General features: G+C 54.5%; 55 protein-coding genes, 1 tRNA gene and 1 pseudogene (2 of these 57 only partly in view). 32 read left to right on the top strand and 25 right to left on the bottom strand.

Annotated features, from left to right (window positions below; translation table 11 throughout):
- From HVA01_RS06815 to HVA01_RS06735, 17 genes are all read left to right on the top strand, one after another.
- Positions 1–1,307 carry the 3' portion of a sensor domain-containing diguanylate cyclase gene (locus HVA01_RS06815; RefSeq protein ID WP_246129520.1) on the top strand. It extends 643 nt beyond the left edge of the window, so only the last 1,307 of its 1,950 coding nucleotides appear in the window; its start codon lies beyond the left edge, outside the window; its stop codon occupies positions 1,305–1,307.
- 159 nt (positions 1,308–1,466) lie between these two features.
- Positions 1,467–2,414 carry an AEC family transporter gene (locus tag HVA01_RS06810; RefSeq protein ID WP_146874207.1) on the top strand — a complete coding sequence of 316 codons (948 nt, stop codon included), beginning with the start codon at positions 1,467–1,469 and terminating at the stop codon, positions 2,412–2,414.
- 81 nt (positions 2,415–2,495) lie between these two features.
- Positions 2,496–2,572 (top strand) — tRNA-Arg (locus HVA01_RS06805).
- Between the two features lie 166 nt (positions 2,573–2,738).
- Positions 2,739–3,932 carry a tyrosine-type recombinase/integrase gene (locus HVA01_RS06800; protein ID WP_146874205.1) on the top strand — a complete coding sequence of 398 codons (1,194 nt, stop codon included), beginning with the start codon at positions 2,739–2,741 and terminating at the stop codon, positions 3,930–3,932.
- On the top strand, positions 3,933–4,727 hold the full coding sequence (locus tag HVA01_RS06795; protein ID WP_146874203.1) for an isochorismatase family protein: 795 nt from the start codon (positions 3,933–3,935) through the stop codon (positions 4,725–4,727).
- Between the two features lie 496 nt (positions 4,728–5,223).
- Positions 5,224–5,526 (top strand): helix-turn-helix transcriptional regulator, encoded by a 303-nt coding sequence (locus tag HVA01_RS06790; RefSeq protein ID WP_146874201.1) that lies wholly within the window; start codon positions 5,224–5,226, stop codon positions 5,524–5,526.
- The gene (locus HVA01_RS06785; protein WP_146874199.1) at positions 5,523–5,750 is read left to right on the top strand and encodes a hypothetical protein; all 228 of its coding nucleotides are present in this window, start codon (positions 5,523–5,525) and stop codon (positions 5,748–5,750) included. Before HVA01_RS06790 ends, HVA01_RS06785 begins: the two co-directional genes overlap by 4 nt.
- A 450-nt stretch (positions 5,751–6,200) precedes the next feature.
- Entirely contained in the window at positions 6,201–6,440 is a 240-nt protein-coding gene (locus HVA01_RS06780) for a hypothetical protein (protein WP_146874197.1), read from the top strand.
- Positions 6,433–6,750: a hypothetical protein gene (locus HVA01_RS06775; RefSeq protein ID WP_146874195.1), complete on the top strand. Its 318-nt coding sequence runs from the start codon at positions 6,433–6,435 to the stop codon at positions 6,748–6,750. Before HVA01_RS06780 ends, HVA01_RS06775 begins: the two co-directional genes overlap by 8 nt.
- Entirely contained in the window at positions 6,743–7,735 is a 993-nt protein-coding gene (locus tag HVA01_RS06770) for a toprim domain-containing protein (protein ID WP_146874193.1), read from the top strand. Before HVA01_RS06775 ends, HVA01_RS06770 begins: the two co-directional genes overlap by 8 nt.
- Positions 7,732–9,525, top strand: coding sequence for a DUF927 domain-containing protein (locus tag HVA01_RS06765; protein WP_146874191.1), 1,794 nt, complete (start codon positions 7,732–7,734; stop codon positions 9,523–9,525). The genes HVA01_RS06770 and HVA01_RS06765 overlap by 4 nt, the downstream gene beginning before the upstream one ends.
- A 435-nt stretch (positions 9,526–9,960) precedes the next feature.
- Positions 9,961–10,938, top strand: coding sequence for a hypothetical protein (locus tag HVA01_RS06760; protein ID WP_146874189.1), 978 nt, complete (start codon positions 9,961–9,963; stop codon positions 10,936–10,938).
- Between the two features lie 685 nt (positions 10,939–11,623).
- Positions 11,624–12,250: an AbiV family abortive infection protein gene (locus tag HVA01_RS06755; RefSeq protein ID WP_170243477.1), complete on the top strand. Its 627-nt coding sequence runs from the start codon at positions 11,624–11,626 to the stop codon at positions 12,248–12,250.
- Positions 12,251–12,378: 128 nt separating this feature from the next.
- The gene (locus HVA01_RS06750; RefSeq protein WP_146874185.1) at positions 12,379–15,030 is read left to right on the top strand and encodes a TrlF family AAA-like ATPase; all 2,652 of its coding nucleotides are present in this window, start codon (positions 12,379–12,381) and stop codon (positions 15,028–15,030) included.
- A gap of 121 nt (positions 15,031–15,151) precedes the next feature.
- Positions 15,152–16,501, top strand: coding sequence for an FRG domain-containing protein (locus tag HVA01_RS06745; RefSeq protein ID WP_146874182.1), 1,350 nt, complete (start codon positions 15,152–15,154; stop codon positions 16,499–16,501).
- 321 nt (positions 16,502–16,822) lie between these two features.
- On the top strand, positions 16,823–18,037 hold the full coding sequence (locus HVA01_RS06740) for an IS256 family transposase (protein WP_146874238.1): 1,215 nt from the start codon (positions 16,823–16,825) through the stop codon (positions 18,035–18,037).
- Positions 18,038–18,240: 203 nt separating this feature from the next.
- The gene (locus HVA01_RS06735) at positions 18,241–18,732 is read left to right on the top strand and encodes a CreA family protein (RefSeq protein WP_146874180.1); all 492 of its coding nucleotides are present in this window, start codon (positions 18,241–18,243) and stop codon (positions 18,730–18,732) included.
- A 15-nt stretch (positions 18,733–18,747) separates the two neighbouring features.
- On the opposite strand, the gene HVA01_RS06730 is transcribed toward HVA01_RS06735, so the two are convergent.
- The 8 genes from HVA01_RS06730 to HVA01_RS06695 all read right to left on the bottom strand — a co-directional run bounded on the left by HVA01_RS06730 (position 18,748) and on the right by HVA01_RS06695 (position 25,798).
- A complete protein-coding gene (locus HVA01_RS06730; RefSeq protein ID WP_146874178.1) occupies positions 18,748–19,326 on the bottom strand; it encodes a CAP domain-containing protein in 579 nt (192 codons plus the stop codon).
- A complete protein-coding gene (locus HVA01_RS06725; protein WP_146874176.1) occupies positions 19,307–19,795 on the bottom strand; it encodes a pyridoxamine 5'-phosphate oxidase family protein in 489 nt (162 codons plus the stop codon). Before HVA01_RS06725 ends, HVA01_RS06730 begins: the two co-directional genes overlap by 20 nt.
- A gap of 136 nt (positions 19,796–19,931) precedes the next feature.
- The gene (locus HVA01_RS06720) at positions 19,932–20,213 is read right to left on the bottom strand and encodes an amphi-Trp domain-containing protein (RefSeq protein ID WP_146874174.1); all 282 of its coding nucleotides are present in this window, start codon (positions 20,211–20,213) and stop codon (positions 19,932–19,934) included.
- Positions 20,214–21,545 (bottom strand): metallophosphoesterase, encoded by a 1,332-nt coding sequence (locus tag HVA01_RS06715; RefSeq protein WP_246129517.1) that lies wholly within the window; start codon positions 21,543–21,545, stop codon positions 20,214–20,216. It lies immediately after the preceding gene.
- A 27-nt stretch (positions 21,546–21,572) separates the two neighbouring features.
- Positions 21,573–22,262 carry a histidine phosphatase family protein gene (locus tag HVA01_RS06710; RefSeq protein ID WP_146874170.1) on the bottom strand — a complete coding sequence of 230 codons (690 nt, stop codon included), beginning with the start codon at positions 22,260–22,262 and terminating at the stop codon, positions 21,573–21,575.
- Complete coding sequence (locus HVA01_RS06705) at positions 22,262–23,386, bottom strand: HprK-related kinase B (RefSeq protein ID WP_146874168.1); 1,125 nt, start codon at positions 23,384–23,386, stop codon at positions 22,262–22,264. Before HVA01_RS06705 ends, HVA01_RS06710 begins: the two co-directional genes overlap by 1 nt.
- Positions 23,383–24,279, bottom strand: coding sequence for a GAK system ATP-grasp enzyme (locus HVA01_RS06700; protein ID WP_146874166.1), 897 nt, complete (start codon positions 24,277–24,279; stop codon positions 23,383–23,385). Before HVA01_RS06700 ends, HVA01_RS06705 begins: the two co-directional genes overlap by 4 nt.
- Complete coding sequence (locus tag HVA01_RS06695) at positions 24,272–25,798, bottom strand: aminoglycoside phosphotransferase family protein (protein ID WP_146874164.1); 1,527 nt, start codon at positions 25,796–25,798, stop codon at positions 24,272–24,274. The genes HVA01_RS06700 and HVA01_RS06695 overlap by 8 nt, the downstream gene beginning before the upstream one ends.
- A gap of 192 nt (positions 25,799–25,990) precedes the next feature.
- Here HVA01_RS06695 and HVA01_RS06690 point away from each other — a divergent pair, with 192 nt between their 5' ends.
- Positions 25,991–27,214, top strand: a complete 1,224-nt coding sequence (locus tag HVA01_RS06690) for a GAK system CofD-like protein (RefSeq protein WP_246129515.1) — start codon at positions 25,991–25,993, stop codon at positions 27,212–27,214.
- 19 nt (positions 27,215–27,233) lie between these two features.
- On the opposite strand, the gene HVA01_RS06685 is transcribed toward HVA01_RS06690, so the two are convergent.
- The 9 genes and pseudogenes from HVA01_RS06685 to HVA01_RS06640 form a co-directional block, all read right to left on the bottom strand.
- Positions 27,234–28,430: a lipocalin-like domain-containing protein gene (locus tag HVA01_RS06685; protein WP_146874162.1), complete on the bottom strand. Its 1,197-nt coding sequence runs from the start codon at positions 28,428–28,430 to the stop codon at positions 27,234–27,236.
- Positions 28,427–30,928 (bottom strand): ABC transporter permease, encoded by a 2,502-nt coding sequence (locus HVA01_RS06680; RefSeq protein WP_146874160.1) that lies wholly within the window; start codon positions 30,926–30,928, stop codon positions 28,427–28,429. Before HVA01_RS06680 ends, HVA01_RS06685 begins: the two co-directional genes overlap by 4 nt.
- Positions 30,925–31,590, bottom strand: coding sequence for an ABC transporter ATP-binding protein (locus tag HVA01_RS06675; RefSeq protein WP_146874158.1), 666 nt, complete (start codon positions 31,588–31,590; stop codon positions 30,925–30,927). Before HVA01_RS06675 ends, HVA01_RS06680 begins: the two co-directional genes overlap by 4 nt.
- An 18-nt stretch (positions 31,591–31,608) precedes the next feature.
- On the bottom strand, positions 31,609–33,168 hold the full coding sequence (locus HVA01_RS06670; RefSeq protein ID WP_146874156.1) for a sensor domain-containing diguanylate cyclase: 1,560 nt from the start codon (positions 33,166–33,168) through the stop codon (positions 31,609–31,611).
- A 626-nt stretch (positions 33,169–33,794) separates the two neighbouring features.
- Positions 33,795–33,896: pseudogene (locus tag HVA01_RS06660) on the bottom strand (2-deoxy-D-gluconate 3-dehydrogenase); the annotation flags it as partial.
- Between the two features lie 50 nt (positions 33,897–33,946).
- Positions 33,947–34,642 carry an HAD family hydrolase gene (locus HVA01_RS06655; protein ID WP_246129513.1) on the bottom strand — a complete coding sequence of 232 codons (696 nt, stop codon included), beginning with the start codon at positions 34,640–34,642 and terminating at the stop codon, positions 33,947–33,949.
- The gene (locus HVA01_RS06650; protein ID WP_146874154.1) at positions 34,639–35,613 is read right to left on the bottom strand and encodes a 2-hydroxyacid dehydrogenase; all 975 of its coding nucleotides are present in this window, start codon (positions 35,611–35,613) and stop codon (positions 34,639–34,641) included. The genes HVA01_RS06655 and HVA01_RS06650 overlap by 4 nt, the downstream gene beginning before the upstream one ends.
- 49 nt (positions 35,614–35,662) lie before the next feature.
- On the bottom strand, positions 35,663–36,643 hold the full coding sequence (locus HVA01_RS06645; RefSeq protein ID WP_146874152.1) for a sugar kinase: 981 nt from the start codon (positions 36,641–36,643) through the stop codon (positions 35,663–35,665).
- 63 nt (positions 36,644–36,706) lie between these two features.
- Positions 36,707–36,847 carry a hypothetical protein gene (locus HVA01_RS06640; protein ID WP_443093366.1) on the bottom strand — a complete coding sequence of 47 codons (141 nt, stop codon included), beginning with the start codon at positions 36,845–36,847 and terminating at the stop codon, positions 36,707–36,709.
- Between the two features lie 122 nt (positions 36,848–36,969).
- Between HVA01_RS06640 and HVA01_RS17840 the strand changes: the two genes are divergently transcribed.
- From HVA01_RS17840 to HVA01_RS06625, 3 genes are all read left to right on the top strand, one after another.
- On the top strand, positions 36,970–37,173 hold the full coding sequence (locus tag HVA01_RS17840) for a transposase (protein ID WP_146874232.1): 204 nt from the start codon (positions 36,970–36,972) through the stop codon (positions 37,171–37,173).
- Between the two features lie 97 nt (positions 37,174–37,270).
- Complete coding sequence (locus HVA01_RS06630) at positions 37,271–38,110, top strand: methyltransferase domain-containing protein (RefSeq protein WP_146874150.1); 840 nt, start codon at positions 37,271–37,273, stop codon at positions 38,108–38,110.
- Positions 38,107–39,138, top strand: a complete 1,032-nt coding sequence (locus HVA01_RS06625) for a methyltransferase (protein ID WP_146874148.1) — start codon at positions 38,107–38,109, stop codon at positions 39,136–39,138. The genes HVA01_RS06630 and HVA01_RS06625 overlap by 4 nt, the downstream gene beginning before the upstream one ends.
- Positions 39,139–39,160: 22 nt before the next feature.
- Here the strand turns inward: HVA01_RS06625 and HVA01_RS06620 are convergent, their stop codons facing one another.
- Positions 39,161–39,328: an FCD domain-containing protein gene (locus tag HVA01_RS06620; RefSeq protein WP_246129509.1), complete on the bottom strand. Its 168-nt coding sequence runs from the start codon at positions 39,326–39,328 to the stop codon at positions 39,161–39,163.
- A gap of 186 nt (positions 39,329–39,514) precedes the next feature.
- Positions 39,515–40,045, bottom strand: a complete 531-nt coding sequence (gene greB / locus HVA01_RS06615) for a transcription elongation factor GreB (RefSeq protein ID WP_146874146.1) — start codon at positions 40,043–40,045, stop codon at positions 39,515–39,517.
- A 171-nt stretch (positions 40,046–40,216) separates the two neighbouring features.
- Here greB and HVA01_RS06610 point away from each other — a divergent pair, with 171 nt between their 5' ends.
- From HVA01_RS06610 to cysN, 6 genes are all read left to right on the top strand, one after another.
- Complete coding sequence (locus tag HVA01_RS06610; RefSeq protein WP_146874144.1) at positions 40,217–40,876, top strand: TRAP transporter TatT component family protein; 660 nt, start codon at positions 40,217–40,219, stop codon at positions 40,874–40,876.
- A gap of 72 nt (positions 40,877–40,948) precedes the next feature.
- Entirely contained in the window at positions 40,949–41,653 is a 705-nt protein-coding gene (locus HVA01_RS06605) for an NUDIX domain-containing protein (protein WP_146874142.1), read from the top strand.
- Positions 41,654–41,655: 2 nt separating this feature from the next.
- Positions 41,656–42,102, top strand: a complete 447-nt coding sequence (locus tag HVA01_RS06600; RefSeq protein ID WP_146874140.1) for a DUF1249 domain-containing protein — start codon at positions 41,656–41,658, stop codon at positions 42,100–42,102.
- The gene (locus HVA01_RS06595) at positions 42,102–42,848 is read left to right on the top strand and encodes a phosphodiesterase (RefSeq protein ID WP_146874138.1); all 747 of its coding nucleotides are present in this window, start codon (positions 42,102–42,104) and stop codon (positions 42,846–42,848) included. Before HVA01_RS06600 ends, HVA01_RS06595 begins: the two co-directional genes overlap by 1 nt.
- Positions 42,849–43,026: 178 nt before the next feature.
- Positions 43,027–43,986, top strand: coding sequence for a sulfate adenylyltransferase subunit CysD (cysD, locus tag HVA01_RS06590; RefSeq protein WP_146874228.1), 960 nt, complete (start codon positions 43,027–43,029; stop codon positions 43,984–43,986).
- A 1-nt stretch (position 43,987) separates the two neighbouring features.
- The gene (gene cysN, locus HVA01_RS06585) at positions 43,988–45,430 is read left to right on the top strand and encodes a sulfate adenylyltransferase subunit CysN (protein WP_146874136.1); all 1,443 of its coding nucleotides are present in this window, start codon (positions 43,988–43,990) and stop codon (positions 45,428–45,430) included.
- Between the two features lie 106 nt (positions 45,431–45,536).
- Here the strand turns inward: cysN and HVA01_RS06580 are convergent, their stop codons facing one another.
- The 3 genes from HVA01_RS06580 to HVA01_RS06570 are packed head-to-tail and all read right to left on the bottom strand — an operon-like array spanning position 45,537 to position 47,829.
- The gene (locus HVA01_RS06580) at positions 45,537–46,349 is read right to left on the bottom strand and encodes an ABC transporter substrate-binding protein (protein ID WP_146874134.1); all 813 of its coding nucleotides are present in this window, start codon (positions 46,347–46,349) and stop codon (positions 45,537–45,539) included.
- A gap of 47 nt (positions 46,350–46,396) precedes the next feature.
- Positions 46,397–47,128: an ATP-binding cassette domain-containing protein gene (locus tag HVA01_RS06575; RefSeq protein ID WP_146874132.1), complete on the bottom strand. Its 732-nt coding sequence runs from the start codon at positions 47,126–47,128 to the stop codon at positions 46,397–46,399.
- Entirely contained in the window at positions 47,125–47,829 is a 705-nt protein-coding gene (locus HVA01_RS06570) for an ABC transporter permease (protein ID WP_146874130.1), read from the bottom strand. The genes HVA01_RS06575 and HVA01_RS06570 overlap by 4 nt, the downstream gene beginning before the upstream one ends.
- Positions 47,830–48,052: 223 nt before the next feature.
- Between HVA01_RS06570 and HVA01_RS06565 the strand changes: the two genes are divergently transcribed.
- The 3 genes from HVA01_RS06565 to HVA01_RS06555 all read left to right on the top strand — a co-directional run bounded on the left by HVA01_RS06565 (position 48,053) and on the right by HVA01_RS06555 (position 50,475).
- Positions 48,053–48,616: a type 1 glutamine amidotransferase domain-containing protein gene (locus HVA01_RS06565; RefSeq protein WP_146874128.1), complete on the top strand. Its 564-nt coding sequence runs from the start codon at positions 48,053–48,055 to the stop codon at positions 48,614–48,616.
- Complete coding sequence (locus tag HVA01_RS06560; RefSeq protein ID WP_146874126.1) at positions 48,616–49,734, top strand: App1 family protein phosphatidate phosphatase; 1,119 nt, start codon at positions 48,616–48,618, stop codon at positions 49,732–49,734. Before HVA01_RS06565 ends, HVA01_RS06560 begins: the two co-directional genes overlap by 1 nt.
- 66 nt (positions 49,735–49,800) lie before the next feature.
- Positions 49,801–50,475, top strand: a complete 675-nt coding sequence (locus tag HVA01_RS06555; protein ID WP_146874124.1) for a zinc metallopeptidase — start codon at positions 49,801–49,803, stop codon at positions 50,473–50,475.
- 19 nt (positions 50,476–50,494) lie between these two features.
- On the opposite strand, the gene cmoB is transcribed toward HVA01_RS06555, so the two are convergent.
- Genes cmoB through cmoA form a run of 3 tightly spaced genes read right to left on the bottom strand, consistent with a single transcriptional unit; the run spans position 50,495 to position 53,674 of the window.
- Entirely contained in the window at positions 50,495–51,481 is a 987-nt protein-coding gene (gene cmoB / locus HVA01_RS06550; protein ID WP_146874123.1) for a tRNA 5-methoxyuridine(34)/uridine 5-oxyacetic acid(34) synthase CmoB, read from the bottom strand.
- Positions 51,482–51,506: 25 nt separating this feature from the next.
- On the bottom strand, positions 51,507–52,937 hold the full coding sequence (locus tag HVA01_RS06545; RefSeq protein WP_146874121.1) for a phospholipase D-like domain-containing protein: 1,431 nt from the start codon (positions 52,935–52,937) through the stop codon (positions 51,507–51,509).
- Positions 52,934–53,674: a carboxy-S-adenosyl-L-methionine synthase CmoA gene (gene cmoA, locus HVA01_RS06540; RefSeq protein ID WP_146874119.1), complete on the bottom strand. Its 741-nt coding sequence runs from the start codon at positions 53,672–53,674 to the stop codon at positions 52,934–52,936. The genes HVA01_RS06545 and cmoA overlap by 4 nt, the downstream gene beginning before the upstream one ends.
- Positions 53,675–53,795: 121 nt before the next feature.
- Here cmoA and pgi point away from each other — a divergent pair, with 121 nt between their 5' ends.
- Complete coding sequence (gene pgi, locus HVA01_RS06535) at positions 53,796–55,478, top strand: glucose-6-phosphate isomerase (protein WP_146874117.1); 1,683 nt, start codon at positions 53,796–53,798, stop codon at positions 55,476–55,478.
- A gap of 160 nt (positions 55,479–55,638) precedes the next feature.
- On the top strand, positions 55,639–56,772 hold the 5' portion of the coding sequence (parE, locus tag HVA01_RS06530) for a DNA topoisomerase IV subunit B (protein ID WP_146874115.1). The gene runs 762 nt beyond the window's last position; the window shows 1,134 of its 1,896 coding nt (coding positions 1–1,134); it begins with the start codon at positions 55,639–55,641; its stop codon lies beyond the right edge, outside the window.

Genomic DNA, 56,772 nt, shown 5'->3' with positions numbered 1-56,772 from the left:
ACTTGGCGCTTTATGGCTGGCAAGGGGATGGTGTTAGCGAGATTTTAACCGGCGAGCAAGCGCTGCAATCCTATGCGCAAATTTGGCCGGCGGACTGGGTCATCGGTCTCTTCTTGCCGGTTGAACAAGCACAGCTTCCGCTAGCGGGCTTTATTCAACAGCTATGGTGGCTATGGGTATCGCTGGCGCTGCTGATAATGCCGTTGCTCTGGTGGATGTTGGGTCGCGTGCTTTCACCCCTTCGGCATTTAGAAAAGCAAATTGGTGAAGTGGGGCTGGGGTACCGCGAAAACGTCAGCCTGGCGACCAATATGCAAGAGCTACAGCAGGTGGCGTCCACCTTTAACCGGGTGGAAGAAGAGCGACAGCAATTGCTCGGCAACCTGCAAGAGCGCGAGGCCTTTTTAGACTCGGTACTTAGTGCGGCGCCCCAAGGGATGTTCGTCGTGGATGTTAACGGCGATATCACTTACATGAATCCAGCCCTGTTGGACATGTTGGGAATTACCGCTGAGGTGCCGATGGAGGAGTGGATCAGGCAGATCTACGTTGACGATCGCGATGGAACGAGAGATATGTGGCAGCATAGCTTGCGCACCGGCAGTGATTTCGTGCGTCAGTTCCGTTTCGTGCGCAGCGATAACGAGCTGCTGTGGTTGGACGTTCATGCCCGCGTGGTCACGCTTTCGCAAGATGGGCATACGTTAGGTTTGGTCGGTGTTGTGAAAGATATCACCGAGCGCCGACAGCAGGAGGCGCTACAGCGCTGGGAAGCCGAGCACGATCCATTGACGGGTCTGTTAAATCGGCGTGGTTTTGAGCGCCGTTTGGAAGAAGCCTTCGCTGATTTTCAAAAAACCAGTACCCCTTCTGCGCTTTTGCTGTTCGATTTGGACCACTTTAAGCCCATTAATGATGAAGGCGGCCACGCGCTAGGCGATGAAATGCTGCGGCGCATTGCCCAGATCGTCGCATGGGAAGTTCGCCGTAGCGACCATGTGGCCCGGCAAGGCGGCGACGAGTTTGGCGTGCTGCTGCCAAGTTGTACCTTACCTCAGGCGAAGAAAATTGCGGAGTCTTTGCGCCAGTCGGTGGGTGAAATTGCGGTGACCCATGAAGGCAAGGAGTATGCGGTCACGCTGAGTATCGGGGTGACCACGTTTAGTGAGCACGATCACTCTATTGTCGATGTGATCGGGCGCGCCGATGCAGGCAGTTACGAAGCCAAAGATAAAGGCCGAAATGGCGTCGTGGTGAACATGCCGCTTGAGCCTGATCAGGCGGCGCTCTTCGACCTGCCTCATTAAACTCAACCAGCTCTTTATACGGCGCTGCGCGCCTAAGTGCTTAATGAAAAACCAGTACGGCTAAGCAGTTGGCTGAGCTGATCGACAAATCTCGCTGAGCAGTAGAATATAAGCAAGTGCTACACTTGTGTTAAAACCCAGGCTGACCGAGATTTTACTGTGAACCTACTTGAGCTGTTTGCCCGTACGCTGGATGTCACGCTGCCTGTTTTTGCGATGGTGTTTCTAGGCTTGGGTCTTAAGCGGTTGCGCTGGATCGATAGTGCGTTTGTGACGACCGCCTCGGCGCTCGTGTTTAAAGCCACGCTCCCCACACTGATTTTTCTCAGCTTAATAAAAGCCGATTTGAGCGTAGCATTGGATGTCCCGCTCATGGTGTTTTTTGCCGCCGCGACGCTGGGGCAGTTTCTGCTAAGCTGGGCGTGGGCGCACTATCGAGTAGCGCATGATGACCGAGGCATTTACGTACAAGGGGCGTTTCGCGGCAATTGCGGGATAGTCGGGCTGGCGTTAGCGGCGGGGATGTACGGTAACTATGGCCTTTCGGCGGGCAGCCTGCTGTTGGGCGTCGTCATCGTGGTGTATAACGCGCTTTCGGTGGTCATACTGGCGTTCTACCAGCCTGGGCAGGCAACAGATTGGCGCAGCCTATTAAAACACGTTGCCAAGAACCCGCTGATTTTGTCCGTGTTCGCCGCGCTGCCGTTTACGGCGCTGTCGATCCCACTGCCCCGTTGGTTGATTACCTCGGGGGACTACTTTGCTTCCCTAACGCTACCGCTGGCGCTGATTTGTATCGGCGCGACGCTTTCCGTGTCAAGCATGCGCGGCAGTAGCCAAGTGGCGCTAGGCGCCAGTTTGATGAAGATGGTAGTGTTACCGGTGCTTTCCACTCTGGCGGCGTGGATGATGGGCTTTTCAGGTGAACAGTTGGGCTTGTTGTTCCTGTTCTTCGCCAGCCCCACCGCGGCCGCGAGCTTTGTGATGGTCAAAGCGATAGGCGGCAATGTGGCGCTAGCCGCCAATATCATCGCCATCACCACGCTGATGGCGAGCATTACCGTTACGCTGGGCGTTTTTACGCTGCGTTTACTCGGCTGGATATAGCCACCAGGTTGAAGAGCGCAACCCAGTTGGCCCTGCTTAAGCGGACGCGTTATACTACGCACCCGCTCTAAGATCGCGTTAGTCCCTGTAGCTCAGTAGGATAGAGCAGCCGCCTCCTAAGCGGCAGGTCGCAGGTTCGAATCCTGCCAGGGACGCCAACGGGCTATCTTGAGAAGTCCTGACAAGGCCAAAATCGAAGTCTAACACTCTGAAAGACTTTAATTTTTTGCCCCTCACAGTTCCTCAGTATTCCTTCCAAAGCCAGCCGCAAAGTGGTATACAGTGGGGTATAGACCCCTATTCGAGGATTCTCGGTATACCCTCATGGCGCTAACTACCCGTCAGATAAACGCAACTAAGCCAGGCACGAAAATTGTTACCCTCTCCGATGGCTTGGGATTAGAACTTAGGATCACAACCAACGGCAGCCGTGGATGGCGTTTGCGCTACACCCGCCCCAACGGCAAGCGCAACATGATCAGCCTGGGCAAATACCCCGAAGTGACCCTTGCAGAGGCACGAGAGAAGCGAACCGACTTAAGACGGTTGATTGCTAAGGGTATTGATCCTGTCGAGCACAAACAGAACGAAAAGCGCGCTCTAAAGTACGCGTCAGAGAACACTTTCAAAGTGCTGGCGATGGAGTGGCATGCCGCCATGGTGCCGCGCTGGAAAGAAGGCTCTAAACGTGTCAACGACAGCAGACGTGTGCTTGAAATGTACGTGTTTCCGAAGGTTGGAGACCGCGCTATTGAGAGCATTTTACCGCTGGAGTGGTTGGAGATCCTGCGCACGCTAGAGGATGCAGGCAAATTCGAGCAGAGACGCCGCCTGCACGCCTTTTGTCGTGACATCTACCGCTTTGCCATCATTACGGGTAGAGCCAGCTACAACCCCCTTACTGACCTTCAAACGGCGCTCAAGCCCTACAAGCGGGGTAGCTTCCACCATCTCCCGCAAAGTGAGCTACCGCAGCTTGTGCGCGATATTGAGGCGTACGATAAAAGCCCCATGGTGCGCATTGGCCTAAAGCTACTGCTACTGACAGCCGTTCGCCCTGGTGAGCTGCGCAAGGCAGAGTGGGTTGAGTTCGACTTAGATGCAGCCGTTTGGAAGATCCCCGCCGAGCGAATGAAAATGGGCAGGGCGCACCAAGTGCCCCTGCCTGCCCAGGCGGTGGACGAGCTGCGTTACCTTCACAAACTAACAGCCCCCTTCAAATTGCTATTTCCTGGCCGTAATGACCCACGAAAACCAATCTCCGATGCCGCTTTTGGCATGGCTCTAAAGCGTATGGGTTATGAGGGCAGGCACGTTCCCCACGGCACCCGCCATGTGGTGGCCACCGGCTTAAAAGAGCTTGGCTACCCCAGAGAATGGATAGAACTTCAGCTTTCACACAAATTGCCAGGGATCGAAGGCGTTTACACACATGCTGAACACATGGCCCCGGATCAGCGGCCCGCCATGATGCAGTTTTGGGCGAACTACCTAGATAACATTAGCGCCGAGGTTTAAATGCGACTCAAGTTACCTGTCGAATGCCCCTATTGCACATCGGAATCCCGTATCAGATCTAGTCGAAAAATGACTGAGGGTTTTTATGTCACCTATCGGGAATGTAAAAACGCAAAGTGCGGCGCTAAGTTCAAAATGAACGAGACCGTGGAAAGCACCACAATAGATGATGTGGTGGAGAAATTCGGTTTAACGCGATTGAGCCCTTATGCATGTGCGCTAGTGATCCTGGAGCAGCAGCAGGCGGATAAGTACTACCCGTATCATAGAAAGCGCAATAACAATGATGCCGAACAAAACATGGCTCAACTGCTTAACGCGTGGCGAGAGCACGCGCTGCCCATTCTACATGTGCGCCACATCTCTACTGATCCAGAATCACCATACTCTCCCGGCCATCCTGGTGTGCTTTTTAAGCCTGGCTTTGAACCTCTTACTAACGAGCAGATTTTCGATAAAAGCATCCCGAATGCGTTTTTACGCTCCAGTATCGAGGATTGGCTGTTAAAAAGATCCATTCACCAACTCGTGGTAGTGGGATCGACCAGTGAGGGAGCGGTAGAGGCTTCAGTAAGAAGCGCTTCCAATCTAGGTTTTAAAGTCTGGGTACCTGATGATGCGTGCTATACCTTCGAAAAAAACGGTTATCACTTTGAGATGATTAGCCCTGAATGGGTTCATGTGCATGCGATGACGAACCTCCATCAAGGTGAATCTACAGTCGTGGATACCAAGCTGGTTCTTCATGCGCTCGAGCAGGCCACTGCTACCAAGAGCGGGGTAGTAAAAGGTTAGCGTCGCCATTGAGATAGGTCAGCCGCTGGTGTCTACGTGTTGTAAGAACGTCAGTTTTTACAACAGATTAATCAGTGGTGATCTATCGCTTAAGTGACTGAATTTATAGGCATTAAAAAAATACCCCTCCTTTCTAGCGCAATGTGCTGCGGATTCAACAGATCATGCAGCACATTTCTTTTGTATATATATACAGTATTACAACAGCCGTTTCTGGCCGTCTCGCCTAATCCTCGTCAAGCTGGTGGTGTCTTGAGCGCAACGCTTGCTACGTCACCCATTAGCTTGAGGAAGTTACCACATGACACACCACACAAAGACCTTTCGACTCGCAGGATTACCTCTTTCGGTTGCTCTTGATCCTTATGCATCTGATATGCCGTTGTGCCGGGATCTTGGCACAACGCCTACCAGTGGTGTGCCTTACTGATAATCGTCAAGCTTCATAGGGCCATTAAGGCACTTGGCCGGAAAGAGACCGCGAGGACATAAACCCATGACCGACACCACACACCAACCCAACTTCAAGACCGTGAACCAGATCCCGCTAGGCAATCGCCTGTTGCGCCGTAAAGACGTGGAGCAGAAAACCGGAAAGAGCCGTTCGGCCATTTATGAAGGTATTCGCCAGGGCACGTTTCCGGCCCCGGTGCCTATCGGTGGCAAAAGCGTTGCTTGGCTGGAAGAGGAGGTGGATAGCTGGATTGCCCACTGCCTGGAAGCGCGCAAACGTCAACGCCTGGAAAACTGCCCCACACCGCTACGCATGACCACTCAACCGCAGGAGCAACGCGCATGAACCAGTTTGAAGTCACGATCAACGGCACCACGCTAAAGCTGACCGCTGAGGACTTGGCGGCCATGTCTACCGCCATGATTGACGCAATGCGTACCCCCAGCGAGAAAACCTTTCGTAGGGGCTCCACAGGAAACATATTCGCCAAGTTGGTGAACAACCAGAGTGGCAGTGCCCAACGTTTCAGCAAGCAATCCTCTACGGGCATCGTCGAAACCGACTGCTAACCCCCTAAACCCTTTCCGCAAGCAGTAACGCTGCTGGGCAAACGCCCAGCGGGTAGGGGGAAGCTTTGTCCAAAAAACGCAAAAAGGCTCCAAAGCTGGGGGGCGATGGAGCCGAAGCAAAGCAAAAGAAAGGTGCCCATGAAGTCTATCAAAGTAAGTGAAATTTGCTGCCTCGAAAGCTTGCGGGGAACGCTAGGGAATGTTTATCATGGTAGCGCTGTAGCAAAATCTACAGCCGGGCGTAGGAACCCGATTTCACAAAGGCGCTACAGCGCCCCTACCATTGCAGGCGCTTTTTTCATGCCTGTAGTGCGTCGTTATGGCGGCTGTGCGTGGGCAGACTTCGGTCTGGCCGGTTTCCTTTGTGACCGGTTTCCTACCCCGCGTACGGTCGCCACCCAATCCCGTAGGAAGGATCGTGGTGACTCCAAACACAAAGGAGTCTTACCCATGGCCAATCACAGCCAAGGTGCGTACACGCACACCCAAATTTCCCCCTCGCAAGTTTCTACCGCGCTTATCGGTGCAAAACTGATTGCTTACCGTGTGAACCGTAAGCCTGAACAGCTTCACCAGTTGTTAGGCATGGCTCGCATGGCCTGCGCACTTAACGCCCTTTCTTACCAAGAACACGACCAACTCCTCATCGAGCTAGAGCGCCTATGCGTCGAGGAGGTGGGTAATGCTTAACTCACACATTCCCCCACGCCTTGAAGATGCTGTTTGCCTGACAGAAGCCGAGTGCATCCTGATCGACCCACGCGCCGATGGCGACACGCTGTTTGAACAAGCAGAGATGCGCCTGGAAGCAGTCAGCAATTTGATGCTGTCGCTTTGCCAGCTAGATACGCCAGGAGCCAGCGCTGATGCACGTGATTTAGCCAATGTGGCTATCGCATCGCGTATTTTACTGGCTGATGCGTCTGACCTTTTCCTAGTGGCGCGCAAAACCGTCAACCGCCAAAAAGCGCCTGCCAAGTGGGGGGCGCGTCATGGCTAAAACGACTATCCAAAAGATTCAGCAGGTCGCGGTGGTGGCACTGAACAGTGCTGAAATCCTGCTGGTTGAGTGGCTGCCCGATGGGCAGCGCCAGGGGAGCGAGTGGGTAGCCCGTAACACGGCACGCGCCGATGCCTGCCCAGGCTCGTTTGGCGTGTCGCTTGTCTCTGGCAAGTGGAACGACTTTGCTGACCATGACGCCCATGGCGGGGATCTTGTCTCCCTGCTGAGCTACCTGCGTAGCTGTCGACAAATTGACGCCGCTAGGCTGATCGATGAGCAGCTTGGGCTGGGTATTTTTCAACGTGCAGGCGCGTCTAACGTGCCGCTACCCAAGCCCTATGATGTGCCCACCAAAACCCAGCTTCGCCAGCAGGCAGACGCCGAGCGCTTAGCTTTGCAGGAGCGCGCCGCCCTGGCGGCAAAACGGCTTTGGCACGCGGCAGGCCCTGCTAACCCTGCGCACCCTTACTTGGTGGAAAAGGGGATCGAGCCTTACCACCTTCGCCAATCCGCGCAAGGTCAACTCCTAGTACCGCTGTACGCGGATGGGAAGCTGGTCAATGTGCAGTGCATCGACCAGCAAGGCCACAAGCGGTTTTTGAAAGGTGGCCGTGTACGGGGCGCTTATGCGCCCCTTGGCAGGGTGCAGGCAGGCCACCAGCTTTTTATTTGTGAGGGCTGGGCCACTGGCGCAACCCTTCACGCCCACACCCGCGAGCCGGTGGCGTGTGCCATGAACGCGGGTAACCTAGCCGCCGTGGCCGAAACCCTACGTGAACGATACGACGGCCTGGATTTAGTGATCGCCGGGGATGACGACCGCTTAACCCCCGGCAACCCAGGTCGCACCGCTGCCAATGCGGCGGCGCTGGCAGTGGGTGCCCTGGTGCTATTTCCCGTATGGCCACAAGACGCCCCTACCACACTCAGCGACTTTAACGACCTAGCTCGCTGGTATCGCCAGCAAAGGAACGCCACATGAGCGAGCAAACGACACGCGAACAGCAAGCTCACCTAGCCCTGGTGGGCAAGCCGACCGCGCCCAAGATCGACACCTTAGAGCGCCCCAGCTACGCCGTGTATGAAGGGCCAACTATGGTGGAAGGCAAGCAGTACCGGGCGGGCACTTGGTATCACGGCATCAAGCACACCAACAGCGACGAGGCAGGCCAGCCGTTCGACCTCTGGCTATGCGCGCCGCTGTATGTCAAAGCGGAAACGATCAACAGCGACGATGGCAGCGTGGGCCGCCTGTTGCGCTTCAAGCACCGCGGCCACGCCATTGAGTACGTCATGCCCATGGAAGCCCTAGCGGGCAAAGGGGAGGAGGTGCTGAAAGCCTTGCTACGCCAAGGGCTAGAGGTGGACTACCACCAGCGCCGCTATGTGCCTGCCTACATTGCTAGCTACCACGGCTTAACTCGCATTCTAGCCACAACCACTAAGCCAGGGTGGCACGAGCGAAGCGGGGCCTTTGTGCTGCCTAGCCGGGTTTTGGGCGGTGAAGATGTGCGCTATCAGGATAGCGGCAAGGGCGCACTGTTGTTTTCAGAGCGGGGCACCTTGGAAGGCTGGAAAAGCGAGCTGGCTTACTACTGCCAGGGCAACCCGGTACTGATCCTTTCGGTTTGCTGTGCATTGGCAGGCCCGCTGCTTTCAAAAGTCGGCGTGAATGGTGGCGGTGTGCATCTGGTGGGCGACTCCTCAAGCGGTAAGTCACTTGCTCAAGCACTCGCCGCCACGGTGTGGGGCGACCCCAGCCGCTTTGCCGCCTCTTGGGATATGTCGCGGGGCGGTATCGAGATCGAGGCATCGTCACGCAATGACACGGTGCTGATCCTGGACGAGATCAAGCGCGCCGACCCCAAGCGGGTACAAGAAATGGCCTACGCCATCGCTAACGGTACGGGTAAGGGCACCATGACCCGCGAACGGGAAGGGCGGCCCAAGCTGTATTGGCGCGTTTTGGCGCTTTCCAGTGGGGAACGATCGCTTACAGAACACGCCGCCATTTCTGGCAATGCCGCCCATGCCGGGGCAGAACTGCGCATGGTGGATGTGAACGCAGGCACCCGCACTTATCGCGCCTTTGACGACGTACACGGCATGAGTGGTGCCACCTTCCATAGAAGGCTAACCACGGCCACAGCGCACCACTTCGGCATGATCGGCCCCGCCTTCGTGGAGCAGGTACTCAAGGAAGCCGACCCCGACTACTTTTATCGGCGGTTTGCTGAGGTACGGGAAGGATTCAACTCTGAAGGCCCCCAGGCGGGCAGGGTAGCGGATCGCTTCGCCATCATTGGACTAGCGGGGGAGCTGGCGACCACTTACGGAATTTTGCCGTGGGAAGAGGGCACCGCCGCCAATGCAAGCCGCCAGCTTTTCCGCGAGTGGATCGCCAGGGTAGGCGACGGTAACGCAGAAGATCGGCAAATACTTAGCGCGCTATCGGATTTTATCGCCATGCACGGTGATAGCCGCTTTTCCAATATTGCTGCTGAGCTACCCAACTCCAACATTAAGCATCGAGCAGGTTACTTCGAGATCGAGGACGGCAAGCGCCTTTACCTGTTCAACCGTGCCTCACTGACTGAGGCGGCAGCGGGCTATGGCCGTGACCGCGTGATACGCACCCTGGAAACGTACAACGTGCTAGCCAAAACCGACAGTGGCCGCCGCCAGAAAAACTACCGCCTGCCAGGAGGGGGGAGCACGCGCTTTTTCGTCATTGATCCCGACAAGCTAGATGCAGAGCGAGGAGGCGAATGATGGATAGGCTCTTTACGCGTGAACCTAGTTTCTGTGGCAACACTGGCTACAACGGCAACGCCCAGCAACCACGCGGTTTGCAGCCGTTGCCTATTAATAAGAGAGGTGGCAACAAAGGCAACACATATCTTTATATCTATAGAGCACCTGATTTTGTCTGTTGCCGTTTTAAAAAAGCGGCTACAGGTTGCCAAAAAAAATACCAATTAAATCAATGGTGTTACCGGTGTTGCCTCGTTGCCCGCGTTTTTGAAATCAGTCAGGGGAATTATAGGGGAGTGGTTTCGTTCGTTATGCGAACACTTCCCGATTGTCTCCTTGCCGTGACCCCACCCCTTTCTGGCAGGCGCTTTTCTCTTTGCTCCCGTTTTCACAGCCGTGGGGCCTTGGCTCCACATCTTCACCCTGCACCCCAACCGCCCAATGGAGGGCCTGATGAATCAACCAGCCACTAGCACTCAGCAGACCGACCGTAATAGCAACGAGGGCCAGACTATGGAAACCGCACAACCGGAAGCACAAACACCCGCCCCAGGTGGTAAAGCGCCTGGACGCACACTCAATTATTTTGAAGCGCCTTACATAGCGATGTGTATTTCAGAGGAAGATCTGCGCGAGTGCGTAGAGAATGGGTTAAAGACGTACCTCATGCGTCGCCGGAAGCTGACAGAGGTATGCAATGAACTGGATCGCCTGAAAAAAACGCTAAGCGCGCTAGAACAGGAGGGCGAAGAAGCCGATGGAGAGTGGAAGCAGAGCTTTTTGAAAAGCTTTGGCAAACAGACTAAACCAATGCGCGATAAGGTCAAACAGAAAGCCCAGGCCAAGCTAGAAGCCGAGCAAATCAAGGAAATGATAGAGTTGCTTGAGCCACAGGCCCAGTGGATCAAAATGTATACCTATCTGGCACGTAATGCCGTAGTGGACGATAAAAGCAAACTCATCGACTTGGTGACTCACAATCGATTAATCGCAGCGGTGGACGAGCTTTCCCAAAATACGGAATGCATGGCCAAATTAGGGGAAGTCGTGAAGTATCTGTTTGAGCGCGTCGAAACAGACACCTGCAACGATCACGCTTACATGGCTACGTTAGGGATCGATGCCTGGAAGCAAAAAGGAGCGGCCTATAAGGCAGTAATGAACTACGAAGACACCGCTCAACTGAATCGCGAGGTGAGCAGGCGTCAAATGTCGGCGCTTGGGGATCTGTTTCTCAGCCGCATTCCTGTTGATCACAAGCGGATAAAGCTCCCAGGAACCGAGATCCCTGAGCGCCTGCCGTTTGAAGACTATAAAGATGGTGGCTATTATTCACCCATCCGCTTCCCTCGTGAGCTGAAAGAGCTTGAAGAAAAAATGGGCTTCGTACCAAGCCTTGATGAGCTGGATAGCGACGATACCGCCGCCTAGCGCCAATCACGCTCCTCAAGCCAAAGCCCCGCCCTGTGCGGGGCTTTCTCGTTTCAAAGCATTAGCGAGGCTTACAGCGGCACGCAGCGGCACACAGCGGCTATATGGGATGGTTGCCAAGGGATACGCCCCCAGGCCGCCGCACCCTACGGCGCGTTGTCCCCCACCCGCCTGCGGTGTTCGCTTGTGGGGCAATTCTTCATGCACCCCGCAAAACGGCCCAAAGCCCGCTATTGCTGGGCTTTAGAGGGAAAGTGGGTGCATGGGAGTCATGCGAAATCATGCGAATTTATGTGCCTTCCAGGGGCGAGATAGGGGCCACTACCTAAAGCAAGGCCACCGGCTGGCCGATAGCTAAAAAGGACATTCCTGAGAAAACCCTGTAGAGCCAAAGCTTTCCACAATGATGTGGCGCTGGATGGCCTAAAGTCGCAGCTATACGGGTTGCACAGACGTAAAAGAATGGGCAATACTGCTAAAGATAATTAAAGTGGGGTTCGGGGGCATATTGAGTATCAATTCGCTTGCGCCCAGGATTTGCAAATCACTAGCAACCTTAGGTAGTGCCGATTGGCGATCTCATTGTTTGATTACAGAAACTTGCAATTCGTTCCAGCTTTCGGCCTCCACCGGACGCCCTTGCTTAGGACGCCGTTTATGGCTGGCGTTATGTTTTGGAGGTTATTTGAATCAGCCTAAGATTAATAATCTAAAATTCGATACGGTTTTTGATGGCGCTATTAAATGCCTGAGAAATTCTCAAGAGTTATGTGATGAAGCAGAAATCTTACATAAAAATAATAAATATGCTCGCTCTTTTGCATTGAGTCACTTTGCCCGTGAAGAGTTTGGCAAAAGCTTCATGCTTTTTAGAGTTCTTGTGGATGTTGCATCTGGTCATAAAATAGATTGGAAAAAGCTGAACCGAAGGTTTAGAGATCATAAACAAAAATTGGTTAATGATTCTGCTATCTCGATTTCTATGTTTGGTCATGAGTGGAAAGCAAAAGGATTGCCTCTTGAAGGACTGTTTGCTGGCGTCGATTTTAAAAATGATAGAAAAAATAGCTGTCTTTATACTGATTGGAAAGATGGTGCTTTTACTCTTCCTTCTGACACAATTACCGAAAACCAATCAGAGAGAAACTTGAGTATAGCAATATATAGAATAGCAACATTGGGCCCGCATCTAATGGAACTCAAGAATCTTAAAAGTGTAAGTAAACACGAGTTAAGGTCAAGGTATCCAAAAGATATTCCAGAAAGCTTAGATGAGTTTTTGAATGCTTTATCCAAGCTAGAAATAAAATAAAAAGCACTTTAAATAAAAAAATTGTTGGCTACGTATCGCTACAAATTATGGCCAACAATTTTTACCCACTTGAGCGGGTTTTATTAAGCCTAGACGGCCTTGGTGTTAACCTTAAGGATCATGAATATATGAGCATGAATATCGAATATACTAAGGCTAAATTCTGGAAGTGCGCATTACAAGTAAATCCTGCTAGTTACATACAGTACCGAGGTAAAAATCAGGATGTTTCTGAAGATGATTACAATCAGAGATTGTTAGAAGTCTGTCTTGAGGAATCAATAAAAGTAATAGGAATAGCCGATCATGGCAATGTTGATTCTGTTGTTAAAATTAAAGAAACCTTTAATGCTCATGGGATTGTTGTTTTTCCTGGGTTTGAAATTGCATCTAGTGAGAAAATACATTTGGTTTGTTTGTATCCAGAAAATACAAGCCAGCAAGCTTTAAATAATTATTTATATGAGTTTGATATAGATATTTCAAATGGAACAATCCCGTCTACTAAGAGCGCTGACTTTATACTATCAAGAGTTAACGATAAAGGTGGCTTTGTGTATGCTGCGCACTGCACAGATGACAGCGGTATTTTGAAGCATAAATTAAATAATATTTGGAAAAATCCTAATTTATATGCCGCGCAAATACCTACTTCATTAGAAAGATTGAAAGATGAAGGTGATCAAGCCTACCATCAGATACTTCTTAATAAAAACCCCGATTATAAACGTGAAAAAAAGATTGCGATTATAAACGCAAAAGATATAGAAGACCCTGAAACATTAAGAAAAGAGAATGCTACGTGTTTGATAAAAATGTCAAAACCTTGTTTTTCTTCATTTAAATTAGCATTTTCTGACTCTGAATCTCGTGTTCGCCTCAACTCTGATATAAAAGAGAAATATTACTCACGGATAGAATCCGTTAGGTTTGTTGGCGGTTTTCTAGATGGTATTGATATCGAGTATTCTGAGCATTTAAATGCATTAATAGGTGGTAGAGGGACAGGAAAATCGACCCTTATAGAATCAATTCGTTATGCTTTAAATGTTGAGCCTATTAGTAAAGAAACAAAAGATCAACACCTTAAAGTTATAAAGCAAAATCTTGGTTCAGGGTTTGCTGAATTGACGGTAAAGTCAGCCGTAAAACATGGTAAAAGATATAAGATATCAAGAAGGCATGGTGAATCCCCTATAGTAAAAGATGAAAGCGGATCTGTTTCTAATTTTTCTCCTCGCGACTTATTGCCTGATATTGAAATATTTGGTCAAAATGAAATTCACGAAATTGCAAAAGACCCAAGCGAGCAATTAAAAGTAGTAGAGCGATTCTTAAATACAGATAAAATTGAAAAAGAGTCAGGTGTTTCAGTAGTTAAAGAGTCCTTGTTTGTAACAAGAAACAATATATCCGACTTAACGCTTAATGTCATTAGCCTAGAGGCTGATGTACAAGACTTGAAGACACACGAAGAAGATGAAAATAGATATAAAGAGCTTGGGATAGATCAGCAATTAAAGCTATTACCAATCGTTGAGTCGGAAAGAAGTACATTCAATAAAATTTCGGGAAAAGTGGAAGTCTTAAAGAAGGCGATAAAAGATTTCTCTGAGTCTATCCCATGCGGTGACTTTATTACTGAAGAATTGATTAAGGAATTTCCCGATAAGGAGATATTTGAAAATGCTAAATTAGCTTTGGTTGAGCTAAAAGACAATATCAATCAATCTGTTGCAAAAATGGAAGCAGATTCAGAAAGCGTGAAGCAAAAGGTAGAACTATTAGATAAGGAGCTTCAAGTAAGCATAGATAGACAAGAAGATTCTATCACCAAAGAATTCAAGAAATTGACTCCTGTTGAAGGCTTAACTGGAAAGCAAATTGGTGAAGAGTATCGGGAGCTGATTAAAAATATTGAGAGACTAAAGCCCAAGCGTGCAGAGCTTGATGCTGAACAAATTAAATTGGACGAGGAAATAGCTAAAAGGAAAGCATTGCTCGCTGAATTATCCGAGAAAAAGACTAATAGAGCCGCTGCCTTTGAAAAGGGGGTAAAAAAGCTTAATAGAAAATTAAAAGGTAATATAAAGGTAAATTACTCAGCGGAAAAAAACAGACTAGCATTGATAAAACTTATCACTCATTATCGTCTGCCTGATGTTGCAGAGGGGAGACTTTCTTGGATGAAGGAAGCAAATGAGTTCTCGGCACCTTTGTTCGCAGAGACGATTAAGAAAGGTCGGGATGCTCTAATAGAGAAAAATTGGGGAATGACTCCAGCTACCGCAGATAGATTATCTAAAATCAGCAATAAGCAAATAATGGAAATTGAAGAGTTTAAGATCGATGATTTGGTTAGCATAGAGTTAAATGTTTCTAGTGGTGATGAGCCTTTATATAAAAAGCTTGATTCATTATCAACAGGTCAGCAATGTACTGCTTTACTGCATATGCTCTTGTTGGATAACCAAGATCCTCTGCTTTTAGATCAACCGGAAGATAATCTAGACAATGCATTTATTGCAGAGAGAATTGTCACTCAAGTTAGGGATGCTAAACTAACTAGGCAGTTTATTTTTGCTACTCATAACGCCAATATACCTATTTTTGGTGATGCTGAGTGGATTGGTGTTCTGGAGTCTACGAATGAAAACGGGATGTTGCCTATTCAAAATCAAGGTTCTATCGATCAGCCAAATATTCAATGTCTTGCTGCCAAAATACTTGAGGGTGGTGAGGACGCGTTTAATCGAAGAAAAGAAAAATACGGCTTTTAGTAATAGCTAAAAACAAGGCGTTTGATCGAAACTATAACAGTTGATTAGGTTTCGCTTCGCTATACATTATAACCAGCAATTTTAGTCAGCTTAACTCGGCGTTAGGCATATAGAGGGTATTATGCAGACTCTTAGGGTTACCAATAGTCAGGAGCTTGAGGATTTTCTTAGAGGCTCTGAGGAGGCTTGGCTGTTTCGGGGGCAAACACGGCACTACACCGATGATAAAGGTGAGGTGAGTATTCCGACTTCCTTCCAGCGATATGGCTGTATTCCGCCTGTCATGTTTGCTTGGACGCATTATTCTAGAGCGCTAATTAGAGCGTTTTCAGGCATGAACTACCATGAAGTAGATTTAGGAACATCCCAGGCAATATTGCAGCATTATGGTTGGCGCTCATTCTTCGTGGATCTGACTCAGTCCTTCAGCGTGGCCGGATGGTTTGCTGCTAATCAGTACTCTGAGTCTCAAGGGATTGAGATGTGCGAAAACTTCGAGGAAGATCCTGTGTTGCTCGTTGTGCGGAATGCGTCATACCAAGAGGTCGTGGAATCAGGCAACATCTATGTCATAGATCGAGCGCGCCTGGAAAGTCATGGGCTTTCTATACATGATCTTACTGATTTCCAAATTCAAGAAGGCACGCTAAGATTCGATTCCCAGAAGGCATGTCTCGTAGAAGGGAAAAATGGCCGTCTTCCGGCTGATACAGTTATTTATCATCTGGTCATTGACCATAATGTTCTCGTTGACTATTACACTCAATCAGGAATAAGCAGCGTGGAAGATGTTTTTCCGAAACGGGAACATGACTTTGTGCTCAAAGCTCTCTTAGATATCCCTTGGGAATTAATTCAGACTAAAGAACAGTTTCCGATCCCCATGTATCGAAGAGGGTTAGAGTTACCCGAATACGATTACAAGTTTGTAAAACATTTAGGATCATATCCAACCTTGTTTTCTGGCTTTTGGGTTGCAGACAACCGAGGAGAAAAGACCTCTCCATTTGTTGGACTGCCATTTTTTCGACTACCAAAAATCGCATACTTTGCTAACACCAATGATGATTTTGAAATTGGTCATGTGACTGCGCTGGTTAATAGATATGAGAAGTTCGTTGTTGAGCTGGACGGGCTAATTAATGTACCAGAAGTAGCTGTTGAGTCGGAGTTTGAGAAAGGAATTTATGTAGAAAGATTGAGTGATGGAAATGTTGCAGTGTCCGGGCTAGTGGTTCATCACCCTGGCCATGTGGTAAGTGGAGTTGGTGTTAAGACGGGGTGGGTCTACAAGATGGGTCAGCCTGGATGGTCAAAGCTGGATCATCCAGAACAATGCCCTTGTAATAATGACCTTCGTCATATACTTCAGTTTGCTATCCTGAGGCATCTAAACGAAGCTCTTAAGCATGAGAAAATGAGTCAGAGAAGCGCTTTGGATTTTGTGCATAATGAAGTGGAGTATGCCTAACAAATTGTGTCACGTGGACGCATTGAAGTTCGCCGCTGCGCTCAGTCGTTAAAGTGCTATATCCATGGTTCCAGAAGCCCGCTCTTGGCAGTAAGCAGTCCATATGTCCAACAAATAGAATTACCAGGGATTGATGTTATCCAATGAGACGCTGTATGCGAGTTGCAGGTGGGGTGGTGGTATACGTAGTGGTATATTGTATTTCTTGTTTTTATATTTAAGTTTTTAAAATCATGTTGTTATATGAGCCTGTAAACCAAATTGTGTAACTGCCCACGACTGAGTAATCTTTTTTAAAAGGATACCATCGTGGGTACACAAGTGGATCAAGAAAAACTCAAAGCCATGGCCGCAGAGCTGGCCAAAGACATCAAGTCCGAGAAAGACCTCGGAGCCCTCACTCAGCAACTCGTGAAACTAACCGTTGAAACCGCGCTCAATGCCGAACTGGATGAGCACCTCGGTTACGAGAAGCATGCCCCGGCAGGTCGCGGTACCGGCAACAGTCGAAACGGCTATTCTGCCAAGCGCCTCAAAGGCCAGCATGGCGAAGTGCCGATCGAGTCCCCCCGCGACCGGGAAGGCTCTTTCGAGCCCCAGTTCGTCCGTAAGGGGCAGTCCAGGCTGACCCAGATGGATGACCAGATCCTGGCCTTATACGCCAAGGGGTTGAGCACACGAGACATCGTGGACGCCTTCAAGGAAATGTACGACGCGGACATCTCAGCAACGCTCGTTTCCAAGGTGACTGAGCGCGTGATCGATCAGGTTCACGAGTGGCAGAATCGCCCTGTCGATCCGGTTTACCCCATTGTTTATCTGGACTGCATTGTTCTGAAAATCCGTCAGGACAAGAGGGTGATCAACAAGTCTCTATACCTGGCTCTGGGCATCAACATGGAAGGCCAGAAGGAGCTGTTGGGCCTGTGGCTTGCTGAGACCGAAGGTGCGAAGTTCTGGTTATCGGTACTCACCGAGTTGAAGAACCGTGGCCTGGAAGACATCCTGATCGCCTGTGTGGACGGTCTCAAGGGCTTCCCGGACGCCATTGCGGCTGAATATCCCCAAACTAAGGTTCAGCTGTGCATCGTGCACATGGTTCGCAACTCGCTGCGGTATGTGTCCTGGAAGGACTACAGGGCCGTCACCGCGGATCTGAAGCAAATCTACAGATCGGCCACCGAGCAAGAGGCTCGAACAGCGCTAGACGACTTTGCCGAGCGCTGGGACGGCCAATACCCGCAAATCGCCAGATCCTGGTACAACCATTGGGACAACCTGATAACGCTGTTCGACTACCCACCGGCCATCAGGAAGGTGATCTACACCACCAATGCCATTGAGTCGCTGAACAGTGTCATTCGTAAAGCGACCAAGCGCCGCAAGCTCTTCCCCAGTGACGATTCAGCCCTGAAGGTGGCGTTCCTGGCGATCCAGCAGGCCTCAAAGAAATGGACTATGCCAATCCGGGATTGGAAGCCTGCACTGAATCGCTTTATTATCGAATTCGGTGACCGCCTGGACGGTCACCTGTAATGGGGTGGGCAGTTACACAGAATTATTTACAGGCTCTGTTATATGTTTTTTTAGACTCCTGCCAGGGACGCCAAACGCCTCACCCGCTTAGCTTTTACCTCCGTTCTACGCCTTCACTTTTCTGATGGTTCCCCAAGAACTGTGCACATCAGGTATGCTCTTCGCTTCCCTCATTCGGCTGAACATTGCCAAGGACGCTATCCATGTTTTCCCCTAAACGTCTTACCTTTTTAAAGGCGCTCGTTATTCTATTTGCGTTGCTGCCGACCACGCTTTTGGCTCAAGACGCCCACATTGGCAGCGTACGTACCGAGTTCAAGCTGCTTGGCCCGAACAACACCATTGAAGTGGAGCGCTTCGATGACCCGAAGGTGCAGGGCATCTCCTGCTATCTTTCCTACTCACAGATTGGCGGGCTCACTGGTGCGGTGGGGCTTGCTGAGGAGGCCAGTGAGGCGAGTGTGGCGTGTCGGCAGACAGGAGAGATTGTATTCGACCCCTCAGAAGTAGAGGAGCAAGAGGTAATTTTTACTCAGCGTCGCTCGGCGCTTTTCAAGAATATGCGCGTGGTTCGTATGCATGACGCGGAAACACAGACCTTTGTATACCTGACTTATAGCACCAAGCTGGTAGATGGCTCGCCTAAAAATGCGATTACGGCTGTCCACTACGGCGAGTTAGGAGGCGGGCAATAATTGACTCGTGGGCGCTTAACGAGGATTGCCGAGTGTTTGTGTCCAGTAGGGCGAATAGCTCGACTCCGAATCGTCGGCTTTGGCCATGCCCACCTCGGTAAAGGCGTCATTCATAAGGTTGCGGCAGTGGCCGGGGCTTTCTAGCCAGCCTTCCACCACGGCGGAAACAGAGGTGTGGCCAGCAGCTATATTTTCACCGACGGCTTGCCACACGTAATCCTGATTGCCTACACGTTGCTCAATTCCCTCCCCATCTGGGCCGGTATGGCTAAAGTAGTCATTCTCGACCATGTCCTGGGAGTGGCTCTTGGCCGCTGCTTCAAGCTTACAGCTCCATGTTAACGGCTCTGCGGCCTCAAACTGTTGGTCACCGCATTGTCGCGCTTGGCTACGCGCTTCATTGATTTGAGACAGCATTGCTTGCTGCTGATCGTTGAGTTCGCACTCACCCTGACGGGTAGTATCATCATTCTGGGTCTGATCATTGGCCCATGAAATTGAACTGTCTGAGCCTATGAGCATGACGACTATCAGCCCGTAAAGCGCCCCGGTAGCGGGGCGCTTGGGTAGGAAGTTACCCACCAAACTTTTCATTTTCGCCCAGATCGGGGGTAGTGTCTTTTTTGAGGTTGGCTTTGGCGATTTCGTAGAGTTGGAATACCTTACTTTCTTTGGCCTTCCAGTGTTCACCCATTTGCACTTTAATTTCCAACAAGGCGACGTCTGGGTCATCTTTGCCTTCGGGGAACCAGGCGGCGATGAACGGGTTCCAGTATTTGTCGATCAGCTCGCGATTATCGGACAGGTTGGCTGTGCCCGACATCGAGACGTACACACCATGTTCCTGATCAGAAAAGCTGATACAAACGTCGTGATCATCCTCGGTTTCAAACACTTTTTCGGCACTGCGGCGAGTGTAAAACCACAGGGTGCCGTCGTACTCATCTTGAACTAGGTGCATCGGCCGGGCGCGTGGCATCTCATTGTCCAACGTGACGAGCATGCCCACTTTGATGTCTTTGATCATCTTCCAGATCTTTTGCTTATGTTCAGGGCTGGACATCGCTCCACTCTCCTTATGAATAGTTTGCAAAAAAAGCCATCGACAATGCTTATACATTAAAGATTGCTAGCTACAGCCTAGCTACCATTTTCGACATCGGCAAATGCTCTTGGGCGGAACCGCTGATGACCCGGTCCTAGCGCTTGCCGGTTTTTGGTTTAATCGTGGGTGGCGTATCGGAAAGCTCCTTCTCTTTGGTGCGCCATTTGATCTTTATTTCCACCTCCTGTTTATCGCCTTCATCGCTGGCGCGCAGGGAGACTTGCAGCAACTGCTGGGGCGTGAGCACCAGGTCACCTTCGCTTTCCTGGAAGGTTAGCTCGCCGTTCTCGATAGCGTTTGCCAAAGTGACTAGAAGCGCTTGGGTTGCCTGACGATCCAACAGTGAGTCGTGACTGAATTTAGTTTTTGACTTCATTTATTGGGCTCCCTCCCGTTTTCCCTTGCGGCTGGGTTTGAATACTTTTGCCTGCGGATAATCGCAGCTAAGGCCGATCACACCGCGTTTTTTGTCGATCAATGTCACCCCGATACCGTGTCCGTCAAGCCCCTCTTTTTTGCGCGAGTGAGCGTCTAAGGTGATATCGGCTTCGATATGGATAAGGCCGTTTTTAAGCGTGACCCGTTGGCCAAAGTGCTGGTTGATATGGCCGTGAACCAGTACCTGAATGCCTGCCTGCCTTGCGACATAGGCGCCGCGCGGCGTAAGGGGTAGGTCGGCTTTGCGGTATTTTGTTCTGAAGGTATTGGCCAGAGAACCATAATAAAAGCTGAACAGGTTTTGGCTCATCAGGTTTTTTTTGAAGGCGCGGTTGGCGTATTTTACGCCGTGATTGGCAAGTATTTCGGCCATGTGGTCATCGAGCCCTGCGTGTAGGAGCAGGAAGGAGCCGCGCTTTTTGACCAGCCGCATGCGGCGGAAAAACCAGCTGAATTCTCCCGACTTTTTGAGAAACAGCGAACGGCATTTCATCGCAGCCGCGTAGATTTGCTGAAGCGAAAGGCCGGCATGGGAACAGTGCGCTTCAAAACTCTGTGTTTTTTTGGTCATCTTGCCAATTTCTCGCTGGATACCTTCAGCGGTGATAAACCCGGCGGCATAGAAGGGGAAGTTGGCAAACCAGGCGTTGCCTGGAAACAGCGCCTGACGGCATGCCGCTTCCGATGGGATATCCCTGTCCCATTGGGTATCGGCGAGGTATTGGTCGAACACCTCTTTGAACAAGGGAATTACCTTTTTGCCCATGCGCACGAAGAGGTGCTGGCTACCGGCGTCTGTTTCGCGTTCCAGCGAGAGCAGCCCCATCAGTAAGCGCAGGTCATGGTTGCCGGCCAGCAAGGTGACATCCGCGTTGAGGCGATATAAGTGGGCCAGGCTACGTAGCAGCGTTAGATTGCTGGGCCCTTTGTCCAGGCAGTCGCCGCCCACCACAATGTCGGCTTTTTTACCGAATTTCGTCAGCGTATATTCACACGGGTGCGGGCCATCGCGTTCGATAACACCCGCGGCAATCAAGGAAGCCTCAAAGGCCTCGGCATCCGCATGGGCGTCGGAGAGAAACACCACGGGTTTTTTAGGCCAGGTGAAGCTTTTTTTCTGCGCGCGCTTAACGAAGGTGCTCAGCGCCTCATCATGATTGACCGAGGTGGGGTCATCGGGCCAGGGCGCCCACTCCGACGGTAGGCGAGCCAGGATAGCGCTGTGATACGGTTGGTCGCTTACGTTCGGAATAACAGTTAACGCGGTCATAGAGGCCATCTTATACATCGCTATCGTTTAATCGAGTGGGTCTGCCGTTTGGCGCTGTTTCCAGTTGCCGTAAAGTCGGTTCCAGCCGTGTTGATGCCGCTCGTAAACGACCGGGTGACCATGAAACATGCTTAACCGTTTAATATCGCTGAAGGGTATGACATTTAAATGATAGCCCGCGTGGCGAAGGGAGGCGCCGTGGCCCACCACTAGCTGAAGGCGCTTAGTCGCCTCTTGTGGCGGCGGCGCTAAAAGGGCTTGTAAATGGGCCGCGACCCTCTCGCCTGCTTCAAGCAAGGATTCCGCACCGTCGAAGGGCAGCTTGAAGTTGCTGGCTGATTTCCAGCCCTCAGGCAAGGGCTCAAGGCGAGGGTCGAGGGCGACGATGCGCTCTATTTCCTGAACGCTGAGATTGGCTAATGCGCCGACGCTGCGTTCGCAAAGGGCCGCGAAACTGCGCAAGCGGGGTGGCTCAGCAAACAGTGGTGTGAGTTCTTCGCGGTAGATTTCGGCGGTTTGCCACGCTCGCAACAGCGTTGAGCAGTGTATGTCTGCATTAAGTTGGTAGCCTGAGCTAGCCAGCCACTCGCCGAATTGCCGCGCCTGCTCTCGAACGTCTTCCGCGCCCTTTTCCGTGAGGGGGTAGGGCTGCAGGGCGCTGGGTGTCTGCGCCAGCTGTGCATACTCCCCGTGGCGAATCAGCGCCAGCGCCACCATCAAAGAATACCTCTGGCTTGGAGTAGCGCAATGGCACGCGCAAAGTCGATGGCGCCAGTGAGGCGCAGCACTTCAACGCCACGCAGCTGCTCGGCATAGTGCTCGGCAGAGTGGGCCTGCTCAGGCGGAAAGCTGCCGTCCGCTTGCTGAAAAAACGGCCCCGGGCTTTTGCGTAAGCCTTCTAGCGCCTCAGGTGTTTTGGTGATATCCACGCTACGCAGCGCTGTAGGTATCGTTGAGTCCAATGCCCAGTCCAGCAGTATCAGGCGTTTGAGCGTGCCGGATAGGGCGGTTTTATCCGCACCGTAGGCGTTGGGAATCAGTACATCGTACTTCTGCTCAATAGCCCATAGCTGGCTTTTGGGCATGTGCTCAAATCGGTCGCACTCTTCAGCGGGCAGTATGTCGATCAGGCGCGGGGCGTTGATCAACGTGCCTGGATTAACGCGAGGGTGCTTGGCGACACCGAGAACGTGTAATTGGCCGTTTTCAGGTTTAAACAGAATCCGGTCATTGGAGAGAAAGCGCGCCTTGGCGGTTTCCAGCGCTTTTAGCATTAGGGTGGATTTACCGCCACCGGAGCTGGCAGCAATGGCCGTGACGTTGCCATCCATAGCAAAGGCCGAGGCGTGGCCCAGCAGGTAGCCGCTGCGCTGATGATGATTGAGAAACTGATTGTTAATAAAGTTGACGACTTGTGAGGGGTGCTGGTTTAGCTCGCCTATCGCGACCGGCGCCGTTAACGACTGGAACAGCACCATCCCGGTACGTATTTTATGAATCCAGCGCCCGTCGGGCGTATCCGCGTAGGCTTCTTTCAGGCCGAGCGCGCTGGTTTTGGCCCGCTTTACTGCTGTCCACTCGCGGCCGCTGGTAGCCACTTGCCGATCCAGTAGCCACACCGGCAGCTCAAGCTGGTCAACTTTATGGACGCCTAGCAGGCTCAAACCTGATGCGGCTAAGCCTGACGCAGTTAAACCCGAGTAATACGCTTCAAGGTGGTCAAGAATGGCCGGGTGATCCGCCCGCGCGCGCAGCGTTAATCCATTAAAAGTAAGCACTAATTCGTAGCGACAGGTGGCCTTGGCCTGAGCGATTTGCTGGTCGTCAAAAGGGTTGATCATGCGCGTGCCTCAAATTGGCTCAGTACATAATCACACAGCTTCTCTGCGGCATCGATACCACAGCCTTTTTTCGCGCCGCTGAAGCCGCCAAAGGCGGATACTTCAAACACCACGGGGCCTTCATCGGTCAAGGCAATGTCCACGGTGGTAAAGCTTAAATCGAAGCATGACTGGGCTTTTCGCCCTAGCTCAATCAGTTCAGGGCTGGGGTCAAAGGGTATATATTTTCCCCCGCTGTGTATGGTGGTGTTCCAGGCATTGGCATCGCCTGCCCGTGCATAGGTGCACAGGTACTCGCCGCCTAGAAACACCATGCCGAGATCCTGGCCACCCAGGTTGACGAATTGCTGAAGGTAAAAAAGGCCATGCTTGGCCTTAAATTTATCAAGTTTTTGGGTATTGGCTTTAACACCATCGGCTGCCTTTAACACCAGCATGCCGCGGGCTTTGGTTGAGTAGAGCGGTTTTAGGATTGCCTTGCCAAACGCCTGAATAGTGTCCAGTGCTGCATCCGTGCTTTCTGTGACTCGCGTTGCAGGCAGCGGAACGTCGCAGGAGGCCAGCGCGGCAGTGCCTTCAAGACGGTTAATCAATCGAATGACTTGGTTGGGGGGACTGAAACAGCGAACCCCGTCCGCCTCAAGGCTGCTTAGCATGCGTAGCCGGTCATCTGCCGCTGGGGAGTAGGTTTCGCTTATTTTTTTGATGATCACCCCGTCAAGGGCGTTGAGTAGGGTGTCTTGATAACGCAACTGGCCGGTTTCCAGTTCCAGTACGACGTCGGCCATATCGATGATGCAGCGGTAGCCGGTGCGCTGTTCCAAATGATCTGCCAGGACCTCGGTTGACCATTTGCCCGGTATGCCGATGACCGCAATCCGCTTATTAATCACTAAAAATATCCTCTAGGGGAAGCCTGTACTGCTCAATTTTTTCCGGGCTTAGAAGCGTGATGGCTTCCATTAGATAGCTCGCTCTAAGCGCGAGCCTGCTGGCAAAAAGGGGGTCATAAATAAAGCGCGTAGAGGTCGCTAACGAGCGCCCCAAGGCGATGGCTAGCCGGGCATCAAAGGTTGCATCGTTATGCGCTTTGGCAAACTGGCGCGCAAACTGATAAAGCCGATGAATCAGGCGCATTAATTCGGCCCTGGGGGCGGCATCCATGATGGGCAGCCGATAAATCGACGCCATGAGTACCGATAAATCCTGCACATAGTCAGAGTAGGTGGCGCGGTGCAGGTCGATAAAATAGATGCGATCCTTGAGTTCATCAAAAATCACGTTGTCGACGTTAAAGTCGCCGTGGATCAGCACGGAAAAGGGCGCCCGAAGCTCGCGCTCAAGGGGCTCAACGCGATCAATCAGTTGATCAAAACTGGGGCGGGGCAGGCCGCAAATGGTCTGTTCCGTATTAAACAGCGTTGGGTGGGTATGGCGTGTTTCCGCCATTCGTTTGCGCAGCTGCTGCATATACTCGGGCTGAGCGGGTTCAGGCGTGCGCGAGCTTTTCCAGATTTTTCTCAATGTCCGGCAAAGTTTGTCGATCAGGTGATGGGCGGTTTCCCACTGGCTATTGAGTAACAGCGATTCGAGGGTCCGGCCGGGGAGGTGTTCGATCACCATTGAGCCCAGCGCATCGCCCTGTTTGACATGGTGGGAGAGCACTGTGGGAGCCACCTTGGGGTAGACCTGATTCCACTGTTCTACCCCGGAAAGCTCTTCAATGACTTTTTGGCTCTGCCCTTCCTTGTACACCGCCATGACGTTGCCGGAGGCCGCGTGTTCGGCTTTTAACATTGCAATGGTGCTGCCGCTGCGCGTGAGTGCCAGCCGCTCAACGCTAAACTCACCGTTGTGATCCGTCATGGCGTGGGCCGCATTTTTCAGTTGCTTGTAGTTCTGCAACCGCATGGCGGGGCCGAAATTAGCCGCCAGCAGGGCATCGGCGAGTTCTGATAGCAGCTGAATCATGCGGTGCAGCTGAAAATCCACCACGGCGCTGTTATTCACGCCCGACTTGCTAGCCGCAAAAGCAGCCGATAAACGCGCAGAGATCTTCGGTATCCGACGACCGATTTTCAAGCCTTGGCGGGTATTCGCTTTATCAAGGTTAATCATTACCAGCTTCAATGATTTACCGATTAACTGGAGTAGCTTGGCATACTCTTTTCGTGACTTTTCGGGGAGCTGTTTCAGGGGCTTGATGACGGTGAATTCAAGGCAGGCCTGGCCAAGCTGATCAAGGAGCCTCGCCAAGCGTTCAAGGGATTTGGATTGCTGAAAACCTGGGCCGTCAACTTTGCGCCGTTGCACATCCACCGCGACAGCAAGTTCAACTTTCTCCAATAACGTGCTTCTATAGCCTTTGCGATTGATCAGGCGCTGAGCCGTCGGTTCAGTTGGCTGAGTCACATAAACTTCAACTAATGCGAAGTGATTTTCAACTTCGAATCGTAGAAAATAAAAGTGCTCCAGAATGGATGCGTTGATAAGTTGCCTCAGCGTAGAAAAGGGCGATTAGGTGGTCATTGCATGGATGGATCTTGATTATAAGTAACAGTGCCATCTTTTGCGTTACATTTTTCTTACAGTTCAAAGAGTTGTATGAATAAAAAACGTTTTAATTGCCGTTTTATTAGCATGCCTCGCGAACTTGCCAAGGGCAAAAATCTACGCCTGGCCAGATACCGCAAAGCCCCCGAACTAGGGCCAAAAATACTCTTCTTCAGTGGCGGCACGGCGCTGAGGCGTTTTGCTGAAGTGTTAACAGACTATACCCATAACTCGATTCACTTAGTAACGCCTTTTGATTCGGGGGGCAGTTCAGCTGAGCTGCGCCGCGCCTTTTCGATGCCTGCCGTTGGTGATCTAAGAGCCCGCTTGCTGGCACTGGCTGATGATTCGGTCACCGGGCATCCTGAGGTGGCGGCGCTTTTTTCCCACCGGCTGGTGGCTCAGGGGCGCAAAAAAGGCGAAGAAACGGCAATGCTGGCGCAGAGCCTGAAAGCGCTGGTGAGCGCGAAGCACCCGCTACTTAAGGCGATTGCTGAGCCCATGCGGTCGCTGATCCAAAGCTATATTGCGGTCTTTTATCAGCACATGCCTAAGGATTTTAACCTTAATGGCGCCAGTGTGGGGAACCTCATCCTGACCGGTGGCTACCTCATTCACGATCGCTCTCTGGACCCGATCGCCTTTCTATTTGGCCAACTGATCAAAACACGCGGCACCGTCCGGACAACAACAGACGCCGACCTTCAACTGACGGTGTTGCTGGAGAGCGGTCGGACGATTAATGGCCAGCACCGCTTTACCGGCAAAGAGACGGCAGAAATCGATTCGCCCATCAAAGCGATAAAGTTATCCGGTGAGGCAGATGATATCGATACGCTGGATGCCTCCAAGGTCTGCAAAGAAACCCGTACGCTCATTCATTCGGCAGAGCTGGTGGTGTTCCCGCCGGGCAGTTTTTACAGCAGCATTATCGCCAACCTGCTGCCTAAGGGCGTTGATAAGGCATTGGCTAAAAACCCGTCGCCCAAGGTGTATGTGCCCAGCTTGGGCACTGATCTTGAAACCCTCGGCATGACGTTGGTAGATCAGGTTCAAGTGCTCAATCAGCACCTTTCAGGCTCACTCCAAACGCGATCGTCAATCGATTTTCTGCTGTTTGATTCGCAATTGCTGAGCGTGTCGACTCAACAGATTGAAACAATACGCGATGAAATGGGTATTCAAATAATCGATGTCGATCTTGCGCCGGAAAGCGCTGACAGCGACCGTTATGACGACGCTAAGTTGGCTGAAGCGCTGCTTGGGCTTACTTGATGCCGACGATGGTAATTGCTCAATATCCCGTCATTTCCAGATAGCCTTCACCCATGGGTTCGCCGCTGGCGCGGTCGTTAACCCGCACTTCGCCCTCCCAGTAGGGCACGCTGGTGTCCATCCAGCGGTTGGCGTGGGGCGCTTCGATGTTGAGGTCGATCGCTACTGACGCTATTTCCAGCCGCCAACGGGTGGGCACATCGCGCCCGGCGACGGTGGAGGTTGCCAACGGCGTCAGTGTGATGTCGTCTGTGGCTAAGGGACTGGCATCGCCTTGCGGGGTAATCCAGGTGCCCGAACGGTAGGCGGCGCCTTGTTCTGTGTCTGCGCTGTCATCACCACCTCCGCGCAGTTGAAACGCCATCAGCTTGTGGCCGTCATCCAGGTGGAGCGAGAACCAGTCCCAGCCGGACTGGCGGGCATCGAGTAGCTGGCTGCTCCATTCGCGATCCAGCCAGCCGCGCCCGCTGACGGCTTTGGTCTCGCCATTGAGGGTGACATCGCCCTCAATTTGCCAGAAGGGCTGGCTGTAGTACATCGAGCCCTGGCCATTGGCGGCTTTCTGGCTGAACCCTTCTTCGCCGTGAAAGACCAGCGGCCCCTCAGCGGTAAGTTCTAACGTATAGCCAAAGCGCGATGCGCCTTCGCCGCTGTAAGCGGTGAGCGTTAGCGGTGAGAAAGCATCGTCATCGGCGTCCGCGCTTGCCTGTAGCTGCCAGTCGTCTAACCAGGCGTGAAACGGGCTGGCGACGACACCGGCTTGGGCATCGTGGGATTGAGAAAGCTCGGCTTGGGAGTGGCTGCGCCCAAAGCGCTCGGCGACCTGGTGCTGCTCGCCTTGCGAAATTGCCATATGGGCCATCCAGAGCTGATCGGCGGCCCAGGGGGTGGGCTCGGGGCGTTCGCTGGGTGGCATTAGGGCCTGGCGGAACAGCGTCCATTGCAGCCCCAGCGGTTCGCCGGAGACATCTTCCAGGTTAGCCGTGAGATACCACCATTCGATGCGGTAATCCGGGTGGGCGGCGTGCTCGTGTGGAAAATCGTCTGGAAACGTTAGCGCTTGGTTGGGTGCTGCTTGTTGAAAGCCTTCGGCGTCCTGACCCAAGCCCGCAAAGCCTGCGCTTTGCTCTGCGCGCTCATCACTGCCACAGCCGCTGAGGGCCGCTAGTGGCAGGATTAGTGACATAATGACTAACCGTATCAGCCGCGCGGTCATTGGTGTGTCTCCTCGGCCAGTAGGGCGCGGGGCGAGGCGCGCCAGAAACGCAGCGCCGGGAGTGCCGCCGCCAGCAGAGCCACGCCTACCGCAGTGGCGAGGGTTACCGCCATTTCCCCAGGGAATAAATGCAGTGGCAGCCGCCAGCCAAAGGCGGCGACATTAATCACCGCGACTAAGCCCCAGGTAATCGCGATGCCGAGCGGGATGGCCAGCAAGCCTGTTGCCAGCGCCGCGCCCCCTAGCTGGGCCAGGTTCAACCTGGCCAGCTGTGCCCGGGGTACGCCCAGTGCCCAAAGCGGTGCGAGCTGTTGGCGACGACTGCGTGCTTGCGCCAGCAGGGAGGCCAGCAGCGCCAGAGACGCTACGGCTAAGGTGAGCACATTGAGGGCACGGGTGATGGTAAAGGTGCGCTCAAAAATCTCGGTGGCGATGCGCTTGATCTCGCGCTGGTCGCTAATGGCATCGTTGCTCAAGCCAAATCGGGTGGTAAGGGCGTTACGCAGAGCCTCCACATTGGCATTTTCATGCAAGACCAACCCCATTGAACTTGGCGGCGCCTCAAATCGAGCGGCTAGCTGGTGCGAAGCCATTAACACCTGGCCGCTGGGGTTGCCGTAGTCGGGGTAAACGGCGGTGATCGTTAATGTCTCATTGCCGTTTGGGGCGCGAAGGGTGAGGCGGTCGCCGGGGGAAAGGTTCTCTGCCGTAGCGAGCTGTTCGTTAACAAACACCGCACCGTTGTCAAAGGCCGCCCACGCAGATGGCCGGTCGTCTAAAGTGTTCAGTAGCGGCCAGTGGGGTGTCAGCGATTCGCCGGGGGTAATGCCGTAAAGATCAATGGCAAGGCTGAGCGAGCGGCTTTCATCGGGCGTGTCGATGGCGAGTAGCGTCGTTTCGCTGCGCCGGGTGAGCAGGCGTTCTGACACCTCGGGGCGATCAGCCAGCCACGTATCAATCGCATCGTATTGATCGGCTGGGGCATTGATGTAGAGCGGGGCGACTAGGCGCTGGTCAAGCCAGTCTAAAAAGGTCACGCGAAAGCCGCCCACCATGCTGCCCACGCCAAGGTTCGTCGCCAGCGCTACCAGCAGTGCCATCATGGCGAGCGAGAGTCGCGGAAGCTGCAGCTGCATATCCGCCAGCGCCCATTGGGTCAGCGGGCGTCGCCGGGCAAGGTGAGTCAGCCCCTTGAGCGTTAGTGCCATTAAAGGAGGCAGCCACAGGGCGCTTGCCAACAGCAGCGCGGCGACCACGCCGAAGCCTGCCAGTAGGCCGTCGCCGGGGGGCTGTTGGGCTAACCAAAGGGTGAGACCAAGCCCTATCGCCGCCGCTAGACCACCGGCGATACTCATCAGCGTTAATTGACGCCGAAAACCGCTGCGCCACGCCTGCATTTGTCCCAAACTAAGCACGTTTAAGCGAGCGGCGCGCCACAGTACCCCGCTGCCCGCCAGCAGTAGCCCGCCAAGACTCACCGCTAGGCCGCCCATCCAATATTGCCAGGGTAGACTAAGCGTTTGGCCCACATCGGCGCCATAAAGCGAACCCAGCGTGGCGGCGACGTCGGGAAGCAGCCAGCGCGCTAGCCATACGCCGCTGGCAATGCCGGTTAATCCACCGATGACGCCCAGGAGGAGTAATTCCAGGCTAAGGGCGGCCACCAGCGTGCGTCCTGAAACGCCCAGCACGCGTAAGGTGCGCAGCATCCCCAGGCGTTGCTCCAAGGCGAGCCCCAGCGCGGCTTGCACAATAAACAGACCCACCACTAAGGCTAGCAGGCCTAATGCGGTCAGGTTTAAGTGGAAGCTTTCGGTTAACTGACCGGGCGAAGCAAGGCTGGTCGCTCGGGTAAGGGTGTAGTCGGGCGGCGCTGTGGTTAGTGCACCGGGGGCGGCCACTAACCGCGTAATGGCTTCACCGCTGGCGAGTAAGCGCGCGGCAGCGGCGATATCCATAATCAGCGTATTGGGCGGAAGCGCTGGAGATAGCGTCAACGGCGGCAGCTTGCCTCCTTCTGCCAGCGTCGGCGTGGCGCCTGGGGCGTTGCCGCGCTCTAGCCCTAAGGCTGTCAGAGCGTCAGGGGCCACACGGGTTTGCCAAGGCGGCGTGAGAAAGGCGGTTAACGAGCTCGATGTGCCCGCTTGGCCTAGCGCGTTCTCACTGGGAAGGGTGAGTGGGTCGATGCCGATCAGCGTGAGCCGAGTACCGTCTTGAGTGACAACGTTGCCTTCAAGCAGCGGAGAAACTGGCAGGCCCGCTTGGCGTAGGGCGTGGTATTCGTCGCGGGATAAAGTGGCACCATCGCGGCGTTCAAGCTGGTCTAATTCGGTTGCAAAGAGTGCATCGGCGCGGGCGTAGCTGTCACGTGCGGTGGCGTTGATGGCTTGGATGCCGCTCCATAATGCACTGGCCACCCACAGGCCGAGCAGCAACATAACCAACTGGCCAGGATGACGACGATAGTGGCTCAGCAGGGTGGTGAGGACGGTGGTCATGGTGTTGCGTCTAAGAGGCTGCCGTGGCTTAGGCGCAGGCAACGATCAAGCGGGGCCGCCACTTGAGGGCTGTGGGTCACGACCAGCAGGGCGCACTGGGTTTCGTGGACCAGGCTCAACAGCAGCTCAAGTACGTGGCTAGCGGTCGTTTCGTCTAGATTCCCCGTCGGTTCATCGGCCAGCAGGAGAGCCGGGCGCGGTGCCAGCGCCCGCCCAATTGCCAACCGCTGCTGCTGACCGCCTGACAGCTGTTCCGGGTAACGCTTCTCTAGGCCATGCAGCCCGAGTCGTTCCAGCAAATGCGCTGTCCAGGCGGTATCGTCACGGCGGGCTAAGCGGGCCTGCAAACGCAGGTTGTCGATGACGGTTAGGCTGGGGACTAAATGAAATTGCTGGAAGACCAGGCCCAGCTGCTCTCGGCGAAGCTTGGCGCGGGCAGGTTCGGCTAAAGCGGCTAACCCCTCTCCGGCAAGGGTGATAGTCCCCTGGTCGGGGAGGTCTAAGCCTGCGGCTAAGTGCAGTAGCGTGGATTTGCCGCTTCCCGACTCGCCCATTAGCGCTAAGCTCTGGCCCGGCGCCAAGCGCAGAGTAACATCCTTCAATACCCTAATAGGCCCCTGCGGCGTCGCATAGGTTTTGTGCACCTGATCAAATTCCAGCATAGGGGACTCGTCCAAAACCTAGTCGTTTATCGGTATGTCAGCGGATTCACGTTCCCCGTACACGGCAATACCACCTCGGCCTGAGCGTTTAACGAAATACATGCTTTTATCGGCAGCGTCGATAAGCTCCTCTGCGCCGTTAAACCCACCATCGTCCAAGCAGGCGATGCCAATGGAGACCGACACATGGATCGGCACTTCTCCATCAACGGCCAAGGGGGTTTTTGCTAACCGTTGGGCAATTCTTTCAGCAAAAAAGTAGGCTGCCTTGGCGTTTTCATCCGGCAGAATGATGAGAAACTCTTCACCTCCCCAGCGTCCGGCTAAATCACCGTCGCGAATCAACGTCTGTAGGGTGTGACCGAACTTTTCGAGCACACGATCGCCCGTTTGATGCCCGTACTGGTCGTTGAGCTTTTTAAAGTGGTCAAGATCAATAAACACCACGGACAGGGTGCGAGACTGCTCCTGACACGCAATAAAGCGTTGGTGCAGCTGCTCTTCAAGCCAGGCCCGGTTGGCCAGACCGGTTAATGCGTCTATTCGTGAACGCTCTTCCAGGGCATCTTGACGTTGACGTAGTAAAGCGAGTTCTGCTTGTTGCGTATCAAGGCGCGCGTTGAGTAGCAGCGTTTGTTGAAACAGCAGCTGCTGCGCTTCAGCAAGCAGGGTCTCATTATCCTGCACGGGAGGGGCGGCCATTTGCAGCATATCCGCCAGCGCAGGCAATTGCTGGTGAATTTTATCTAGTAAATCACGCAGCGAAAGGGCGTGCGTGCCATCTAAGGTTTCCAATTCCCGGATCACCGAGACGAACGCCTGAGCTGGGTGGGGCGAAAGCCACGCGTCGGCGATGGAACCTGCTAGCTGGATACACAGCATATCGGGCGCGGCAATATCGTAGTCACCGTGGCTGTCGCAGATATGCTGAGCAAGCGATGTAGGCAATCCCCACTTCGCGGCAAGCCAGGCACCGACCTGGGAATGATCGCAGCCAAAGAATCGCTGTTCTGATTCTGCTAATTGGCGGTGGGTTAACAAGCCTTCACTGTACAAGCCATCAGCTTCTTTTGGATAAGTGGCCCGCAGGGCCAAAATGCCAATGTCCTGAAGCAGGGCGGCTGTGAACACTGGCCCCGCCATGCTTGGGCACAGGTGAACGGCTAGCTGGCGGGCTGCTAAAGAAGCGATGATCGAGCGCATCCAAACGCGCTGAATGTGACTGTCAACGGCCCTATTATGAAGCAGACTAAAACTCATGACGGCCGCCATGGTGGTCTCTAGCCCCAAGCGTGCGGTCGCTTCCCGGCAGGCGTGAATTTCGCTATGGCTACGTGAGAAAAAAGCGCTGTTTGCCAGCGTGATGATACGCAAGGTCAGCGCCGGGTCGCGCTCGATGGCATTGGCGTAGTCGTTCACTGAGGGTTGCTCAGAGCGGGCTATTTTCAAAATGTTGATAGCCACAGAAGGCAGAGTCGGCAGGTTGGGACACTGGAGTAAATCTGCAGTCAAAAATGTCGGTAATTCAGTCGATAAGACCAGGTCTTTCGAATTGTCCCTCACCTGGATGACCTGCATTGTTCTCTCCTAACTTATTAATATAAGCCACAATGTGGCTTACATTGTAGCCTTTAGCCATTTCCTGGGTACTTATCATGCTGTCGCAGTAGCCTATTTCAATCGTTTGTATCAAACCATCATAGCGCGGCGAGCTAATGAATAGGTGCCTACCGAGGTTTATTTTTTAATGATTATTGGGGTGTGATAAAGGCTTAGACTTTACCTAATATATTCACATAAAGCTTACAAAAATTTACCGTTGACTGTCTCAATGTTTCCAGTTGGCGCCAAAAACGCATCAACCAATGACGACTTCACCGCCAATTGACAACGACCTTTACGGGCCTACTACGTTGGTCTTGAGTGACCAAAGTATAGCCAATAAGGGCTTTCTCTCTTTATCTCTGTCAGCCGCCAGCAGATGACACTCTGTAGCACTGATAAGGAGCAACTGATGCCGAGCGTTGAACACGTCCCGTCTTTAAAGAATCAAGCAAGTAAAATAGCGGTTGTCCACCTGGGTTAGTAGACGCCTTCCATCGCGCTCACCAGGCGGTCTATTTAGAGCGCTATCGCCAGCGCAGTGGCGATCCTGGCTGGGGTATATGCAGTGCTAACCTGCGTTCTAGCGTTGGGTTAGTCGAATCAGCACCCGCTTCGGCCAGTGCCAGGGCCAAGCCCTGGCCTAAGCCTTTGTTGCAGCCGGTCACCATCGCCACTTGATTTTGCAATGAAAATAACCGCATCGAATCCTCCAGCTGCGCATTTCAAACCGATAAGTTTCAACGTCGAGGGGCTAAGCGTCAGCAGTTACTTTGGTGGATAGGCTTGCAATAACGGCGGTTAGTTCATTGGCATGGTGGATGCCAATCGCCCCTTCGGGCGTGCTTTCTTCGTTTGGAAAGTGGTTGAGGTGTATTACGTGCATGCCCGCCGCCAGCCCCGCCTCAACACCTACCGCCGCATCATCAATCACCACGCACTGTTGGGGAGTATAGCCCATGGCCGCCGCCGCCTTGCGATACAGTTCTGGGTCTGGTTTCCACACGTTAAGGGTGTAGGCGCTGAACAGCCTGCCTGCAAAATAGTGGCCTAAATCGGTACTTTCCAGCGCGCAACGAATTTTGCGCTCGGGGCCATTGGAGACCACGGCCATGGGGTGGCTGCTTAACTGTTCCAGCGCGGCGGACATGCCGGGTATTATTACCAGTTCGGCACGCATGCGGGCTTCCATGCGCGACCGCATGCCCGCTTCAAGCTGGGTGAATGTATCTTCTGCCAACGTCTGAAAACGGCTTTCTAGCGTTTGCACGATAGTTTGAAAACGGACCCCGCGAAATTCATCCATATATTGTCGCGCTGAGAAGGGTAAACCGAACTCGGGAAGAATGTCGCCCATCACCTCGGCAAGCAGTATTTCGCTATCCACCAGGGTGCCATCGCAGTCAAACAGTAGGCAGAGAGGCGCGGCCGTGTTCATCGCAGAACTCATTGATAGGCTTCCTCGTTGACCAGGCTAATAGGCCGCTCGCCCTGAAGCGCTAGGCGAATATTATCGACCGCCCGCTGGGCCATGGCGTTGCGGGTTTCGTGGGTGGCAGAGCCGATATGGGGCAGGGCGACCACATTGGGCATCTTCGGCAGTGGGGAAGAGGCAGGCAGTGGCTCCTGTTCAAAGACATCCAGCCCGGCCGCTTGAATAACACCGTTTTCCAGGGCGTTTATTAAGGCCGCTTCATCGACCACTTTACCGCGGGCAATATTGATAAAAATACCCGAGGGCTTCATTTGTGCGAACTCTTTGGCGCCGATCAGGTGTTCAGTCTCGGTGGTAAGCGGAACCGTTACGCAGACAAAATCGGCCTCGGCCAACAGCTCGTTAAGGTCGCGGCGCTGGGCGCCAAGCTCATGTTCTAATGCGGGCTTAGGGGAGGCGTTAGAGTAGAGCACCTGCATGCCAAAGCCCAGGGCGCCGCGCCTTGCAACGGCCTGGCCAATACGGCCAAAGCCCACCATGCCCAGCGTCTTACCGTGTACATCGCTGCCGAACTGGGCGGGGCCAACGCTGGCCTGCCATTGGCCCGCTTTCACCCACTCGGCTAGTTCCACCACACGCCGTGCTGTCGTCATGATCAGCGTAAAGCCTGTATCAGCGGTGGTTTCGGTAAGCACATCCGGCGTGTTGCAGAGCATAATGCCGCGTTTGGTCAGTTCATCCACCGGGATGTTGTCGTAGCCAACCGAGATAGTCGCGATGACTTTTAATTGGGGCGCTGCGTCTAGCAACTGGGGAGTAATCGCCAAGCCGGAGCCGATAAGGCCATGGGCTCCGGCTAGCAAAGGTCGATTGGCTGGATCATCCCACGCTGTCGTTTTCGGCAGTACGTCCACTTTAAACAGATCGCTAAGCGTAGAGAGGTGAGCATCGCTAAGCCGTCCTTGAACCACCAGTCGTTTCTGCATTCTTATCTCCTTGTTATAAAAAGCTTATCAAAAGCCAGTTGCTAAACTGTTATGCCTTGGGTGGGTAGGCCTCAAGCGCTTGTAGTTGCTCGCGATTAGGCAGGCCTTCCATGTCGCCTACCACCTGGATGGCTTGCGCACCAATCAGGTTGCCGCGCTGGACGGCTTGGCGCGCCGTTCCTCCGTCAAGCAGGGCGCTGATCACACCGACAGCGAAACCGTCGCCTGCGCCTACGGTATCCACAACCTCAGCCACGTGGCAGCCCGCTATGGTAAAGCTCTCCTCTTTGCCATCCAGGGTGCCGCGGTAGTAGCTGCCCTCGGCTCCCAACTTGATGATCACCGCAGAGGCGCCTTGATCCAGATAGTAGCCCGCTATGTCGTGCGGCGTCTTCTGCCCCGTCAGCCGTTGGCCCTCAGTAAGCCCCGGTAGCACCCAGTCAGCGAGGCCAGCGAGTTCATTTAACGTCGTGCGCATAGCGTTTTCACTGGGCCAAAGTGACGGGCGTAAGTTGGGGTCTAAAGAAATGCTCGCCCCTTGGGCGCGAGCCTGCTTCATTAAGTGGCGAGATAGCTGATAGGCGCTATCTGAGAGAGCGGGCGTAATGCCGGTGGCGTGTAGATGCGCCAGTGATTGAAGGTCGACGGCTTTGGCATCTTCTATCGCGAGGTGGCTGGCCGCACTGCCGCGTCTCAGGTATTCAACACGTGGGTCGGCGCCGCCCTGGGCGCGCTCTTTGAACACCAGCCCGGTCGGGTGCTGCTCATCAATATGAATATAGCGAGCGTCGATACCTTCAGCTTTCAAAGCCCGTTGGATGAACTCACCGAAGCTATCTGCGCCCACGCGGCTTAACCAGCCAACGTGGAAACCTAAGCGGGAAAGCCCTATTGCAACGTTATTATCGGCACCGGCAAGGCGACGCTGAAAATGCTCAATGTCTGATAAGCCGCCCGGCGTATCCGCCACAAACATGGCCATCGCTTCGCCAAAGGTGAGAATCTCTGGAGGAGTAGCAGGGTGGGGCATGGTTATTCACCTCTTGATATTGTTTATTTTACCCTAATGAGAACGATACCATTTGGGCGAAAATTAGTAGCTATCTTTACAGCCATACCCGCGCTGCGTGGAGCCGCGCTCGATCAATTTGGGTGAAAAGCTTAGTTGCCTCGGCATGGGGACTTTATTGGGTGAAATCCGGTGCATCAAGCAGTGCACTGCTGTTTTGCCAATCGTCTCAGTGGGCTGGGCTAGGGTCGTGATGCCGGAATAGACAAGCGCGCACCACTCTAGCTCATCAAACCGACGGCCAGCACCACGCCAGCCACCATTTTCAGCGTGATCTCGCCCAGAAGATCGCGATCGAGCAGCGCCGCCTTAAGCACAAGACAAAATTTTCCACGAACTGGAAAAAGCAGAAAGCCCGCATCGCCAAGCTCAAGCATGCCGAAGCTAACGCCCGCCATGACGCCTTGCACAAAGTCTCGACCTCGTTATGCCAAAACCACCCTAAGCCCGCAGGGTGCACAGTTTTTTTAGTTATAAATAAGCAGTGTTAGATAGCTTCTCATTATTTTTTTGGTCAAAGAAGGATATTCGGATAGGCAGGCTGAATCAGGTAAACTGCGTGCTTTCTTTTACAGCGATGCCCGTGGCATGCCTCCAAACGATAAATCGACACCCGTGAAACCAACAAGCTATGAACTAACCCAAGCGGGTGATCGCTATTTCGACGGCCTTGTCGACAAGTTTTCTCGTTCGCTCTATCAGGCGCCCCGCGGCGAGCTGCGTTTGGCGATGCTTGATTATTTACTGCCGCAAATGCTCGATTTGCGCGAACAGAAAGTGCTCGATGTAGGCGGTGGCCTGGGCCAGCAGGCTGCCTGGTTGGCTGAGCAAGGGCACAACGTTACGATGGCTGAGCCCTCTGACGATATGTTGAATTACGCTAAAGCCTGGCATCGGGATGCTAAAACGCTGCCGGAATCGGCGATCACGTATCTGCAGGCGCCGCTGCAAGTGCTCACTGTTCAAGCACCAGGCCCATGGCCACTGATTACCTGCCATGCGGTATTGGAGTGGTTAGGCGACCCGCAAACGGCGCTGGCCACCTTGAGCCAGTTAATGGCCCCTGGCGGTCAGCTGAGTTTGATGGTGTTTAACCGCGATGCCCTGCGCTTTTCTAACGCGGTGAAAGGCAATCTTGAGAAGGCGCTGAGCGACCGTTTGGCAGGGCAGGGCAAGCGTCAGCGGCTGACGCCTATATCCCCCGTAAGTCACGCGGAGATTGAGCAGTGGAGCGCAGCTAATGGCTTGCGCATAGACGCCGTTGCCGGAATTCGCGTCTTTCAGGACTATTTGCGCCAACCGCCAGCCACGCCTGCAGAAAACGCCACGCTGCTGGCGCTGGAAAAACATTACTGTCGCCAAGACCCGCATTGGCGCCTGGGCCGTTACTTACTTTATACATTAATCAAACCGGAGGCCGCTGAATGAGCGCCCAAGCCCATGCTCAAACCCCCGCGTGTCAGTTATTAGCACGCCAACAAGATCAGTATGCAGCGCTGTGGGTCATTGGCCCGCCCATTGATAGTTGGCTGATTGATCAATCGACGGGGGTGGTGAGCGGTGATCAGGACGTTCTGGATGCGTGGATCGCTAAAGGCAAGCCAGCCCTAACGCCCTTTGATTTAGCCGCGGGCGAAGCGCTAGGTAAAGAAATTGTGCTGTTTTGGCCAAAAGCGCATCAGTTGGGAATTTGGTGGCTTAAGTGGCTGTGCGAACAACTACCTGAAGGGACGCCCATTGAGGTTATTGGTGAGCACCAAGGTGGCATTAAGCGCGTCCCTAAAATACTAGATGAATTGGAGATGCCCTGGGACAAGCGCGATAATGCGCGGCGCTGTTCGCTATTTGCCACCCATACCGTTGCGCTGGACTTAGCCAGTGGAAATGAGGCCAGCGACAGCGCGTGGGAGAACATCGAGGCCGTTGGGTTGACGTTGGTCAGTCACCCCGGCGTGTTTGGGCATGGCAAAGTCGACGAGGGCACGCTGATCATGTTGGAGTGCCTTGAGACTAGCTTGCCGAAAAAGCCGCTCAAGGTGCTGGATATGGGCTGTGGCGACGGTATTGTCAGCGCCTGGTTAGCTCAGCGCGGCCATCACGTGACCGCTGTGGACATTAGCGCTTTTGCGGTAGAGGCGTGTCAACGCACCTTAGCAGCCAATGGGCTGGAGGGGCGCGTACTGAGTAGCAACGTATTTAGTGCGTTAGACGACGAGCAGTTTGACTGGATTGTTAGCAACCCGCCTTTTCATAAAGAGCGCGATATCAGCTATGGACCCAGCCAGCGCTTGATCAGCGAAGCGCCAGCGCATCTGAGTGCGGGTGGACGGCTGGTGATTGTCGCCAATGGCTTCTTGCCCTATCCCGATCACCTGCAGCGCGCGTTCAATGACTTCCAAACCCTAGCAGATAATCGTCGCTTCAAGGTGTACGGGGCGACCAAACCAGCGGGCTGAAGCGTTGGTTTTTACTCGTCGTTTACTCCGCAAAGAAAACGCTGAGTACATGATCCAAATGTTTTTCCATCGCGCGACGAGCGGCAGCGGGGTCGCGCGCCTCAATGGCTTCAACGATGCGTTCGTGGTCGTTCTGGGAGCGCTGCGGCATATCCGTCTCCATAAATAGCTCTTGAAGACGCCGAAACATGGCACCGTACTGGTGGCGAAGCCGATATCGCTGCGCTGGCTGATCAGTTGCTGCGCTTAAGTATCGACACGGCTTCGGGCCGCTATTTGACCAAGGTGGTGCGTCTCTTCCAGTTGGACTTTATTCCCTGGAAACGCGGTGTCTCGCTATAGTGCGGCTTAAGGATAGGAATTGTAGAGCTAATGACTAGCCGGTGTAATCAATGGCGGTGATGGTATAAAACGTATCACCGTTAGGCGTGAGCACTTTTGCTTCATCACCTACCTGTTTGCCCAGTAACGCTTTGGCCATGGGGGCATCAATGCTGATCCAGCGCTTTTTGGTGTCGATCTCGTCGTGGCCAACCACCCTAAGCTGTACCTGCTCGCCGTTTTCATCTTCCAGGCTGACATAAGCGCCGAAAAATACCTTACTGGTATCGGCGGGTAGTCGATCAACGGTTTGCAGCTCGTCCAAACGCTTGGTTAGGTAAGTAATGCGCGCAATGATGCGGTTTAGCTCTTTCTTGTTATAGGTGTAATCGGCGTTTTCACTGCGGTCGCCCTGGGCGGCCGCTTCGCCGACTTTCTCTGAAACAGCGGGGCGTTTCACCCGTAATAAGTGGTCCAAAATAGCGCGCAGACGTGCCGCCCCTTCAGGTGTAATCAGGTTGCTCTTAGGGGCTTGACGCGGATCTTTTGCTGGATCGCGCCAGCGGGTCATGTTGCGGCCTTTCATTACCGATTCCCTATTATGTCTTGAGCCCACTACCTTACGCCAATTGCGGGAAGCATACCAAACAACATACGGTTGGCGAATCATTCAAACGTTCGTTATATTTTTTGCTATATTAGCGAAAGACCCGCAATTCGCCGGTCTGCGCAAGACAACAATAATTGAGGAGACACTATGCGAACGCCTTCTTTTTCACGCTTTTCGTTATCACGCTGGCTGGTTGCCACTGCTCTTGGCGGCACGCTGGCGCTTTCGCCGCTGACCGCTAGCGCCTTTGAGAGCGAGCTGTTCTCACTAAAGAACCGTTGGGAGCACACCGTGACGGACATGCCCGCCAATGAGCGGGAAAGCACGCTCAAGTCGTTGGTCAGTGAGGCAGAGCAGTTGGCCGAGCAGCACAGCGACGAAGCTGACGTACTTGTCTGGCAGGGGATTATTTTGGCTTCCTATGCCCGCGAGCGTGGTGGTTTAGGCGCACTGGGCACGGCAGGTGATGCGCGTGACGCGCTAGAAAAGGCAATTGAATTAGACCCACGGGGCCTGAACGGCTCAGCCTACGTGACACTAGGCGCGCTTTATGATCGCGCGCCGGGACGACCACTCGGCTTTGGCAATAGCGATACCGCCGAACGCATGTTCCAGCGCGCCTTGGAAATTCGCCCCGATGGCATTGACGTGAACTATTATTATGCTGCTTTTCTAGCCGAAGAAGGCAACGATCAGGCTGCCCGGGAGCATGCCAAGCGCGCGGTTAACGGCACTGCCCGCGACAACCGGAAAGTCTCTGACGAAGCGCTGCGCCGCGACGCCGAGGCGTTGCTCGACCAGCTATAGCCTGTCGACTGAATTGGCATTCCCGGTGGCAAGCATTGATAATGTAGCGATTATCACCACCGGGAGTGCCCCATGGCGTCTATCCCCAAGAACGACTCTTCTCGACATGCGCCTTTTCGCAGCACGGCGCTCAGCGTCCCGCTTTTGAACCGCGACGATGTTGAACTGTTTAAGCGAGAAACGCTGCATCAGGGGTTTTTCCGTCTCGAAGCCCTGGAATTTCGCCATCGGCTCTTTGAAGGCGATTGGAGCGAACCCATACGCCGTGAAGTACACAGCCGCTTTGATGCGGTGGGTGTGCTGCTTTACGACCCCGAACGCGACGCGCTGGTACTCGTTGAGCAGTTCCGCGCAGGCGCGATTGATGACGCCGTGTCGCCCTGGAAACTTGAGCTTGTGGCCGGTTTGGTGGAAGACGGCGAGTCGTTGGAAGACGTGGCGCGCCGTGAAGCCTGGGAGGAGGCGGGTTGTAAAGTCGCCGAGCTGACCAAACTTCATACCTATTACCCAAGCCCCGGGGCCTGCAACGAGCAAGTCACCCTATTTTGTGGTTTGGTAGATACCCAGGGGCTAGGTGGGATTCACGGCTTAGACGAAGAACACGAGGATATTCGTGTTCATGTGATGCCGTTTGCTAACGCTTGGGAACTCTTAGCGCAAGGGCGACTCGACAACGCCATGTGTTTAATTGGTCTACATTGGCTGAATAGCCAGAGAGCTTCATTACGCGCCGCCTCTCAGCGAGCGCTAACGCAAAGCGAAACAGACGAGGAGTGATCATGGCGAGAACGGCCTATGTCACCGATTTAAAATCGCTCCAAGGGGAGTGCAGCGCCAACTATTTACGTTTGGTGCGCTTGGTGGGCGATATGGAGGCCGGCCAGCGCCGTCAGATCGCCCTGCGTGGTGATAAGCAGCATTTTGGTGATTTGCAGCTTTATATTCACGAGCAGGCGCCTTACACCACCATGGTGGATGTCTCCCAAACCGGCCCGCTTGATAAGGTGTTGGAAGGTCCGCGTATGCGCGTACACCTGTATCACGATGTGCGCATGGCGGAGGTGACTGATTTTCAGCGTGAGCGCCACTTTAATGGCCGCTACCGCTATCCCAATGCGCGTATGCATCAGCCGGATGAGAAGCTTCAGCTCAACCGCTTCTTAGGCGAGTGGTTAGCGCACGGCCTTGCTCACGGTCACGCTCACTATGCATCGGAGATGCCTTAATGCGTGTGGTGCAGATTACTGACGCTCACCTCTACGCGGATACCCAGGCGCGCTCCCGTGCGGGGGTGCCTTGGCGGCAGTTTCAACAGGTGCTGAGCGCCGTTATCGCCGAACAGCCCGATATCGTGCTGTTTACCGGTGATATCAGCCAGGATGAAACCGCTGACTCTTACGCTTTGGCGGTAGAGGCGATGGAGCAGTTGCCTTGCCCCTGGTACTGGCTGCCGGGTAATCACGATCAACCCGAGTTCATGGCGGCCGAGCGGCCAATGGTCGATCAGGTGGATATGGGGTCGTGGCGCATTCTGCTGCTCAATACTCAGGTGGAGGGCAAGCCTTTTGGGGAGCTGGGCAGCGAGCGGCTAGCCAAGCTGGCTAAGCAGTTAGAGAAGGATGACAGACCCACCCTAATTGCCATGCACCACCCGCCGGTGGACGTTGGGGCGGCGTGGATGGATGCCATTGGCCTGCAAGACCGCGACGCGTTTTGGCAGCTGCTAAGTCAACACGTCCAGGTCAAACTCATCCTCTTCGGCCATGTTCATCAAGCCTATGCCGAGCACCACCGTACCGGCGATGCCACCATTGACGTTTATGGCTGCCCGGCGATGGCCGATCAGTTTCTGCCCGGCGCCGAGCAGTTTGCGGTCGACGAGGCCTCGCGCCCGGGCTATCGCGTGGTCGATTTGGTGTGGAGCGATGCCCAGGGAAGCGAGTGGCAGAGCTGGATTGAGCGCATCAATTAGAAGATTATCCCTGTCTCATTCTTGGATAGGTGATTTAGGAATAAAAAGATAGTTATTAATTCTTTTGGGTTATTATCAACTCGGCGTTACCCTACCCGCATTCGAACATACAATATTCTTTAGCTTAAGTGACGAGCTTGTTCTTGTGAGGTAAGGGGCCATGACCCAATTGTCTACTATGTCTTCAAAGGAGCGGTCTTCAGCGCCACAGGGAGAGGCTTTTAACACCCCTGACGCTGCGCGCTTGACCCACCTCAAGCAATTAGAAGCCGAGTCTATCCATATTATTCGTGAAGTCGCTGCCGAGTTTTCCAACCCGGTGATGATGTACTCCATTGGTAAAGACTCTTCGGTAATGCTGCACCTGGCGCGCAAAGCCTTTTACCCCGGTACGCCGCCATTCCCGCTGCTGCATGTGGATACCACTTGGAAGTTTCGCGAGATGATTGAGTTCCGCAACCGGATGGCGGCGGAAGCAGGGATGGAATTGATCGTGCATACCAACGAAGAGGGGCGGGCAGCCAATATCAACCCCTTCGATCACGGCAGTGCCAAATACACCGATATCATGAAAACCCAGGCGCTCAAGCAGGCGCTGGATAAATACGGGTTTGACGCGGCGTTTGGTGGTGCCCGTCGGGATGAAGAAGCCACACGTGCGAAAGAACGCGTTTATTCATTCCGCGATAAGTATCACCGCTGGGACCCCAAGAATCAGCGTCCTGAGCTGTGGAACGTGTATAACGCCAAGGTCAACAAAGGCGAGTCGATTCGCGTTTTCCCGCTCTCCAATTGGACCGAGTTGGATATCTGGCAGTACATTTACTTAGAGTCGATCCCCATCGTGCCCCTCTACTACTCGGCCAAGCGCCCGGTGGTCGAGCGCGACGGCATGCAAGTCATGGTCGATGACGACCGCCTGCCGCTGGCGCCCGGCGAAGTGCCGGAGGAGAAATCGGTGCGGTTTAGAACCCTGGGCTGCTACCCGCTGACCGGCGCGGTGGAATCCGAAGCCGCGACGCTTCCGGAAATCATTCAAGAGATGCTGCTGACCCGTACCAGTGAGCGCAGTGGCCGCGCCATCGATCGCGACCAAGTGGGTTCGATGGAGAAGAAAAAGCGCGAGGGGTACTTTTAATATGTCTCACCAATCCAGTTTAATCGCCGACAATATCGAGCAGTACCTGCACGAGCACGAAAACAAGGACCTGCTGCGTTTTATCACCTGCGGCAGCGTCGACGACGGCAAATCGACGCTGATTGGCCGTCTGCTCCACGACTCGAAAATGATCTTCGAAGATCAGTTGGCGGCGATCACCCAGGCCTCTAAAACCAGCGGCACTACCGGTGATACGGTCGATCTAGCGCTATTGGTCGATGGCCTGCAGTCCGAGCGTGAGCAGGGCATTACCATTGATGTGGCGTACCGCTTTTTCTCCACCGATAAGCGCAAGTTTATTATCGCCGATACCCCTGGCCACGAGCAGTACACGCGCAACATGGCCACGGGCGCGTCAACGGCCAGCTTAGCGATTATCCTGATCGATGCTCGCTACGGCGTACAGACGCAAACCCGCCGCCACAGCTTCATTGCCGACCTGCTGGGCATTCAGCACTTGGTGATTGCGGTCAATAAGATGGATCTGGTGGGGTTCTCCGAGCAGCGCTTCAATGAAATCGTTGCCGAATACCAAGCGTTTGCTGAAAACCTGAAGGCGCCGGATATTCGCTTTGTGCCGATGTCGGCGCTGAATGGCGATAACGTGGTCAATCCCAGCGAACAAACGCCCTGGTATTTTACCCCCGATTATCAAGGCCAGACGCTGATTGAGCTATTGGAAAGCGTCGAAATTACCCGCGACCAAAACTTAAGCGATCTACGCTTGCCGGTGCAGTACGTGAACCGCCCGAACCTTGATTTTCGCGGTTACTGCGGCACCTTGGCAGCGGGTGTATTGCGCCCCGGCCAAGCCATTAAAGTACTGCCTTCGGGTAAAACATCGCGCGTTGCTCGGATTGTCACTTTTGACGGCGACCTTGCGGCCGCTTATCCAGGCCAGGCGATTACGGTGACCTTGGAAGATGAAATCGATATCTCTCGCGGCGATTGGTTGGTAGAGGCGGATAGCGAACTGCCGCTTTCGAATACCTTTCAAGCCGATATTGTCTGGATGCATGAAGAGGTATTAACGCCGGGTAAATTGTTTGATTTCAAACTCGCCACGCGGGATCTTTCCGGCCAAGTCAGGTCGATTGATTACCAAATCGATGTGAATACCCTGGAGAAGCATGCCACCCATTCGCTGGGATTGAATGCCATTGCCCGCTGCGATGTGGAGTTGACTGCTGCTATTCCTGTCGATAATTATCGCACCAGCCCGGGTACCGGCAGCTTTATTATCGTGGACCGGCTGACCAACGTGACCGTCGGTGCCGGGATGATTCGCGGCACGGCCAGCACCCCAGAAGCGGCTGCCAACACCACCGACTGGGCGGCGTTTGAGCGTGACTTGAATGCGCTGGTGCGCAAGCACTTTCCTCACTGGGAAGCCAAAGATATCAGCGGGTTATTTAACCGCTAACTATTTTGCTCACGAAAGAGCTGCACGAAAAGAATTGCACTAAAACGGCTCTAAGCACAACGGCCCGCTTTTAAAGCGGGCCGTTGTGTTTAATTAAGTGCAAATATTACTCAGCGTTGGGGAAAAACAGCTGCTGGCCGTCTACCTCAAAATCCGCAATCGCTTGCTGGCCTTGTTCAGACACCAGCCACTCGTGCCACTGGGCGGCCAAGTCATGCTTCAAGTGCGGGTGACGTTCTTCTGAGAGCAGTAGGCTGCCGTACTGATTAAACAGTGCTTCATCGCCTTCATATAGCAAGGCAAGGTCTTGTGGGTTGTTAAAGGCGACCCAGGTGGCGCGGTCAGTCATAGCGTAGGCATCCATACCCGCAGCGGTATTCAGCGTGGGCCCCATGCCGCTCCCCAATTCGCGGTACCACTCGCCCTGGGGAGTAATGCCCGCATCTTCCCATAAACGCAGCTCGGCGCGATTCGTGCCGCTGTCATCGCCGCGCGAGGCGAAGGGTGACTCGCTCTTTGCAATACGCTGCATGGCATCAACAACGGTTTCGCTATCGCTGATGCCCGCAGGGTCATCGCTGGGGCCAACGATGACGAAATCGTTGTACATCACATCCAGACGTTCCGTGGCGTAGCCGTCTGCCACAAACTGCTTTTCGCCAGCGGTGTCGTGCACCAGCAGGCTATCGGCATCGCCACGGCGGCCGATTTCAAACGCTTGGCCGGTACCCACGGCGACCACCCGCACATCAATCCCCGTCGCTTCGGTAAATGCGGGGATGATGGCGTCAAATAGACCTGAATTTTCGGTAGAGGTGGTGGAGGCCAGCGTAATGTAGTCGTCATCCGCCGCCATCAACGTGCCGCTGATGGTCAGTCCCAGGGTACCTGCGAAAATAAATGCGCTGGCCTTATTCATGTTATTGCTCCTTGATGAGGATGTTTAATTCCACGGCTGATCGGGGGCTACCAAACCAACTCGCCGCGAATAAACGCCTTCGCCTCGCGTGAGGCGGGGGCGGTAAAAAAGTCGCTGGCAGGGGTATGTTCAAGTAATTCGCCGTTATGCAAAAACACGATGTCATTGGCTAAGCGGCGTGCTTGGTGCAAGTCGTGCGTGGTCATAACAATGCGTGTACCGCTGTGATGAAACTCCAGTACGGCATCTTCAACGGCCTTGATGGCAGCGGGGTCTAGCGCCGAGGTGGGCTCGTCTAAAAACAGCACTTGGGGATTGAGTAGCCACGCCCGTGCTAACGTTAAACGCTGCTGTTCGCCGCCGGAAAGCACCCGCGCTGGGCGTTTGGCGAGATGCGCTAAGCCAAACTTCTCAAGGGCACTCATCGCCTGTGCTTTGCGGGTTAATGTTGTCAGTTCTGGTCGTGGCGCTTTGTTGATGGCTAGCACATAGGTCAGGTTATCCAGCGCGGAGCGGCGCAGCAGCACGGGGCGCTGGAATACCATCGCTTGAGCGGGTGGGCTGCCTTGCCAGCGTACTGAGCCGCTAGTGGGCGTTATCAGGCCGTGGGCCAGTCGCATAAGCAGGCTTTTGCCGGCGCCGTTGGGGCCCATAATGAGCGTTCGCTGGCAGCCTGATAGGCGCAACGAAGTGGGCTTAAGCAGTGTATGGCCGCGATGAATAAAACCCACGCTATCGAGCTCAAGGGTAGCGACGGGAGGCGTGTGATGTGCGTTCATCCTAGCCGCCTTTTAGCCGTTTCGCCGATTATATGAGCGATGGCATTAATCATGGTCACCAGCGCGAGCAGAATGATCCCCAAACCAAGCGCCATGGGCAGGTTGCCTTTGCTGGTTTCCAGCACAATGCTGGTGGTCATCACGCGGGTGACACCATCAATGTTACCGCCTACTATCATCACCGCGCCCACTTCGGCGCTGGCGCGGCCAAAACCTGCCAGGATTACCGTGAGCAGCCCGAAGCGCGCATCCCACAGCAGTGTCGGGATCATGCTTAGGCGCGACAGCCCCAGTGAGTTCAACTGCTCGGCATACTCGCCGTGAAGTGCCTCAACCTGCTGGCGGGTAAGGGCGGCGATAATCGGTAGTACCAGGATCACTTGGGCGATCACCATGGCCGTGGGGGTAAACAGTAGCCCCCACTCGCCCAGCGGGCCTGCGCGCGAAAGCAGTAGATAGACGCACAGCCCGGCGACCACTGGCGGCAAGCCCATCAGGGCATTAAGGGCGACAATGACGACGTTACGTCCAGGAAAGCGCCATAGCGCCAGGGCTGCGCCTAAGGGCAGAGCCAATACGCTGGCGATTATCACCGCCATCAGCGATACCTGGAGTGATAACTGCACGATTGAGAGTAGCGCGCTATCCATATTCACGATTAGGCTAAGAGCGGTACTAAAGGGGTTGTCACTGGTCTGCATTGAACGCCGGCATCACTGTTGTGCGAGAATTGTGGTACGGAAACTGTTGTACGAGAATTGGCATGATGTACTGAAAAATAGTCGATTGCACCCATGGTTTACATTACACCCATGGCTTATCTAGTATTCAGGTAGTGGCTAGCAGGATAGCTTGACGCTGTTGTTGTATGCACCACACTGGTGTGGCGTTATAAACGCACATCATCACGAAAAGGAGAGCATGATGAAACAAGCACTCAACGGTAAACGCGTGGCTATTTTAGCCACCAACGGTTTTGAAGAATCCGAGCTGAGCGTGCCGCGCGCCACCCTGCAAAAGGAGGGGGTTGAGGTTCACGTGGTAACGCCTGACGGGAAAGGGATTCGCGCCTGGGCAGAAACCGACTGGGGCGACACCTACGCGGCTGATAAAGCCCTTGCCGATGCCAGTGAGTCTGACTATCACACGCTGGTGCTGCCGGGTGGTCTGTTTAACCCCGATGAGCTGCGCACCAACGAAGAGGCGTTGAGCTTCGTCAAAGCGTTTTTCCAAGCCGGAAAGCCAGTGGCGGCTATTTGCCACGCACCGTGGATTTTAATCAACGCGGAAGTGGTTGAAGGCCGTCGTATGACGTCAGTACCCAGCGTTGCCCAGGACTTGCGCAATGCAGGCGTTGAGTGGGTCGACGAGCCGGTTGTCGTGGATAGCGGGCTTGTGACCAGCCGTACGCCCAAAGACTTGGATGCCTTTAACGCCAAGTTACTCGAAGAGCTTCAAGAAGGGCGTCACGCCGGTCAGCACGCTTGATGGGGCTACTTCGCCAGTGGGCAAGCTTTGTTAAACGGCTTGTCCACGTTATTGCCAAGCCCGTCAAGGGTGACGGTAGCCGTGGTGGGATGGTCGTACATCCCTACCGCGGTTACGGCTCCCAGCGCGAAGTATTTGTCATGGGCCGGGTGTTTCACCAAGCGGCCTTAAGCCGAATTATTCCTCGTCACGGCATGCTACGCGATACGGCCGACGTCGCACGGCGAATTTTGCGCCGGGGGCTCGCCAACGCCCAGGTAGAAGTTCATATTGGCGAAAATCAGCTCTGCGTCAGTACGGATCGCGATGGCTATTTCGATGTGCATTTGCCGATCAGTCACGCCCTTCCTATTGATGTTTCCTGGCACCGCGCCGACATTTTGGTGCATTGCCCCGGCGAGTCGCCAATACGCACCCATGTTGAAGTTTACGTGCCGCCGCCAGAAACAGACTTATTGATTATCAGCGATATCGATGACACCGTCATGTTCACCGGCGTAGCGGAAAAGCTCAAAATGCTTTATCGCCTGTTTGTCAAAAAACCTCACCGCCGGACTGCTTTTCCCGGTGTGGCAGCGCTCTATCAATCGCTGCACCGTGGCGTTAATGGGCGCGCCGAGCGGCCGATATTGTATGTCTCGCGCGGTCCGTGGGCGATTTATGAAATGCTCGAAACCTTCTTTCAGATCAACCGCATTCCCGTGGGGCCAATTTTGTTTTTACGCGAGTGGGGCATCTCGTGGCACAAACCCTGGCCGCGCCGTGCAAAAGAGCATAAGCGCGACTTAATCGACCGCATGCTAACCCTCTACAGCGATATGCCGTGTATTTTGATTGGCGATAGCGGCCAGCACGACCCTGAGGTGTATATCGAGATCGTCAAAGCCTACCCGGATCGGATTAAAGCAATTTATATTCGCCGTGTGGATAAAGACCCACAGCGGGAAGCGGCGATCCAGCGTTTGCGCGATCAGATAGTCGGTACCCAGTGCGAGCTGGTACTCGCCGCCGATAGCGTGTTGATAGCTGAACACGCCCATGCCCAGGGGCATATCTCGGCCCACGGTTTAGCGGCAGTGCAGCGGGATGTAGACGACCACCGCAACGATCCCGCGTAACCAACGCTGTTGCCATGACAGACTCCATGGTAAAACCAACCCTATCGTTCGTCATTAGAGGTCGCCATGGTTGTTCTGCTGATCATTTTTGCACTGGCCGTTTTTGTGCTCCCTAATGTATGGGCCAAATGGGTACTCAAGCGCCACACCCGTGGCCGTGACGACTATCCCGGCACGGGCGCCGAGCTTGCTGATCATTTACTACGTCGCCTGGGCATTGAAGGCGCGAGCGTAGAGCGCACCGAGTTCGGTGACCACTACGACCCCGAAACACGCTGCGTGCGCCTTTCCCCGGATAATTACGACGGCCGTTCGCTAACCGCCGTCACCGTGGCTGCCCACGAGGTGGGTCACGCCATTCAGCATCATCAGGGCTATGCGCCGCTGCTGGCGCGTAGCCGTTTAGTGGGCGTCGCCCAAAAAGCCGAAAAACTCGGCGCTGTATTAATGATGGCCGCGCCGTTTCTATTCCTATTGACGCGCTTGCCCGGTGGCTTGGCAATAGTGATTGCCATGGCGGTGATCAGCTTTGGCACCGCCGCATTAGTGCATCTAGTGACGCTGCCCGTCGAGTTTGACGCCAGCTTTAACCGTGCGCTGCCGCTGCTAAAAGAGTACGTGCCGCCTTACGATATGCCCGGCGCCCGCCACGTGCTCACCGCCTGCGCCTTTACCTACGTGGCTGCCTCTCTGGCCAGCGTGATGAACCTAGGCCGCTGGCTGGTGATTTTGCGGCGGTGAGTTTGGAAGCATACAGCGCCTATTCCGGCTTATTGGCAATAATCACCGCCCGCCGCGGTGCGGGGTAGCCTTCGATGGTGCGGGTGCGGTCATTGGGGTCAAGAAAATCGGCCAGCGATTGGTAGGTCATCCACTCGGTCGAGCGCTGTTCGTCAAGCGTAGTGACTGCCTCATCAACAACGCGCACGTTGGTAAAGCCGCAGCGTTCCAGCCAGTGACACAGCGCTTTGGAGGAGGGTAAAAAGTAGACGTTGGGCATGGCGGCATAGCGTTCGCCGGGCATAAATACCGTCTGCTCGTCGCCTTCCACCACCAGGGTTTCCAGCACCAGCTCGCCGCCAGGTGCCAAGGCCGATTTTAGCTGTTGGAGATGTTCTAACGGGGCAGGGCGATGGTAGAGCACACCCATGGAGAAGACCGTATCGAAAAAGCCCAGGTTCTCCGGCACGTCTTCAATGCCCACTGGTAAAAACTGGGTTCTGCCGTCATCCGCATCGCCGACGAAGTGCCGCACCGCCTGAAACTGCCAATAAAAGCGTGGCGAAGGGTCGATCACCAGCACAAAGGCCGCACCCGCGCCGGCCATCCGCCAGGCGTGATAGCCGCTGCCACCGCCCACGTCGAGCACTTTGCGGTACTTAAGCGGCGCAAGGTGCGGTGCCACTCTTTGCCACTTCCAGTCCGAGCGCCACTCGGTGTCGATATGAATACCGCCCAGTTGAAAAGGGCCTTTACGCCAGGGGGCGAGCTTTCTCAACAGGTTAAAGCACTGGCGCTGTTGGCTATCGCTAAGGGCGAGGTCAACGCTGACGGTATCGCTGTCTAGCTTTACGTTTCGCTCGCTGGGTAGCGCGGGCAGCTTGGCCACGGCTTTTTCCCAGGCGGGCAGGTCGCCATGGCGGTTGCGGTCAAGCCCGCGCGCCAGCTGTTCCGGCAGGCGCGCTAGCCAAGTATCCAGACCTTGGTCAATGAAGGCATGGTAGAGCTCGCGGTGGGGGTGGGGCATGGGTGTCTCGCTGTCTCACGTATGGCTAAAAAGTGCACCAGCCGCTGGCTTCCATCAGTCGATACTGCCAGTAGCGGCGACGGGAGGCGTCGAGGTACGCCTCGGGGCCAATACTGTAGTGCTCGGCGTTGGTGTTGTGCCAGTGGCGCTCGAAGGACGCGCGGGCCGTTTCGATGATCGGGTCATCGGCGGTGGCGATCCACTCGAGATTGGCTTCGAAGTTGAGATCGTCGAGGCTGCGCCGCGTGTAGTTGGCCGAGCCCAGCAGCAGATGCGCGGGGCGCTCGCCTGCGTGGCGCAGCAGCACTTTGCTGTGGGCCTGTTCACCGTGGGTATCGCTCCAGCGCAGTTGAATGCTGGCGGCGAGAAGGTCGTTGGCCGCCTGCCGGTTAGGGATGCCGCTGCCTGAGACGCCAAAGGCGTGATGGTTGGGGTCGAGCAGTACGCGCACCCCGACTCCTCGCGTTACCGCCCTGGTCAGTGCGGTGATGACGCCACGGTGGGAAAGATACAGCACCTCAATATCAAGCTGCTCGGCGGCGCGGGCGTCGTCGATGATCGCCAGTAGGGCGCGTTTGATGGCGCCTTCGCTGAGCAGTCTCAGGCGCGGCGCGTGGCTATTTGTGTCGGTGTCAGCGGCTGGCGGCTGGGCGTGGCCGATAGTAACCCCGCTGCGGGCGGCGATCTCGCGCTCGGAGGCAAGCAGGTCGAGGGCGATATCGCCGGAGACGCGCAGCGCCACATCGCGGTAGTCGCTGCTGTCGTCGTCGGCGTTGGCCGAACTGACCACGGCGGTCCAGCGCTCACCCTCGTCGACTACCAAGGTCTTGCGATGATTGGCGTTGAGGTTGAGCAGGGTCAGGTAGCTGCGCAGGCCAACCTTGCCGGGGCCGAGGGGGTTGGGCAGCCAGCCGCCGCGGGGCGAGTTGCCGAGCCAGCGAAAGCACAGCCGCCATAGCGCGGTCCAGCTGGGGTTGGGGTCGCGTCCGATGGTTAGGTCGGTGGTCGCGACGCGGATGCCCGCCGCTTCGAGCTGCCGGTGGTGACTCAGCTCGCGCCCGCCGTAGGCGGCGTTGATGGGGTCGGTGATCACCACCATCTCAATCGCGGGGCACTGGCGCTTGCGGGCCAGCAGGGCGTCACGCAGGGCCACCGATACCTGACGATGACAGTCGTGCCTGGTATCGGTGGGGTCGTTGAACTGGAAAATATCCAGTACTACCCGCTTTTCGGCCTGGCCTATTAGACGCAACATTTCGTCGAAAATCTGCTGCTGGCAGTGGCGCTGGCCGTGGGCATCGACAAAGGTCTCGTCGAGCAGCAACCGTGGTGCAACAGGTAAGCGCCACTCGCCCTTGACGCTAAGGCCGGGGGGCAAGGGCTTGCGCGAATGCCACCAAGCGTTGATCAGATAGAGTGCCAGTGCGCCAGCGGTCAGTACGACCCCGATACTCATGGCTTAAAGGCAATCAGCGAGGCGAAGTTCAAATACTGGAACCAGGTCATTGAGCGTGGAAAGCCTGCCTGCTTTAGACGTTCGTGAAGGGCTTCGAGCGTGTCCGGCACCAGCACGTTCTCAAGCGCCGTGCGCTTTTGGCTGATTTCTAAATCGCTGTAGCCATTGGCGCGCTTAAAGTCGTGGTAGCGCTCAACCCGCCAGGCGTTATCGCGCTCATCGGCATCGACGGTTTTTTCCGAAAGAATCAGTACACCGCCGGGTTCCAGCGCAGCATAAAGCCTTGCCAATAGCGCGTCACGGTCAGCAGGCGGTAAAAACTGCAGCGTAAAGTTGAGAATGATCATCCCCGAAGGCGCATACTTGAGGGTGCGAATATCGGCTTCTTCCACGCGCATGGCATGGTCCGGGCACTCTTCTAAAAAGGTTTGGCGTGCCTTTCCGACCATGGCCGGTGACAGGTCTACCCCGGTGTAGCGAAAGGCGTCGGCGGGCATCGCACCGGCCAGCGCCAGCCCCGAGGCGCCCAGCGAACAGCCCAGATCGTAAACATGGGCACCGTGGCGAAGATGACGCTGGGCGATTAGGCTCAACATCCCCAGGATCTGCCCGTAGCCGGGCACCGAACGGCGAATCATGTCGGGGAAGCACGCGACGACCTGTTCATCAAAGGAAAACCTCGCCACCTTGTCTAGGGGTGTCGAAAAGATAGCGTCGCGGTAAGATGCATCACTCATGATCAAGCCAGAATTATTGATAAGGTTGCGTAGTTTACGCGTCCTTCGTAAGTCAGAACAGTCAGTCAGAACAGTAAACCAGAACAGCCCCTGCATGGAACGACGCCACTGGAGATGTCACATGGCCTCAGCATCAAACGCTACCCCCGATACGTTACCCGCGTGGCAGACGTTGAAGCATCACGCTGAAACGCTGCAGCACGTTCACTTGAAAACGTTGTTTGGCACCGAGCCTTCGCGCTGGAAAAGCTTTACTCGTCAGGTAGCGGGCTTGACCCTGGATCTCTCCAAGCAGCGCTGGGATGACGATACGCTGGAACACCTGTTTACCTTGGCCAGCGAGGCCGGCGTGCCTTCGGCCATTGAGGCACTGCTAAGCGGTAAACGGGTGAATGTCAGCGAAAACCGCCCGGCGTTACACACCGCGTTACGTTTGCCCGCGGATGCCACGCTTGAAGTGGAAGGTGAGGATATTGTCGCTGCCGTGCATGAAAGCCTGGCCCAGATGGAGCGCTTGGTCAGCCGGTTGCACGCCGGCCAGTGGCGCGGTGCCACCGGCAAGCCGATTCGGCACGTGGTTAATCTGGGCGTAGGCGGCTCAGACCTGGGCCCGTTAATGGTCACCCATGCGCTAGCGGATTATCGACCCAACGATATTCATCCGGTGGAGGTGCATTTTGCTTCTACCATGGATGGCTCCCAGTTAGCGGATTATCTCAGCCGTTTGAATCCTGAAACCACTATCTTTGTGCTGTCGTCCAAGTCCTTTACCACCATTGATACGCTGTCTAACGCCAACACCGCGCGGGAGTGGCTGCTGAGCCAGTTAACCCAGCACGGCGCGACGCCGATCAGCGCTGAGCTAGTGGTGCGCCAGCACTTTATTGGGGTCTCGGCGAGCCCGGAGAAAATGACCGAGTGGGGCATTGCTGACGACCACCAGTTAACCTTCTGGGAGTGGGTAGGTGGGCGCTACTCGCTATGGGGCACCATTGGTTTACCCATTGCGCTGGTGGTGGGGATGGACAATTTCCGCGCGTTTTTAGCCGGTGCGCACTCCATGGATCGCCACTTCGCTGAGGCAGAAATGGCCGAAAATCTACCCGTGCTACTGGCATTAGCGGGAATCTGGAACGTCAATTTTCTGGATATCCGCGCCCACTCTATTTTGCCCTATGACGGGCGGTTAGAGTATTTCGCCGCTTATCTTGAACAGTTGGAAATGGAGTCCAACGGCAAGTCGGTTACCCGCCAGGGACAACCGGTCAACTACTCCACCTGCCCGGTGCTGTGGGGGCAGCTGGGACCCAATGCTCAGCACGCGTTCTATCAGTTGCTGCATCAGGGCACCCAGCCGGTGGTGTGCGATTTTATTGCGCCGCTCAAGCGTTACGACGAGGTGGAAGACCCGGATACCCGCCGCCACCTGAAAGCCCAGCACCGTTTGGCGCTGGCTAACTGCTTTGCTCAGTCCCGTGTCCTTATGCTCGGCGATGACGCCCTGGAAGATGACGGCCCTCGGCCGGAGCACAAGCGCTACCGCGGCAACCAGCCCTCGACCACGGTGCTGCTCGACCAGCTGACGCCCGCTACCCTTGGTTCGCTTATCGCGCTTTACGAGCATAAGGTGTTTGTCCAGGCGGTGATTTGGGATATCAACCCGTTTGATCAGTGGGGCGTTGAGCTGGGCAAAAAAATTGCCACCGATACCCAGAAAATCATTGATCACCAGGGCGATCTATCGCGTATGGATGCCTCCAGTAAGGGGTTAATTGAAGCGTTTTGGGCGGCTGAGCAGGAGTGACCTATCCCCGGCGCCACTGGTAATAAGCATGGCTAGATATACAGCTTTTTGCTTTTCCGCTATCCTGTGTCCTTTTGCCAGCCGCCACTCACTCATTTTAAGACTCATTTTGAATACCAGCACGGCTTGCCAGCACTAATTCTCAGGGAACCGACGTTACATGACCCAGTTTGATGCCTCTCAGTACGGTGCGAGTTCCATCGAAGTCCTGTCCGGGCTCGAGCCGGTACGCAAGCGTCCCGGTATGTATACCGACACCACCCGCCCCAACCACCTTGTGCAGGAAGTGATTGATAACAGCGTCGATGAAGCGCTGGCAGGCCACGCCACGGCGATCAAGGTCGAGCTGCACAGCGACGGCGGGATCGAAGTGCAGGATAACGGCCGCGGTATGCCCATCGACCTGCACCCCGAGCATGGTGTTTCAGGTGTTGAGCTGATCTTTACCAAGCTTCACTCGGGGGGCAAGTTCTCCTCCACCAGCTACCGCTTCTCGGGCGGCCTGCACGGCGTCGGCGTTTCGGTGGTGAACGCGCTGTCGCGCCGGTTAGATGTCGAAGTCACCCGCGATGGCGCCCGCCATGCCATGGCCTTCGAGTTCGGTGCAAAAGTCGAAGAGCTGCACGAAATCGGCAAAGCCCCCAAGCGCGCCAGTGGCACCCTGGTGCGTTTCTGGCCGGATGAAAGCTACTTCGACAGCCCCAAGTTAGCGCTGACGCGGCTGAAGCACCTGCTGCGTGCCAAAGCGGTGCTTTGCCCAGGGCTTAAGGTCACGCTGGTAGAACCCGACGGTACCACCACCGAGTGGGAGTTCGCCGATGGTCTGCGCGACTATTTGGTTGAAGCCACCGACGGTTACGAAGTGCTCCCCCCCGAGCCTTTTATCGGCCACTTTAGCGACGATGAGCACGGCGTGGACTGGGCCATCCAGTGGCTACCCGAAGGCGGCGAGGCGCTACTGGAAAGCTACGTTAACCTGATACCAACGCCCCAGGGCGGCACGCACGTAAACGGTTTTCGTTCCGGGTTGCTGGATGCGCTGCGCGAGTTCTGCGAATACCGCAACCTGTTGCCTCGTGGCATCAAGCTCACCGCCGATGACCTGTGGGAGCGCACCTCCTTTGTGCTCTCGGTAAAAATGCTCGACCCCCAATTTGCCGGGCAAACCAAAGAGCGGCTGTCATCGCGCACCATTGCCGGTTTTGTTTCCGGCGTGGTCAAGGACGCTTTCTCGCTTTGGCTGAACCACCACATCGATCAAGCCGAAGCGATTGCCGAGCTGGTCATTAGCGCT

The organism is Halovibrio variabilis, assembly GCF_007991175.1.
Classification (GTDB): domain Bacteria; phylum Pseudomonadota; class Gammaproteobacteria; order Pseudomonadales; family Halomonadaceae; genus Vreelandella; species Vreelandella variabilis.
The sequence above is the reverse complement of the archived record's forward strand: the minus strand, read 5'-3'. Positions and strand labels throughout refer to the sequence as shown.

Excerpts from the sequence above, each read along its gene's own strand:
- pgi (WP_146874117.1), top strand. The coding sequence starts at position 53,796 with ATGGCCTCAGCATCAAACGCTACCCCCGATACGTTACCCGCGTGGCAG.
- HVA01_RS06775 (WP_146874195.1), top strand. The coding sequence starts at position 6,433 with ATGCTTAACTCACACATTCCCCCACGCCTTGAAGATGCTGTTTGCCTG.
- HVA01_RS06645 (WP_146874152.1), bottom strand. The coding sequence starts at position 36,643 with ATGCCCCACCCTGCTACTCCTCCAGAGATTCTCACCTTTGGCGAAGCG.
- cysN (WP_146874136.1), top strand. The coding sequence starts at position 43,988 with ATGTCTCACCAATCCAGTTTAATCGCCGACAATATCGAGCAGTACCTG.
- HVA01_RS06745 (WP_146874182.1), top strand. The coding sequence starts at position 15,152 with ATGCAGACTCTTAGGGTTACCAATAGTCAGGAGCTTGAGGATTTTCTT.
- HVA01_RS06780 (WP_146874197.1), top strand. The coding sequence starts at position 6,201 with ATGGCCAATCACAGCCAAGGTGCGTACACGCACACCCAAATTTCCCCC.
- HVA01_RS06760 (WP_146874189.1), top strand. The coding sequence starts at position 9,961 with ATGAATCAACCAGCCACTAGCACTCAGCAGACCGACCGTAATAGCAAC.
- greB (WP_146874146.1), bottom strand. The coding sequence starts at position 40,045 with ATGAAAGGCCGCAACATGACCCGCTGGCGCGATCCAGCAAAAGATCCG.
- HVA01_RS06725 (WP_146874176.1), bottom strand. The coding sequence starts at position 19,795 with ATGTCCAGCCCTGAACATAAGCAAAAGATCTGGAAGATGATCAAAGAC.
- HVA01_RS06610 (WP_146874144.1), top strand. The coding sequence starts at position 40,217 with ATGCGAACGCCTTCTTTTTCACGCTTTTCGTTATCACGCTGGCTGGTT.
- HVA01_RS06630 (WP_146874150.1), top strand. The coding sequence starts at position 37,271 with ATGCCTCCAAACGATAAATCGACACCCGTGAAACCAACAAGCTATGAA.
- HVA01_RS06800 (WP_146874205.1), top strand. The coding sequence starts at position 2,739 with ATGGCGCTAACTACCCGTCAGATAAACGCAACTAAGCCAGGCACGAAA.
- cmoA (WP_146874119.1), bottom strand. The coding sequence starts at position 53,674 with ATGAGTGATGCATCTTACCGCGACGCTATCTTTTCGACACCCCTAGAC.
- HVA01_RS06790 (WP_146874201.1), top strand. The coding sequence starts at position 5,224 with ATGACCGACACCACACACCAACCCAACTTCAAGACCGTGAACCAGATC.
- HVA01_RS06580 (WP_146874134.1), bottom strand. The coding sequence starts at position 46,349 with ATGAATAAGGCCAGCGCATTTATTTTCGCAGGTACCCTGGGACTGACC.
- HVA01_RS06765 (WP_146874191.1), top strand. The coding sequence starts at position 7,732 with ATGAGCGAGCAAACGACACGCGAACAGCAAGCTCACCTAGCCCTGGTG.
- HVA01_RS06575 (WP_146874132.1), bottom strand. The coding sequence starts at position 47,128 with ATGAACGCACATCACACGCCTCCCGTCGCTACCCTTGAGCTCGATAGC.
- HVA01_RS06795 (WP_146874203.1), top strand. The coding sequence starts at position 3,933 with ATGCGACTCAAGTTACCTGTCGAATGCCCCTATTGCACATCGGAATCC.
- HVA01_RS06680 (WP_146874160.1), bottom strand. The coding sequence starts at position 30,928 with ATGACCACCGTCCTCACCACCCTGCTGAGCCACTATCGTCGTCATCCT.
- HVA01_RS06555 (WP_146874124.1), top strand. The coding sequence starts at position 49,801 with ATGGTTGTTCTGCTGATCATTTTTGCACTGGCCGTTTTTGTGCTCCCT.
- HVA01_RS06710 (WP_146874170.1), bottom strand. The coding sequence starts at position 22,262 with ATGGTGGCGCTGGCGCTGATTCGCCACGGGGAGTATGCACAGCTGGCG.
- cysD (WP_146874228.1), top strand. The coding sequence starts at position 43,027 with ATGTCTTCAAAGGAGCGGTCTTCAGCGCCACAGGGAGAGGCTTTTAAC.
- HVA01_RS06705 (WP_146874168.1), bottom strand. The coding sequence starts at position 23,386 with ATGATCAACCCTTTTGACGACCAGCAAATCGCTCAGGCCAAGGCCACC.
- HVA01_RS06720 (WP_146874174.1), bottom strand. The coding sequence starts at position 20,213 with ATGAAGTCAAAAACTAAATTCAGTCACGACTCACTGTTGGATCGTCAG.
- HVA01_RS06600 (WP_146874140.1), top strand. The coding sequence starts at position 41,656 with ATGGCGAGAACGGCCTATGTCACCGATTTAAAATCGCTCCAAGGGGAG.
- HVA01_RS06625 (WP_146874148.1), top strand. The coding sequence starts at position 38,107 with ATGAGCGCCCAAGCCCATGCTCAAACCCCCGCGTGTCAGTTATTAGCA.
- HVA01_RS06655 (WP_246129513.1), bottom strand. The coding sequence starts at position 34,642 with ATGAGTTCTGCGATGAACACGGCCGCGCCTCTCTGCCTACTGTTTGAC.
- HVA01_RS06620 (WP_246129509.1), bottom strand. The coding sequence starts at position 39,328 with ATGTTTCGGCGTCTTCAAGAGCTATTTATGGAGACGGATATGCCGCAG.
- HVA01_RS06545 (WP_146874121.1), bottom strand. The coding sequence starts at position 52,937 with ATGAGTATCGGGGTCGTACTGACCGCTGGCGCACTGGCACTCTATCTG.
- HVA01_RS06735 (WP_146874180.1), top strand. The coding sequence starts at position 18,241 with ATGTTTTCCCCTAAACGTCTTACCTTTTTAAAGGCGCTCGTTATTCTA.
- HVA01_RS06685 (WP_146874162.1), bottom strand. The coding sequence starts at position 28,430 with ATGACCGCGCGGCTGATACGGTTAGTCATTATGTCACTAATCCTGCCA.
- HVA01_RS06650 (WP_146874154.1), bottom strand. The coding sequence starts at position 35,613 with ATGCAGAAACGACTGGTGGTTCAAGGACGGCTTAGCGATGCTCACCTC.
- HVA01_RS06670 (WP_146874156.1), bottom strand. The coding sequence starts at position 33,168 with ATGCAGGTCATCCAGGTGAGGGACAATTCGAAAGACCTGGTCTTATCG.
- HVA01_RS06560 (WP_146874126.1), top strand. The coding sequence starts at position 48,616 with ATGGGGCTACTTCGCCAGTGGGCAAGCTTTGTTAAACGGCTTGTCCAC.
- HVA01_RS06750 (WP_146874185.1), top strand. The coding sequence starts at position 12,379 with ATGAGCATGAATATCGAATATACTAAGGCTAAATTCTGGAAGTGCGCA.
- HVA01_RS06570 (WP_146874130.1), bottom strand. The coding sequence starts at position 47,829 with ATGCAGACCAGTGACAACCCCTTTAGTACCGCTCTTAGCCTAATCGTG.
- HVA01_RS06770 (WP_146874193.1), top strand. The coding sequence starts at position 6,743 with ATGGCTAAAACGACTATCCAAAAGATTCAGCAGGTCGCGGTGGTGGCA.
- HVA01_RS06595 (WP_146874138.1), top strand. The coding sequence starts at position 42,102 with ATGCGTGTGGTGCAGATTACTGACGCTCACCTCTACGCGGATACCCAG.
- HVA01_RS06785 (WP_146874199.1), top strand. The coding sequence starts at position 5,523 with ATGAACCAGTTTGAAGTCACGATCAACGGCACCACGCTAAAGCTGACC.
- HVA01_RS06690 (WP_246129515.1), top strand. The coding sequence starts at position 25,991 with ATGAATAAAAAACGTTTTAATTGCCGTTTTATTAGCATGCCTCGCGAA.
- cmoB (WP_146874123.1), bottom strand. The coding sequence starts at position 51,481 with ATGCCCCACCCCCACCGCGAGCTCTACCATGCCTTCATTGACCAAGGT.
- HVA01_RS06730 (WP_146874178.1), bottom strand. The coding sequence starts at position 19,326 with ATGAAAAGTTTGGTGGGTAACTTCCTACCCAAGCGCCCCGCTACCGGG.
- HVA01_RS06605 (WP_146874142.1), top strand. The coding sequence starts at position 40,949 with ATGGCGTCTATCCCCAAGAACGACTCTTCTCGACATGCGCCTTTTCGC.
- HVA01_RS06715 (WP_246129517.1), bottom strand. The coding sequence starts at position 21,545 with ATGACCGCGTTAACTGTTATTCCGAACGTAAGCGACCAACCGTATCAC.
- HVA01_RS06675 (WP_146874158.1), bottom strand. The coding sequence starts at position 31,590 with ATGCTGGAATTTGATCAGGTGCACAAAACCTATGCGACGCCGCAGGGG.
- HVA01_RS06565 (WP_146874128.1), top strand. The coding sequence starts at position 48,053 with ATGAAACAAGCACTCAACGGTAAACGCGTGGCTATTTTAGCCACCAAC.